Origin of the sequence: Arthrobacter sp. 2RAF6 (assembly GCF_052115205.1) — a bacterium.
Classification (GTDB): domain Bacteria; phylum Actinomycetota; class Actinomycetes; order Actinomycetales; family Micrococcaceae; genus Arthrobacter.
This window is the reverse complement of sequence record NZ_JBFRGF010000003.1, coordinates 111,248-167,944: the sequence shown is the minus strand read 5'-3', so window position 1 is coordinate 167,944 and position 56,697 is coordinate 111,248. Positions and strand designations below refer to the sequence as shown.

General features: G+C 64.4%; 52 protein-coding genes, 2 tRNA genes and 1 riboswitch (2 of these 55 only partly in view). Of the genes, 37 read left to right on the top strand and 17 right to left on the bottom strand.

What is annotated here, in order from left to right; genetic code table 11:
- From AB4Z38_RS03465 to AB4Z38_RS03455, 3 genes are all read left to right on the top strand, one after another.
- Positions 1–118, top strand: the final stretch of a protein-coding gene (locus AB4Z38_RS03465) for a hypothetical protein (RefSeq protein WP_441428415.1). It extends 335 nt beyond the left edge of the window; only the last 118 of its 453 coding nucleotides appear in the window; the start codon falls outside the window, past its left edge; the stop codon is at positions 116–118.
- Positions 119–142: 24 nt separating this feature from the next.
- Positions 143–592 (top strand): RrF2 family transcriptional regulator, encoded by a 450-nt coding sequence (locus tag AB4Z38_RS03460; RefSeq protein WP_441428414.1) that lies wholly within the window; start codon positions 143–145, stop codon positions 590–592.
- 156 nt (positions 593–748) lie between these two features.
- Positions 749–1,909 carry a globin domain-containing protein gene (locus AB4Z38_RS03455; RefSeq protein WP_441428413.1) on the top strand — a complete coding sequence of 387 codons (1,161 nt, stop codon included), beginning with the start codon at positions 749–751 and terminating at the stop codon, positions 1,907–1,909.
- A gap of 48 nt (positions 1,910–1,957) precedes the next feature.
- Here the strand turns inward: AB4Z38_RS03455 and AB4Z38_RS03450 are convergent, their stop codons facing one another.
- From AB4Z38_RS03450 to AB4Z38_RS03440, 3 genes are all read right to left on the bottom strand, one after another.
- Complete coding sequence (locus tag AB4Z38_RS03450; protein WP_441428412.1) at positions 1,958–2,584, bottom strand: TetR/AcrR family transcriptional regulator; 627 nt, start codon at positions 2,582–2,584, stop codon at positions 1,958–1,960.
- A gap of 1 nt (position 2,585) precedes the next feature.
- A complete protein-coding gene (locus AB4Z38_RS03445; RefSeq protein WP_441428411.1) occupies positions 2,586–5,204 on the bottom strand; it encodes a PEP/pyruvate-binding domain-containing protein in 2,619 nt (872 codons plus the stop codon).
- Positions 5,205–5,363: 159 nt separating this feature from the next.
- Positions 5,364–7,190: a phosphoenolpyruvate carboxykinase (GTP) gene (locus tag AB4Z38_RS03440; RefSeq protein ID WP_441428410.1), complete on the bottom strand. Its 1,827-nt coding sequence runs from the start codon at positions 7,188–7,190 to the stop codon at positions 5,364–5,366.
- Between the two features lie 283 nt (positions 7,191–7,473).
- Between AB4Z38_RS03440 and AB4Z38_RS03435 the strand changes: the two genes are divergently transcribed.
- A tRNA-Arg gene (locus tag AB4Z38_RS03435) sits at positions 7,474–7,547 on the top strand.
- Positions 7,548–7,853: 306 nt separating this feature from the next.
- Here the strand turns inward: AB4Z38_RS03435 and AB4Z38_RS03430 are convergent.
- Positions 7,854–8,582, bottom strand: coding sequence for a FadR/GntR family transcriptional regulator (locus tag AB4Z38_RS03430; RefSeq protein ID WP_441428409.1), 729 nt, complete (start codon positions 8,580–8,582; stop codon positions 7,854–7,856).
- Positions 8,583–8,959: 377 nt separating this feature from the next.
- Between AB4Z38_RS03430 and AB4Z38_RS03425 the strand changes: the two genes are divergently transcribed.
- The 13 genes from AB4Z38_RS03425 (at position 8,960) to AB4Z38_RS03365 (ending at position 24,461) form a co-directional block, all read left to right on the top strand.
- Entirely contained in the window at positions 8,960–10,600 is a 1,641-nt protein-coding gene (locus AB4Z38_RS03425) for an ABC transporter substrate-binding protein (RefSeq protein WP_441428408.1), read from the top strand.
- Between the two features lie 150 nt (positions 10,601–10,750).
- Positions 10,751–11,707, top strand: a complete 957-nt coding sequence (locus tag AB4Z38_RS03420; RefSeq protein WP_441428407.1) for an ABC transporter permease — start codon at positions 10,751–10,753, stop codon at positions 11,705–11,707.
- 2 nt (positions 11,708–11,709) lie between these two features.
- Positions 11,710–13,866 carry a dipeptide/oligopeptide/nickel ABC transporter permease/ATP-binding protein gene (locus AB4Z38_RS03415; protein WP_441428406.1) on the top strand — a complete coding sequence of 719 codons (2,157 nt, stop codon included), beginning with the start codon at positions 11,710–11,712 and terminating at the stop codon, positions 13,864–13,866.
- Complete coding sequence (locus AB4Z38_RS03410; RefSeq protein WP_441428405.1) at positions 13,863–14,681, top strand: ATP-binding cassette domain-containing protein; 819 nt, start codon at positions 13,863–13,865, stop codon at positions 14,679–14,681. Before AB4Z38_RS03415 ends, AB4Z38_RS03410 begins: the two co-directional genes overlap by 4 nt.
- Before the next feature lie 36 nt (positions 14,682–14,717).
- On the top strand, positions 14,718–15,635 hold the full coding sequence (locus AB4Z38_RS03405; protein ID WP_441428404.1) for a dihydrodipicolinate synthase family protein: 918 nt from the start codon (positions 14,718–14,720) through the stop codon (positions 15,633–15,635).
- A 595-nt stretch (positions 15,636–16,230) separates the two neighbouring features.
- Entirely contained in the window at positions 16,231–17,190 is a 960-nt protein-coding gene (locus AB4Z38_RS03400) for an ROK family protein (RefSeq protein ID WP_441428403.1), read from the top strand.
- Between the two features lie 46 nt (positions 17,191–17,236).
- Complete coding sequence (locus tag AB4Z38_RS03395; RefSeq protein ID WP_441428402.1) at positions 17,237–17,923, top strand: N-acetylmannosamine-6-phosphate 2-epimerase; 687 nt, start codon at positions 17,237–17,239, stop codon at positions 17,921–17,923.
- Between the two features lie 51 nt (positions 17,924–17,974).
- Complete coding sequence (locus AB4Z38_RS03390; RefSeq protein WP_441428401.1) at positions 17,975–19,435, top strand: dihydrolipoyl dehydrogenase family protein; 1,461 nt, start codon at positions 17,975–17,977, stop codon at positions 19,433–19,435.
- Positions 19,436–19,517: 82 nt separating this feature from the next.
- Entirely contained in the window at positions 19,518–20,300 is a 783-nt protein-coding gene (locus tag AB4Z38_RS03385; RefSeq protein WP_441428400.1) for an alpha/beta fold hydrolase, read from the top strand.
- A 90-nt stretch (positions 20,301–20,390) separates the two neighbouring features.
- Positions 20,391–21,110: an ABC transporter ATP-binding protein gene (locus tag AB4Z38_RS03380; protein WP_441428399.1), complete on the top strand. Its 720-nt coding sequence runs from the start codon at positions 20,391–20,393 to the stop codon at positions 21,108–21,110.
- A complete protein-coding gene (locus tag AB4Z38_RS03375; protein ID WP_441428398.1) occupies positions 21,107–23,143 on the top strand; it encodes a YhgE/Pip family protein in 2,037 nt (678 codons plus the stop codon). Before AB4Z38_RS03380 ends, AB4Z38_RS03375 begins: the two co-directional genes overlap by 4 nt.
- Positions 23,140–23,793 carry a TetR/AcrR family transcriptional regulator gene (locus AB4Z38_RS03370; protein ID WP_441428397.1) on the top strand — a complete coding sequence of 218 codons (654 nt, stop codon included), beginning with the start codon at positions 23,140–23,142 and terminating at the stop codon, positions 23,791–23,793. Before AB4Z38_RS03375 ends, AB4Z38_RS03370 begins: the two co-directional genes overlap by 4 nt.
- Before the next feature lie 62 nt (positions 23,794–23,855).
- On the top strand, positions 23,856–24,461 hold the full coding sequence (locus tag AB4Z38_RS03365) for a hypothetical protein (protein WP_441428396.1): 606 nt from the start codon (positions 23,856–23,858) through the stop codon (positions 24,459–24,461).
- On the opposite strand, the gene AB4Z38_RS03360 is transcribed toward AB4Z38_RS03365, so the two are convergent.
- The gene (locus AB4Z38_RS03360) at positions 24,434–25,390 is read right to left on the bottom strand and encodes an EamA family transporter (RefSeq protein ID WP_441428395.1); all 957 of its coding nucleotides are present in this window, start codon (positions 25,388–25,390) and stop codon (positions 24,434–24,436) included. The two genes, AB4Z38_RS03365 and AB4Z38_RS03360, sit on opposite strands and share 28 nt — an antisense overlap.
- 72 nt (positions 25,391–25,462) lie before the next feature.
- Between AB4Z38_RS03360 and AB4Z38_RS03355 the strand changes: the two genes are divergently transcribed.
- Positions 25,463–26,422 carry a LysR family transcriptional regulator gene (locus tag AB4Z38_RS03355; RefSeq protein WP_441428394.1) on the top strand — a complete coding sequence of 320 codons (960 nt, stop codon included), beginning with the start codon at positions 25,463–25,465 and terminating at the stop codon, positions 26,420–26,422.
- 82 nt (positions 26,423–26,504) lie between these two features.
- Here the strand turns inward: AB4Z38_RS03355 and AB4Z38_RS03350 are convergent, their stop codons facing one another.
- From AB4Z38_RS03350 to AB4Z38_RS03340, 3 genes are all read right to left on the bottom strand, one after another.
- Positions 26,505–27,035 carry a SixA phosphatase family protein gene (locus AB4Z38_RS03350; RefSeq protein ID WP_390281196.1) on the bottom strand — a complete coding sequence of 177 codons (531 nt, stop codon included), beginning with the start codon at positions 27,033–27,035 and terminating at the stop codon, positions 26,505–26,507.
- 144 nt (positions 27,036–27,179) lie between these two features.
- Entirely contained in the window at positions 27,180–28,049 is an 870-nt protein-coding gene (locus tag AB4Z38_RS03345; protein ID WP_284984188.1) for a winged helix-turn-helix domain-containing protein, read from the bottom strand.
- 667 nt (positions 28,050–28,716) lie between these two features.
- On the bottom strand, positions 28,717–29,529 hold the full coding sequence (locus AB4Z38_RS03340; RefSeq protein ID WP_441428393.1) for a hypothetical protein: 813 nt from the start codon (positions 29,527–29,529) through the stop codon (positions 28,717–28,719).
- Positions 29,530–29,771: 242 nt separating this feature from the next.
- Between AB4Z38_RS03340 and AB4Z38_RS03335 the strand changes: the two genes are divergently transcribed.
- From AB4Z38_RS03335 to AB4Z38_RS03275, 13 genes are all read left to right on the top strand, one after another.
- Positions 29,772–30,512: a response regulator transcription factor gene (locus AB4Z38_RS03335; RefSeq protein ID WP_078106594.1), complete on the top strand. Its 741-nt coding sequence runs from the start codon at positions 29,772–29,774 to the stop codon at positions 30,510–30,512.
- A 12-nt stretch (positions 30,513–30,524) separates the two neighbouring features.
- Positions 30,525–32,003: an ATP-binding protein gene (locus AB4Z38_RS03330; RefSeq protein ID WP_441428392.1), complete on the top strand. Its 1,479-nt coding sequence runs from the start codon at positions 30,525–30,527 to the stop codon at positions 32,001–32,003.
- A 164-nt stretch (positions 32,004–32,167) separates the two neighbouring features.
- Positions 32,168–32,341: riboswitch (cyclic di-AMP (ydaO/yuaA leader) on the top strand.
- Between the two features lie 2 nt (positions 32,342–32,343).
- Complete coding sequence (locus AB4Z38_RS03325; protein WP_441428391.1) at positions 32,344–33,063, top strand: hypothetical protein; 720 nt, start codon at positions 32,344–32,346, stop codon at positions 33,061–33,063.
- Between the two features lie 159 nt (positions 33,064–33,222).
- Complete coding sequence (locus AB4Z38_RS03320; protein WP_441428390.1) at positions 33,223–34,593, top strand: glycosyltransferase; 1,371 nt, start codon at positions 33,223–33,225, stop codon at positions 34,591–34,593.
- On the top strand, positions 34,590–36,659 hold the full coding sequence (locus AB4Z38_RS03315; RefSeq protein ID WP_441428389.1) for an ArnT family glycosyltransferase: 2,070 nt from the start codon (positions 34,590–34,592) through the stop codon (positions 36,657–36,659). Before AB4Z38_RS03320 ends, AB4Z38_RS03315 begins: the two co-directional genes overlap by 4 nt.
- 6 nt (positions 36,660–36,665) lie before the next feature.
- Complete coding sequence (locus AB4Z38_RS03310; RefSeq protein WP_441428388.1) at positions 36,666–38,810, top strand: ArnT family glycosyltransferase; 2,145 nt, start codon at positions 36,666–36,668, stop codon at positions 38,808–38,810.
- A gap of 140 nt (positions 38,811–38,950) precedes the next feature.
- The gene (locus tag AB4Z38_RS03305) at positions 38,951–40,483 is read left to right on the top strand and encodes a sodium:solute symporter family protein (RefSeq protein ID WP_441428387.1); all 1,533 of its coding nucleotides are present in this window, start codon (positions 38,951–38,953) and stop codon (positions 40,481–40,483) included.
- Positions 40,480–41,745, top strand: a complete 1,266-nt coding sequence (locus tag AB4Z38_RS03300) for an AGE family epimerase/isomerase (protein ID WP_441428386.1) — start codon at positions 40,480–40,482, stop codon at positions 41,743–41,745. The genes AB4Z38_RS03305 and AB4Z38_RS03300 overlap by 4 nt, the downstream gene beginning before the upstream one ends.
- Positions 41,742–42,491, top strand: coding sequence for a 6-phosphogluconolactonase (locus AB4Z38_RS03295; protein WP_441428385.1), 750 nt, complete (start codon positions 41,742–41,744; stop codon positions 42,489–42,491). The genes AB4Z38_RS03300 and AB4Z38_RS03295 overlap by 4 nt, the downstream gene beginning before the upstream one ends.
- Complete coding sequence (locus AB4Z38_RS03290; protein WP_441428384.1) at positions 42,488–43,252, top strand: sugar isomerase domain-containing protein; 765 nt, start codon at positions 42,488–42,490, stop codon at positions 43,250–43,252. Before AB4Z38_RS03295 ends, AB4Z38_RS03290 begins: the two co-directional genes overlap by 4 nt.
- Positions 43,249–44,412: an N-acetylglucosamine-6-phosphate deacetylase gene (locus AB4Z38_RS03285; RefSeq protein WP_441428383.1), complete on the top strand. Its 1,164-nt coding sequence runs from the start codon at positions 43,249–43,251 to the stop codon at positions 44,410–44,412. The genes AB4Z38_RS03290 and AB4Z38_RS03285 overlap by 4 nt, the downstream gene beginning before the upstream one ends.
- The gene (locus AB4Z38_RS03280; protein WP_441428382.1) at positions 44,409–45,686 is read left to right on the top strand and encodes a neutral/alkaline non-lysosomal ceramidase N-terminal domain-containing protein; all 1,278 of its coding nucleotides are present in this window, start codon (positions 44,409–44,411) and stop codon (positions 45,684–45,686) included. Before AB4Z38_RS03285 ends, AB4Z38_RS03280 begins: the two co-directional genes overlap by 4 nt.
- Positions 45,683–46,750 carry a LacI family DNA-binding transcriptional regulator gene (locus AB4Z38_RS03275; RefSeq protein WP_441428381.1) on the top strand — a complete coding sequence of 356 codons (1,068 nt, stop codon included), beginning with the start codon at positions 45,683–45,685 and terminating at the stop codon, positions 46,748–46,750. Before AB4Z38_RS03280 ends, AB4Z38_RS03275 begins: the two co-directional genes overlap by 4 nt.
- On the opposite strand, the gene AB4Z38_RS03270 is transcribed toward AB4Z38_RS03275, so the two are convergent.
- From AB4Z38_RS03270 to upp, 4 genes are all read right to left on the bottom strand, one after another.
- Positions 46,685–47,362, bottom strand: a complete 678-nt coding sequence (locus AB4Z38_RS03270) for an HAD-IA family hydrolase (protein WP_441428380.1) — start codon at positions 47,360–47,362, stop codon at positions 46,685–46,687. The genes AB4Z38_RS03275 and AB4Z38_RS03270 overlap by 66 nt on opposite strands.
- 54 nt (positions 47,363–47,416) lie before the next feature.
- Positions 47,417–47,794: a VOC family protein gene (locus tag AB4Z38_RS03265; RefSeq protein ID WP_441428379.1), complete on the bottom strand. Its 378-nt coding sequence runs from the start codon at positions 47,792–47,794 to the stop codon at positions 47,417–47,419.
- Positions 47,795–47,918: 124 nt separating this feature from the next.
- Positions 47,919–48,224: a hypothetical protein gene (locus tag AB4Z38_RS03260; RefSeq protein WP_441428378.1), complete on the bottom strand. Its 306-nt coding sequence runs from the start codon at positions 48,222–48,224 to the stop codon at positions 47,919–47,921.
- A gap of 291 nt (positions 48,225–48,515) precedes the next feature.
- Positions 48,516–49,151, bottom strand: a complete 636-nt coding sequence (upp, locus tag AB4Z38_RS03255) for a uracil phosphoribosyltransferase (protein ID WP_441428377.1) — start codon at positions 49,149–49,151, stop codon at positions 48,516–48,518.
- A 23-nt stretch (positions 49,152–49,174) separates the two neighbouring features.
- Between upp and tadA the strand changes: the two genes are divergently transcribed.
- The 3 genes from tadA (at position 49,175) to AB4Z38_RS03240 (ending at position 50,425) form a co-directional block, all read left to right on the top strand.
- Entirely contained in the window at positions 49,175–49,684 is a 510-nt protein-coding gene (tadA, locus tag AB4Z38_RS03250) for a tRNA adenosine(34) deaminase TadA (protein ID WP_441428376.1), read from the top strand.
- Positions 49,685–49,766: 82 nt separating this feature from the next.
- Positions 49,767–50,153: a VOC family protein gene (locus AB4Z38_RS03245; RefSeq protein ID WP_441428375.1), complete on the top strand. Its 387-nt coding sequence runs from the start codon at positions 49,767–49,769 to the stop codon at positions 50,151–50,153.
- A complete protein-coding gene (locus AB4Z38_RS03240; protein ID WP_441428374.1) occupies positions 50,150–50,425 on the top strand; it encodes an acylphosphatase in 276 nt (91 codons plus the stop codon). The genes AB4Z38_RS03245 and AB4Z38_RS03240 overlap by 4 nt, the downstream gene beginning before the upstream one ends.
- A 40-nt stretch (positions 50,426–50,465) precedes the next feature.
- Here the strand turns inward: AB4Z38_RS03240 and AB4Z38_RS03235 are convergent, their stop codons facing one another.
- From AB4Z38_RS03235 to AB4Z38_RS03225, 3 genes are read right to left on the bottom strand one after another with little or no spacing between them, the layout of a single operon-like run.
- Positions 50,466–51,686, bottom strand: a complete 1,221-nt coding sequence (locus tag AB4Z38_RS03235) for a DNA glycosylase AlkZ-like family protein (RefSeq protein WP_441428373.1) — start codon at positions 51,684–51,686, stop codon at positions 50,466–50,468.
- 49 nt (positions 51,687–51,735) lie between these two features.
- Positions 51,736–52,131 carry a 6-pyruvoyl trahydropterin synthase family protein gene (locus tag AB4Z38_RS03230; protein WP_441428372.1) on the bottom strand — a complete coding sequence of 132 codons (396 nt, stop codon included), beginning with the start codon at positions 52,129–52,131 and terminating at the stop codon, positions 51,736–51,738.
- 2 nt (positions 52,132–52,133) lie between these two features.
- Positions 52,134–53,156 carry a zinc-dependent alcohol dehydrogenase gene (locus tag AB4Z38_RS03225; RefSeq protein WP_441428371.1) on the bottom strand — a complete coding sequence of 341 codons (1,023 nt, stop codon included), beginning with the start codon at positions 53,154–53,156 and terminating at the stop codon, positions 52,134–52,136.
- A 116-nt stretch (positions 53,157–53,272) separates the two neighbouring features.
- Between AB4Z38_RS03225 and AB4Z38_RS03220 the strand changes: the two genes are divergently transcribed.
- Positions 53,273–53,362, top strand: a tRNA-Ser gene (locus tag AB4Z38_RS03220).
- A gap of 61 nt (positions 53,363–53,423) precedes the next feature.
- Here AB4Z38_RS03220 and AB4Z38_RS03215 read toward each other — a convergent pair.
- Together AB4Z38_RS03215 and AB4Z38_RS03210 are read right to left on the bottom strand one after the other, a co-directional pair.
- Positions 53,424–54,557 carry a tyrosine-type recombinase/integrase gene (locus AB4Z38_RS03215; RefSeq protein WP_441428370.1) on the bottom strand — a complete coding sequence of 378 codons (1,134 nt, stop codon included), beginning with the start codon at positions 54,555–54,557 and terminating at the stop codon, positions 53,424–53,426.
- Positions 54,535–55,074, bottom strand: a complete 540-nt coding sequence (locus tag AB4Z38_RS03210; protein ID WP_441428369.1) for a helix-turn-helix domain-containing protein — start codon at positions 55,072–55,074, stop codon at positions 54,535–54,537. Before AB4Z38_RS03210 ends, AB4Z38_RS03215 begins: the two co-directional genes overlap by 23 nt.
- Positions 55,075–55,166: 92 nt before the next feature.
- Here AB4Z38_RS03210 and AB4Z38_RS03205 point away from each other — a divergent pair, with 92 nt between their 5' ends.
- Positions 55,167–55,370, top strand: a complete 204-nt coding sequence (locus tag AB4Z38_RS03205) for a helix-turn-helix transcriptional regulator (protein WP_028265857.1) — start codon at positions 55,167–55,169, stop codon at positions 55,368–55,370.
- Positions 55,371–56,373: 1,003 nt separating this feature from the next.
- Positions 56,374–56,697: the 5' portion of a VOC family protein gene (locus AB4Z38_RS03200; protein ID WP_441428368.1), read on the top strand. 114 nt of this gene lie beyond the right edge of the window; only the first 324 of its 438 coding nucleotides appear in the window; it begins with the start codon at positions 56,374–56,376; its stop codon lies beyond the right edge, outside the window.

The following is a 56,697-nucleotide window of genomic DNA, read 5'->3' as shown; positions in this document are numbered from 1 at the left end:
TGAGCATCGCAGCGGCGGTCTCCTCGCAGCCGTTGTCCCTTATGTCCAGAACGCCGAGGGCTTCACCTTTGACAACGCAGAAGCCGACACCAATCAACCCCTCGTATGGGTGGACTAGACCTTACTCCGTAAGCTTGAGGGCATGAAGATCAATGCCTTCGCGGATGTGAGCCTGCGTGCGCTCCTGGTTCTCTCGTCCGCGCCCGCAGGTGAACTCCTGACGACCCAGAACATCGCGGACGCCGTGGGGACTCCTTACCACCACGTCAGCAAGGCCATTGTTCGGCTCCGGGAGCTGGGCCTCATAGACGTCGAGCGCGGCCGCAAGGGCGGATCCCGGCTCAGCGCCGCCGGACAGCGAGCCACCGTTGGCCAGATCCTGCGGGAACTGAATACCAGGCTCGACCCCGCCGAGTGCCAATCCGCCCATGGTGACTGCCCCCTGATCACGGAATGCGGCTTGCGTCACGCCTTGGCGCGCGCGAGGGAAGCCTTCTACCGGGAGCTGGACGACGTCGTCGTCTCCTCCCTTCCGCGCCTGCGGCAAATGGCGCCGGCATTCCAGGCGATCGGGTTACGCCCCGGGTTGTAAGCACGGCTTGTAGCCCGGGGCTCTGTCATTTCCGGGCTGTCGATTAGCCAAATCCTTCTACGGCGTGTAGAAGTTATCTATAGATACTTGCATTTTAAATACGAGTATTGATCCCGGTCCGTATGCACCCCGCGGGCCATTACGACAGGAGTTCCTATGCTCTCGGACAAGTCCTTCCCCGTCATCGAAGCCACGTTGCCGCTCGTCGGCGCCCGGATCGGCGACATCACCCCCAAGTTCTACTCCCGTCTCTTCGCTGCGCACCCAGAACTGCTCGATGGGCTGTTCAGCCGTTCGAACCAGCGCTCCGGCAACCAACAGCAGGCCCTCGCGGGAAGCATCGCCGCCTTTGCAAGCCATCTGGTGAGCAACCCCGGAACCCTGCCGGAAACAGTTCTGTCCCGCATTGCACACCGCCACGCTTCCCTGGGAATCACCGAGCCGCAGTACCAAGTGGTCTACGAGCACCTCTTCGCCGCCATCGCAGAGGACCTGGCCGAAGTCATCACCCCTGAAATCGCCGAAGCCTGGACAGAGGTCTATTGGCTCATGGCGGACGCGCTGATCAAGCTCGAAAAGGGACTCTACGCAGCGCAGGCCAACGGAAAGATGTGGAGCCCCTGGAGGGTCGTGTCCAAGACTCCCGCAGGCACCGGCTCCATGACCTTCACCCTCGAGCCGGCCGACGACACCCCGATCACCGCAGCACTGCCGGGCCAGTACATCAGCGTCAAGGTCACACTCTCGGACGGCTTGCGCCAGGTCCGTCAGTACTCACTTTCAGGCGACGCCGGCACCAGCCGCAGCTTCACGACCAAGATCGACGACGGCGGCGAGGTCTCGCCGGTGCTGCACAACACCGTTGAGGTGGGTGATGTCCTGGAGATCTCCAACCCCTACGGTGAGATCACGCTCAAGGAGGGCAGCGGTCCCGTGGTCCTCGCCTCGGCCGGCATCGGCTGCACGCCCACGGCTTCCATCCTGCGCTCACTCGCCGATTCCGGCTCCGACCGCCAGGTGCTGGTCCTGCACGCGGAGAGCAATCTGGACAGCTGGGCGTTGCGCGGCCAGATGACGGACGACGTCGATCGCTTGGACGGTGCAGAACTCCAGCTCTGGCTGGAGGAACCGCGGGCCGGGTCCAAAGCGGGCTTCATGTCACTGCGCGAAGTGGACCTTCCAGCCGACGCCTCGCTGTACCTGTGCGGACCGCTGCCGTTCATGAAGCACATCCGCAACGAAGCAATCAACGCCGGAATCCCCGCCACGAGAATTCATTACGAAGTCTTCGGACCGGATATCTGGCTCGCCAACTGACTAGCATTAGTTGTCGTTTAGAGACCCCAAAACGACAACGAATGCGAGTCAGTTGGGTCGGTCCGCCGGCGCCCCCGGCGGACTGACACCCAGCAGCGGCAGCATCACCTCGTCCACCACGTGCACCAGGAAATCGTCATCGATCGGCACTCCAGAGAAGATGAACCGCTGCCGCAGCAAGGCGGGGCCGGCCTCGATCCTCGTCTCCGTAGCCACACTGGGGTCGCATTCGCCGCGCGCCGCGGCCTGCTCAATGATCGCCCGCATGATCTTTGCTACGTTGCCGCGGGCGTACTCCTGGACCTCGGCCGCCACCGCCGGATTCTGCAGCGCCTCCCCCAATAGCCCCCGCATGGCTTGCCCCACTACCCCTTCGAGTCGTTGGGCCACGAGCCGAAGGATCGCCAGGGCGTCTTCACGCAGGCTGCCGGTGTCCGGGGCGGACGCCGGGGCGGGCATGGCGTCGTAGGCTGCCTCGAGCACCAAGGCCGCGCGTCCGGGCCACCGCCGGTAGAGCGAAGCCTTACTCGCCCTGGCATGCTCAGCCACGCTGTCCATGGTCAACGCGGCGTAGCCCGATTCGGCAATCTCTGCCCGGACTGCCTCGAAGATTGCACTGTTCAGGGCAGCCCCGCGGCGGCGCGGCAGCTTCCGGTGGTCCTGCTGCCCCGGCATCTCAAGGTCTCTCCGCCGAAGCGACCGGCAGGACCAGCCCCCGGGTTCCGTCCACGAGTACCTGCTGTCCGTCGGCCAAGGTGCTCGTGCCCGAGCCGGTGCCCATAACGGCAGGAATTCCATATTCCCTCGCGACGATCGCCGCATGCGAACCGAGCCCGCCGGCGTCCGCCACAACAGCGGCGGCCCGTTGGAACAGCGGCGTCCAGGCGGGATTGGTGTAAGGGCAGACGAGGACCTCTCCGCTGCGCAGCCGTCCGAACTCGGCCGGTCCGCGGATCACCCGGACCGGACCGCTCGCTTGGCCGCGGCTCGCTGCAGTACCGGAGACGAGGACCCCTTCCACTTGGCGGCCCTGGCGGCCCCGAGCAAAGAGCAAAGCCGGATCGAGCAGCGGTATGCCGTCGAGCTCGCGCCGCTTTGCCGCGCGAGCCAGCACCAGCGGCCGGAAACGGTCACGGAGTGAAGCCGGCAGCGCGCCGTCGTCGTTGTCTGTGATGGACTCCAGTTCCTCGAACCGCAGGTGATGGATTTCGTCGGGCTCATCGATCACGCCGGCCAGCGCCAGCCGGCGGCCGAGCTCCCGGTAAGCCCGGCGGATCGGCGGGATGGCTTTGGTGGCATAGAAGTGGCTGTCCTCGCGGAACGCCATTCCGGCCTGGGCGGACTCGACGGCGGCGAGCACCCTCCGCCGCAGCGGTTCGAAGCGGAGAGCCGGATGGCGTTTCAATTCCGCAAGCGCATTCCCGGCCTGGTCAACTGTTTGGGGCCGATCTCCGGACAAGGCCTTCACGAGACCAAGAACCACCTCGGGGGCATCGGACCACGTGGGCGAACTACTCAGGACAACGCTCGTGGTTTCGCGGTGGCCGTACTCGAGCTGGAACGCCTCGAAAGCCTCGCGGAATGCACGATGTTCGGGTTCCTTTTCCACCAAGTCCAGGAGCTCACGGGGTCCTGGACCAAGTAGCGCGCGGGACAGCCCAGGATCTCCCGCCGCGATGGAAGCGAGCCGTTCAAGAGCCCGGTTCGCCTGGCTCGTCCGGGTTTCCGCCCCCGCGATCAGCGCAGGCGCAAGCTTTGTCTTGCCCAGGAACAAGAGCATGAAACGCATCTTCAGCACCGGCACCAGGATGCCGGGCAAGTACGAGACGCGAAGGTCTGTAATGCCCTGCATCGCGGCGAAGCATTCCCCCGCAAATGCAACGACCGCACGCCACCGCAGGGGGCCGAGGTCCTGGCCATTCAGTCGTTCAATGTTGTCGATGAACGCCGAGAAACGAGGATCCCGGGTCCAGGCGCCGGCTTTGAACCGCCTCGCCCGGCGCAGCAAGGACGCCGGCGCGCCAAGCGTTCGGATGGTCGGGCGCGGCACGGGCGGGATGAGCTGAACCACCACCCCGTCTTCCTCCGGCAGCAACTCCTCCACCGCAGGGAAGACCACGCCCACGCTCCCGGCCATGCCGTGAAGCATGGCAAGGATTCCCCGACTCATCCATCCGGATACATCCAAGGGATAGGGCCGCTCCTGGAACATCTCGATGAAGAACGGTCCCACGCGCCGTTGGACCGCGTTGAGGATGGGAGGTTGGGGCGGTAGTGCGGTCATCGGCCGCGACTGCAGTACGTACGGCGTTCCTCCGGCCACCGCCCACTCGATGTCCTGCGGTCGGCCGAAATGCTGTTGGGCCTTCTTTCCCAGCATGGCCAATTCCGCCAATACCTCCGCGGCGAGCCCGGGCTTCGCGCTTTGCGTACCGGAGTTTTCTTGCGTGCCACCGCCCTCAGCCGCGCTGATCACCACCTCGCGGCCACCGGGCGTGAAACTCAGCACTTTTCCCGAGGCGTCCAGGACATAATGCTCCGGCGTCGCCCGCCCGGAGACGACGGCCTCCCCCAGCCCAGGGTTCGCGTCCACCACCATCTCGCCGCGCTCGCCCGTGACCGGGTTGGCAGTGAACAGGACGCCCGCCATGGCGGCCGGCACCATTTTTTGCACGACGACGGCGATCGCCACCTCGTGCGGATCGATCCCCTGCCGTCGGCGGTAGGCAATCGCCCGGTCCGTCCACAACGATGCCCAGCAGTTGGCGACCGCCTGGACTACATCGTCCCCGCCTAGCACGTTGAGATAGGTGTCCTGCTGACCGGCAAACGCCGCCCCCGGAAGATCCTCCGCCGTAGCGCTGGACCGGACCGCGACCGCCCCGCCGCCCAGCCGCGCATAGGCATCGAGGATCACCTGCCGCAGCCGGCCAGGCATTTCCGCCGCGGCGAAGAGTGCCCGGAGGGCAGCACCACCGGTGCCGTCGCCGCCGTCGGGCGCACCGCCGTCGGACGCTTCATCGGGCCCGACGGACAGAAAACCGTCCAGGGCGGCACCCACGTTCGTTTCCGCCAGGAAGGACAAGTACGCGCCCGTGGTGATGATAAAACCCGGCGGCACCGGGAAACCTTGACGCAGCAACTCCCCGAGAGCGGCACCCTTTCCACCGGCGACGGCGATGTCACCTGCGCCGAAATCGGCCAAGGGCGCGGTGGCCTGTCTGGTTATCTTGGGCCCCTCATGCGGTCCTGACGCCAGAGTGGACTCTTTTGTGTGCTGCTGGGCATCGTCCACGGCCCGGACCCCCGGAATGAGAGAACTGCTGGTTCTCTAAAAGCTACTCGCGCGCCCATCGCGGCACAATGTCCCGCAACCGCCGCTCCGCAACGCATGGGAACGACGAACGACGGTCCCGCACCTCAGTGCGGAACCGCCGTCGGACGTGCCGGTGGTCTAGGCCAGGCGGGCCTTCAGGCCTTCGAGCTCGGAGATCAGCGCGGCCGGCAGGGAACCGCCGAACTTTGCGTACCATTCCTCGATCGATGCCAGTTCGGTCTTCCACTCGGAAGCGTCAACGCGCACTGCGGCTTCCACCTCGGCCGGGGTCATGTCCAGGCCTTCGAGATCGATGGACTCGCCAGTCGGCACGAAGCCGATGGGAGTCTCGACGGCGTCGGCCTTGCCTTCGAGGCGCTCGATGGCCCACTTGAGGACGCGGGCGTTGTCGCCGAAACCGGGCCAGGCGAAGCCACCCTCGGCGGTGCGGCGGAACCAATTGACCAGGAAGATCTTGGGCAGCCGGTCCGGGTTCGCCTTGGCGGACAGGTTGACCCAGTGGTTCAGGTAGTCGCCTGCGTCGTAGCCGATGAACGGCAGCATGGCCATGGGGTCGCGGCGCACGACGCCAACGGCACCGGCCGCAGCGGCCGTGGTCTCGGAGGACAACGTGGAACCCATGAAGATGCCGTTGGACCAGTCGCGGGCCTCGGTGACCAGCGGGATGGTGGTCTTGCGGCGGCCCCCGAAGAGGATCGCGGAGAGCTCCACGCCGTCGGGGCTGAAGTACTCCTCGGCGAGCATGTCGATCTGGTCGATCGGGGTGCAGAAGCGGGAGTTCGGGTGTGCCGCCGGCTTGTCGGAGTCGGGGGTCCAGGAGTTGCCCTGCCAGTCGGTCAGGTGCGCCGGAGTTTCCTGCGTCATGCCCTCCCACCAGACGCCGCCGTCGTCGGTTATGGCGACGTTGGTGAAGATGCTGTTGCCCTTGGCAATGGCGCGCATGGCGTTGGGGTTGGTGCCCCAACCGGTGCCGGGAGCGACGCCGAACAGGCCGGCCTCAGGGTTGACGGCACGGAGCTCGCCCTCCTTGCCGAAGCGCATCCAGGTGATGTCGTCGCCGAGGGTCTCGACCTTCCAGCCCTTGATGGTGGGGTCGAGCAGCGCGAGGTTGGTCTTGCCGCAAGCGGAGGGGAACGCAGCAGAGATGTAGTAGGTCTTCTGCTCAGGCGAAGTCAGCTTCAGGATGAGCATGTGCTCGGCCAGCCAGCCTTCGTCGCGGGCCATGACTGACGCGATCCGCAGGGCGTAGCACTTCTTGCCGAGGAGGGCGTTCCCGCCGTAACCCGAGCCGAAGGACCAAATGGAGCGCTCTTCCGGGAAGTGCACGATCCACTTGTCCGGGTTGCAGGGCCATACGACGTCTGCCTGGCCGGCTTCCAACGGAGCGCCCAGGGAGTGCAACGCGGGGACGAAGAAAGCGTCGGTCTGCGTGATGCGCTCAAGGACGTCGGTGCCGATGCGCGCCATGATGCGCATCGAGGCAACAACGTAGGCGGAGTCGGTGATCTCGACGCCAAACTTCGGATCTTCGGCATCCAGGTGTCCCATGACGAACGGAATGACGTACATGGTACGGCCGCGCATGGAGCCGGCGAACAGCCCGCGCAGCTTCTGCTTCATCTCAGCCGGAGCCATCCAGTTGTTGGTGAAGCCGGCGTCGTGTTCCTTCTCGGAGCAGATGAAAGTCTGCTCTTCCACACGGGCTACGTCCGCGGGATCGGAGAATGCGGCGAATGAATTGGGGAAGAGCTCTTGGTTCAGCCTCTTCAGGGTGCCGGCCGCGACGAGTTCGTCGGTCAGCTTCTTGTTTTCAGCTTCGCTGCCGTCAACCCAGTGGATGCGGTCCGGCTGTGTCAGCTCGGCTACTTCCTCCACCCAGGCCAACAGGCGTGCATGCGTAGTAGGTGCCTTCTCAAGCAGCGGCAGTCGCGCCAGATCGCCCATCGTGGTTCCCTTCCTCGGGTTCAGTGGTGTGTCCTAAATGCTAGGGGGCGCGGAGTAGACCAATCTGGGTTCGGACATGGGATCTCTTGACCATTTCGGAGCAAAACCCCTAAAAATCAAGGATCTACGTCGCGGATCCGCCAAATTTAGTGACCAAGGTCACATAGACCGGTCTAGTTAGGCACATTACACCGCCTCGATTTGGCACCAACAGGGATCTCGCGTAAAGTTTATTGAGGTTCGAGGGGGGAACGAGTTTGAAACTCCCGAGAATCACCAAGATGCGCCCATAGCTCAGCTGGATAGAGCGTCTGTCTACGGAACAGAAGGCCGGGGGTTCGAATCCCTCTGGGCGCACAAATGAAGACCCGCACCGGTCCCGGTGCGGGTCTTTTTCGTTAAATTCCGGGCCCGGGTTTGCCCTGTGGCCCCGAGCGCTGCTCACCGACACCCTCGTCTCCGGCGGTTGCGCGCGCCCTCCTGACCCTCTTTGCCGCACCAGAGCCACCAAACGACGGGACTCGCCGTGTCGCAAACGCTTTCCCAAACCAAAGAAGGTCAGGAAGGCGAAGGCCTTCGGCGGAACGGCCGCCCAAAAGCCAAGGACCGCCGTCGTACTTCGTGAAAAGTACGACGGCGGCCCTTGCGTTTGGATGCTTGGCCTTAGACTGCGACTGCCTCGCTGATGCGGCGGCGGATTCCGTCAAAGTGACGGTTGAGCAGTTCGGCAGCCGCGGTCTTGTCCCCGGTTGCGACGGCGGTGTAGATGCTTCGGTGCATGGCCGCGGTGGCTACAAGATCTTCGTTGTCGGAGCCGATCTCCACGTGGATCTTCCGGTAGACCTTCCAGAAAACGCCCATGAGGTTGATGAGGAGCTCGTTGTTCAGCGGCTCGAACAGCCGGCGGTGGAACTCGGCGTCTGCGGCTACGAAGTTCTCGCCGGCGTGTGCGAGCTCCTCCATCTGCTTAACGGCTTCTTCGATCAAGGCGAGCTGTTCGGCGGTCATCACGTCCATGGAAGAGCCGATCAGCCCCGACTCGAGGGCCTGGCGCACGTCAACGAGTTGCAGCGCCTCGAGCCCCTGGTGGCGCAGCGACAAGCGGCCCCGGAACGTCAGGCCGTCAGCGAGCGCCTCGAAGTTGCTGGGGGCGACGAACATGCCAAAGCCATGGCGGATCTCGATGACGCCCAAGGCCTGCAGCACTTTCAGGGATTCGCGAAGGGTGTTGCGCCCTACCCCCAATGCCACGGAGAGTTCATTCTCCGTGGGCAACGGATCTCCCGCCTCGAGCTCGCGTTCGAGGATCAATTCCATAATGTCCGACTGGAGGGCCCTGAGCCGGGCCTGTGCGCTGAACCGCGCCTGCGGAACGACACCGGAAGTGGTCATGGCTCTCCTTGCAAAAGTACCCATCCCCGGCCCGGATCCTTTCAGGACCGGGGACAAGGAATCAGTGCAGTGTTAATGTTGAGGTGAGCCTAGCGCCCACCGTGGATATAGTGCTTCGCAACATACAATATCGGATGTCCCATCTCCTTGATAGATGTTCGCCTTTATTTTTGACCGAGCCCCAGTTTGAACCTCGCAAGGTGGACCGCGGCGCAGCGCCCATCGGCAGCACCTCCCCGGCAGCACCTCGCCGGCAGCACTGCAGCCGCTCCTCGGGTCACTAGTGATCCAGATCTCGCTTGACGACTTCATGTGACCACCCTTACAGTTTCTTTACGAGCATCGGATGTCCTACATCCGATAACCAGAAAACTTGAATGGTGAGGCATCTTATGAGCAACACGATTAACAACCTGCCGCTGGTCAGCGACGCCAGCCGACGCAACTTCCTCAAGTTGACCGGGGCGATTGGAGCCGCGGCAGCGTTCACGGCCACCCTGTCCGCATGTGGCGGTCCTGCCTCCACCACCACGGGCGCAGCAAACAATACTGCGACTGTCAACAAGGATCTCACCATCGAAGCAGGCATCTCCTATGCCCTGTCCACGGGTTTCGACCCGATGACGTCCTCCGGCGCCACGCCGCAGGCCGCCAACCTGCACATCTTCGAAGGCCTCGTGGAGCTCCACCCTGCCACCCGCGAGCCCTACAACGCGCTGGCAGCGAGCGACCCCAAGAAGGTCAACGACACCACGTACCAGGTGACCATCCGCGACGGTGCAAAGTTCCACAACGGCGCCCCTGTCACCACCGACGATGTTGTCTACTCCTTCACCCGTGTGATGGACCCGGCCAACAAGTCCTTGTTCTCCCAGTTCATTCCGTTCATCAAGGACGTCAAGGCCCTCGATGCCAAGACGGTCGAGTTCTCGCTGAAATACCCCTTCCCGGGCTTCGGACCGCGAATCTCCGTGGTGAAGGTGGTTCCGAAGGCGTTGGCCTCTGTCGATCAGAAGGGATTCGATGCCAAGCCCGTCGGCTCCGGCCCCTACAAGCTGATCTCGGCAGTCAAGGACGACAAGATCGTCTTCGAAGCATTCGCCGACTACAACGGCCCCAAGCCGGCACTCGCCAAAGGCATGACCTGGCTGCTGCTCTCAGACGCGGCAGCGCGTGTCACGGCAGTCCAGTCGGGCCGCGTCCAGGCGATCGAAGACGTCCCCTACCTGGACATGGACGGGCTCAAGTCCAAGACCCGGGTTGAATCCGTGCAGTCCTTCGGCATGCTGTTCCTGATGTTCAACTGCGCCAAGGCCCCGTTCGACAACAAGCTGGTCCGCCAGGCACTCCACTACGGACTGGACAAGGACGCCATCATCAAGAAGGCCTTGTTCGGCAATGCCAAGGCTGCGTCGTCGTACTTCCAGGAGGGCCACCCGGACTACGTCAAGGCCAAGAACGTCTACTCCTACGATCCCCAGAAGGCCGCGGACCTCCTCAAGCAGGCCGGAGTCAGCAACCTCGAATTCGAGCTGCTCACGACGGATACCGCCTGGGTCAAGGACGTTGCCCCGCTGATGCTTGAATCCTGGAACAAGATCCCGGGCGTCAAGGTCACCGCAAAGAACCTCCAGTCCGGCGCCTTGTACTCGGACAGGGTTGGCAAGGCCGACTTCTCGGTAGTGGCGGCCCCGGGCGACCCCTCCGTCTTCGGCAACGACGCAGACCTGCTCTTGAGCTGGTTCTACTCGGGCGCCACCTGGATGGCCAAGCGCGCCTATTGGACCACTCCGGAAAGCGCCACCCTCCAGGGTCTGATGGACAAGGGCTCGCAGGCCGCGGCCGCCGATGCGAAGAAGATCACCGGCCAAATCGTGGACCTCGTCTCCGATGAAGTCCCGCTGTACCCGCTCTTCCACCGCCAGCTCCCCAGCGCATGGGACGAAAAGAGACTCTCAGGGTTCAAGCCGCTGCCCACCACGGGACTGTCCTTCATCGGCGTCGGCCGCACAGCCTAGCCACACCCAACCCAACTGACTCGCATTTGTTGTCGTTTAGACGGCTCAAAACGACACTTACTGCGAGTCAGTTGGGCGAGGCGCACCCTCAGAAGCACTACCCCGCGAGACCGCCACGCAGCGGCCGCACCAAAGCAACCGGAGAACAAATTGGTCATGATATTGCGTCTGCTTGGACGCAGGCTCGCGGCATTGCCCTTGATGATCCTGGGCATCACGCTGCTGGTCTTCCTCGTCCTACAAGCAGCACCAGGCGACCAGGCCAGCACGGCCCTCGGCGAAGGCGCCAGCGAAGCCGCCAAACAGCAGTACCGCCAGGACAACGGCCTGAACGATCCCCTGTTCGTCCAATACTTCCGCTTCCTGGGCAGGCTCCTGCAGCTCGATCTTGGCGTGACCACCCCGCCGTCCAAGTCGGTGGCAAGCATGATCGCCTCCGCCTTCCCGCTGACCCTCCAGCTGACGTTCCTTGGCGTGATCATCGCCGTCGTACTGTCCCTGGTTTTCGGCATCATCGGCGCCCTTTACCGCGACAAGTGGCAGGACCAGCTGATCCGGATCTTCTCCATCGCGGCCATCGCCACCCCGTCCTTCTGGCTCGGCATCCTGCTCATCCAGTGGTTCGCGCTCGGTGACAACCCGCTGTTTCCCTCGGGTGGAATCGCGACGCCGGAGTCCGGCTTCGGCGGCTGGCTCAACTCGATGGCGCTCCCGGCCCTCGCTCTCGGCATTCCGGTCTCCGCTTCACTTATCCGCGTGGTCCGCACGTCCATGGTGGAGGAACTGGACCGCGACTACGTCCGGACAGCCATCGGCAACGGGGTCCCCTACCCCGAGGTGGTTTCCCGGAACGTCCTGCGCAACGCGCTCGTGACTCCGGTGACCGTGCTGGGACTCAGGATCGGCTACCTCCTGGGCGGCGCCGTCGTGATTGAAATGATCTTCGCCCTTCCCGGCATGGGCCAGCTGATCCTCAACGGCATCACCAACCTAGACGTCAACCTGGTCCAGGGCGTGGTCCTCACCATCTCGGTCACCTTCGTTCTGGTGAACATCGTGGTGGACCTCTTGTATCTGCTCATCAACCCCCGAATCAGGACGGTATAGCCATGCGCAGCAAACTTGCTGAACGGCTCAGCGCCCCGGGCGTCCGCTTCAAGTCCCTCCCCTGGGGATCGCGTTTTGCCCTGTTGTTCCTCGTGGTCATCGTCCTGGCGGCGATCTTCGCTCCGCTCATCGCGCCCCACGATCCCCTGGAAACGTTCATTCCTGCGCAGGCTCCGGACGGCGACCACTTCTTCGGCACCGACCGCCTCGGCCGCGACGTCTTCTCACGGCTCCTCTACGGCTCACAGTCCTCGCTCATGATCGGCCTCGGCGCGGTGGCCCTCGCGATCGTCGTCGGTGCGGTGCTTGGCTCGCTCGCCGCGACGTCCAGCAAGGCCGTCAACGAGATCATCATGCGACTCATGGACATCCTCATGGCATTTCCGGGGATCGCCCTCGCAGCCGTGCTGTTGGCGGCGTTCGGCAACTCGGTACCCACCATCATCGTCGCCATCGCCATCATCTACACCCCGCAGCTCGCCCGCGTGGTCCGCGCCAATGTGCTCGCCCAATACGGCGAAGACTACGTCCGCGCCGAACGGGTGATGGGTGCAAACCGCCCCTACATCCTGCTCAAGCACATTGTCCGCAACACCGCCGCCCCGGTGCTGGTCTTCGCCACGGTCATGGTGGCCGACGCCATCATCCTCGAAGCTTCGCTGTCCTTCCTCGGCGCCGGCGTCCAGGATCCTGCGCCGTCGTGGGGCAACGTGATCTCATACGGCCGCAATCTGGTCCTCTCCGGAGGCTGGTGGGCAACCACCTTCGCCGGCCTCACCATCTTGCTCACCGTGCTTGCGCTGAACATCCTCGCCGAGGGCCTCACCGATGCCATGGTGAACCCGAAGCTGCGCAAGGCCCCGGTGGTGAAGGACGACGACGGTGCTGCCGCTGCTTTTGCGGGCGCGGCGGTGGCCGGTGCCGCCATCGATACTGAGATCGCGACGTCGGTGGCCCAGCCATCCGTCGTGGAACAGCACGAGCTCGACGGCGTGCGGGCCGCCAACGGCGATCCGCTCTCCGAAGAGGACTACGCGGCGTCGGTCCTGAACGCTACTCATGTCCTGAACGATCCGAGGCTCGCAATAGCGAATCCGCACGCGCTCCTCGACAAGGAACTCGAACTCCTCGCGTCGGTCGAGGCGAAGCGCACGGACCGGCTCCCCCAGGTCCCCGCCGACGCCAGGAACGTGCTGGAGGTCAAGAACCTGTCCATCCGCTTCCCCGGCCGCTTCGGCGAAACCGCGATCGTGGACAACGTCTCCTTCACTGTCCGCGAAGGGGAAACCATGGGCCTGGTGGGCGAATCCGGTTGCGGCAAGTCCATCACGTCCCTCGCGATCATGGGCCTCTTGCCAAAGACCGCCGAGATCACCGGTTCCATCACCTTCGACGGCAAGGAACTCCTTGATTCCGGTTCGAAGCAAAGCAACGCCAAGGCCTACCACGGCCTGCGCGGCGAACAGATCGCCATGGTCTACCAGGATGCGCTGAGCTCGCTCAACCCGTCCATGAAGATCAAGGAGCAAATGACCCAGCTGACCAGGCGCGGCGGCCGCAAGTCCCCCGCCGAGTTGCTGGAAATGGTAAAGCTCGATCCCGTCCGCACGCTCGCCAGCTACCCGCACGAGCTCTCGGGCGGCCAGCGCCAACGCGTATTGATCGCCATGGCGCTCTCCCGCTCGCCGAAGATCGTGGTGGCAGACGAACCGACCACCGCCCTCGACGTCACAGTCCAGAAGCAAGTAGTGGAGCTGCTCAACGAACTGCGCGAACAGCTCGGCTTCGCCATGGTCTTCGTCAGCCACGACCTCGCCCTGGTTGCCTCCCTGGCGCACCGCATCACGGTCATGTACGCCGGCCAGGTGGTCGAATCCGCACAGGCTTCGGAGCTCCTGCAGAACCCGCGGCACGAATACACGCGCGGTTTGTTGGGCGCAGTCCTTTCGATCGAGGCCGACGCCGTCCGCCTCCACCAGATCCCCGGCACCGTCCCGTCGCCGCGCGACTTCGCTCCCGGCGACCGCTTTGCGGCACGTTCGTTGAGGCCCGACGCCGACCCGAACCAGCAATTGGTCCTCGCCGTTGTTGAACCCGCCGGCGGCGGAGCAGACCGCGATCACTACTGGGCCAGCCACCTGAAGGAGGACGCAAAGTGAGTACTTCCCACCAGGACATCCCAGCCAAGCCGGTCATCGAGCTCAAAGACGTCAAGGTACACCACCGGGCCCGCACCGGCGGTCTCTTCCGGCCCAACATCGTCAAGGCAGTCAACGGCGTGGACTTCAGCATCAGCCGAGGCGAGACTGTCGGGATCGTCGGCGAGTCCGGCTGCGGCAAGTCCACGCTCGCTTCAGTGCTCGTGGGACTCCAGGCCCCGACGTCGGGCCAGGTGCTCTTCCATGGCAAGCCGGCCATCAAACGCAACGCCCGGATGCGCAAGGAATTCGGACGCGCCGTATCCGTGGTTTTCCAGGATCCGGCCACAGCCCTCAATCCGCGCATGACCATCCAGGACATCCTCACCGATCCCCTGCAGGTGCACGGCATCGGCAACGCCGCGTCCCGGTCGGACAAGGTCAAGGAACTGTTGGCCCTCGTCGGCTTGCCGCAATCGGCGGCCGAGGTCACGCCGTCGCAGGTTTCCGGCGGCCAGCGCCAGCGCGTGGCGATCGCCCGTGCCCTCGCCCTGGAGCCGGACATCATCGTGGCCGACGAGCCGACGTCGGCCCTCGACGTGTCCGTCCGCGCCCAAGTCCTGAACCTGCTGTCCGACCTGAAAACCCGGCTGAACCTCGGCATGGTGTTCATTTCGCACGACATCCAGACCGTCCGCTACGTCTCCGACCGCATCTGCGTCATGTACTTCGGGCAGATCGTCGAGGAAGGCCCGGCCGCCCAGGTCTTCGACAACCCAAGCAACGACTACACCAAGAAGCTGCTCGGCGCCGCGCCCAGCCTGCTCCACACCTAAGTTTTTCCCATCCAGATCCAAACAACGGAGATTTCTGTGTCTACTCAGTTCCAGGGCGTCATTCCCCCGGTCATCACCCCCCGCCACCCTGACGGCCGCGTTGACACCGCGTCCCTGAAGAACGTCACCAAGCACCTGCTCGACGGCGGCGTGTCCGGCCTCTTCGTGTTGGGCTCCTCGGGCGAGGTCCCCTACATGACCAACGAAGAGCGCGAACTCGTCGTCTCCACGATCGCCGACGCGAACGCCGGTGCGGTGCCCCTGATCGTGGGCGCCAACGAACAAACCACCAACCGCGTCATCGAAGAAGCACTCAAGGTTGTTGACCTCGGCGCCGACGCAATCGTGGTCACCTCCATGTACTACGCCATCGGCAACGCGCAGGAGACCGAGACCCACTTCCGCAGCATCCACGCTGCCGTGGACAAGCCGATCTTCGCCTACGATGTCCCCGTCCGCACCCACTTCAAGCTGCCCACCGACCTCCTGGTCCGTCTCGGCCGCGACGGCGTCATCGCGGGCGTCAAGGACTCCTCGGGCGACGACGTCTCCTTCCGCCAACTCGTCCTCGCAGCCAAGGACATCCCCGACTTCGACATCTTCACGGGCCACGAAATAGTCGTGGACGGCGCCCTCCTCGCCGGCGCCCAAGGCGTTGTCCCCGGCCTCGGCAACGTCGACCCCGCCGGTTACCGCCGCCTGTTCGACGCCACCCAAGACGGAGACTGGACCGCAGCCGCCGCCGAACAGGACCGCCTGGCCGACCTCTTCAACATCGTCTACACCCCCAACGGCCGGGTCTCCGGCGGCGCAGCAGGACTAGGCGCCTTCAAGACCGCCCTCCAAATCATGGGCATCATCGAATCCAACACCATGAGCGCCCCCATGCTCTCCCTCAACGCCGAAGAAACCTCCGCAATCCGAACGATCCTCGAGCGCAACGGCCTGGTCTAGGGGGCGGCGCTGTTCTCCGCGCCTGAGCGGGTCGCCGTCACTCGGACGGATGGCGGGCGTCACCATTCGTGGGTTTCCGTGGTCGGGTCGTGCCGGCGGACCAGTTTTGCCGTCCCTTAGACACCTCCCGACGCACTGCTACAGTCGCTGAGCGACTTCCGCAATGCTTTGGTCGGCGATGCGGGACTACACAAAACCGTCCCTCCGCCACTCGGGCGATTGCCGAACCTTCGCGGACGGGCCGGGATCCGCACCGCGCCACTGGAGCCGGCGCGGCGGGCGATTGGCGGACGACATCGTCAGGTGAGTCGATCGCCTGAGGTGCCGGGCCGGGGTCTTGCGTAGACGCGCATCGCCGACCAGAGTCGTCTGAAGGTCGCCCAGCGACCGGAAGACGACGTCGGGAGGAAGAGAAGCCCCAGGGGCCCGAGCCGAGCTTGCGAGGCTTGGGGAGGGGCTGAACGCTAAGCGCCGGCAAGGCCGCGGTTTGGCGCCGCCGCAACCACAACTAACCCGACCATAAGCGAACCGCAGCACAGACGTGACCCAACAACGATGAACCCAGCAACCGCAGCAAGAGATCCGGAGGACAAACATGATGTACGTGGTCGGGGTGGATCTTGGTGGGACGAAGACTGCTGCCGGGGTTGTGGGGGCCGATGGGGAGGTGTTGTTTTCGGAGCAGATTCCTACGCTGAACCGGGGTGGGGGCGACGCCATTTTGAGGGCTACTGCGGCGCTCGTGGGGCGGCTCATGCGGCGGGCGGCGGCTGAGGGAATCGACGTCGGGCGTGTTGGCGTGGGTTCAGCCGGGGTCATCGATGCCGTGAGTGGTGAAGTGGTTTCGGCGACTGATGCGATCCTGGGGTGGGCCGGGACCAGGTTGACGGCCGGTTTAGCGCAACTCCTTGGCTTGCCCCGAGGGTCGGTCAGTGCGGTCAACGACGTACATGCGCATGCTGTGGGTGAGGCGTGGCGTGGGGCGGCCGCAGGGTCTTCGAGTTCGCTCATGATGGCTTTCGGGACGGGTGTGGGCGGCAGTTTTGTGCTGGACGGCTCTCCTGTTTTGGGCCACCACTATGTGGGTGGGCATGTGGGGCACTTTGCTTCGCCGTACGCCTATTACGAGGGCGCTGCTCTCCCCTGCGTGTGCGGGGGTTCGGGCCACGTCGAGGCGATTGCTTCCGGACCGGCCATCCATGAATCCTTCGTCCGCTTCGGGGGCTCCCCCGAGGTCCCGGATACCCGTGCCGTATTTGCCTTGGCTCACGACCGCGAAGGTTCCGGCTCCGCTGACAGTGCTGCCGCCATCAAAGCCATCGGCGCGGGCGCGGGTGCCGCCGGGCAGGCGATCGGCGGGCTCGTCAACATCCTCGACCCGGAGACGGTAGTGGTTTCCGGGGGCTTGGCGGATGCGGGAGATTTCTGGTGGAAACCCATGGAACGCGCCCTGCGCAAAGAGCTGATGGCCCCGCTTGCTGACATTCCCGTGCTTCCCGCGGCGCTCGGCAATACCGCCGCGATTGTGGGCGCGGCCAGACTCGTCCTGAACTGACACTCGAACACTCGAACACCCGATAACCCTCGCAAGGAGACACTCCATGATCCTGACCCTCGATGGTCTCGAAGCCCTCCGCTCGCAGTTGATCGTCTCCTGCCAGGCCTACCCGGGCGAGCCCATGCGCGATCCCCGGACGACCGGCCAGGTGGCGGCGTCGGCGGTTATCGGTGGTGCCGCGGCAGTCCGGGTCCAGGGCCTCGCGGACGTCCAGTTCACCCGTGCGGCTGTTGAGGTTCCGGTGATCGGGCTCTGGAAGGACGGCCACGACGGTGTGTTCATCACCCCCACGCTCCGGCACGCCCTCGCCGTCGTGAATGCCGGCGCACACGTCGTGGCCATCGACGGCACGCGACGCCCGCGTCCGGATGGATTGACCCTCAAGCAAACCGTTAATGGAATCCACGCCGAATCGCATGCCTTGGTCATGGCTGACTGCGGTTCCTACGCTGATGCGGTGGCCGCCGTCGAAGCCGGTGCCGACTTGATCGGTACCACGCTGGCCGGATACACCGGGGAGCGTTCCAAGACAGGCGGCCCCGATCTTGAGCTTCTCGCGGAGATCGCCGGCGCCGGACTAGGCATGCCGCTCATCGCCGAGGGCAGGATCCACACCCCCGCGCAGGCCCGCCAGGCCCTCGACGTCGGGGCGTTCGCGGTCGTCGTCGGTACCGCCATCACCCATCCGGCGACCATCACGGGCTGGTTCAAGGGCGCAATGGACGCCTGACTGCCGCTAGAAAACCTGATCCCGGCCTGCCTCCGGGCGTAGGCTTCTCCCATGGCTGAGGAGAATATCCGGGAATTCGATGTCATCGTGATCGGCGCCGGGGCGGTGGGTGAAAACGTTGCAGATCGAGTGGTCCGGGGCGGGCTTACCGCGGCCATTGTCGAGGCTGAGCTCGTCGGAGGGGAATGCTCCTATTGGGCCTGCATACCGTCCAAAGCGCTCCTTCGGCCTGGAACCGCCTTGCACACCGCGCAATCAGTGCCTGGAGCATCGGACTCCGTCACGAAGGTCCTGAATCCCGCGCCGGTCCTGAAGTACCGCGACTACTTCACCAACAAATGGCAGGACGACGGCGCGGTTCAGTGGCTCGTGGACACCGGCATCGAACTCATCCGGGGCCGGGCGCGCATCACGGGCCCCCGCGAAGTCCAAGTGGATGGCAAGGACGGCAACAGCTACTCGCTCAAAGCCCATCACGCCGTGGTGGTGGCCACCGGATCCACACCGCTCGTCCCGAAAATCGACGGCTTGCGCAACGTCCCGTACTGGACAACCCGAGGCGCCACGTCTGCACGGCAAATCCCCGAACGGTTCATAGTGCTGGGCGGCGGGGTTGCCGGCGTCGAACTTGCCCAGGCGTTCGCCCGCCTGGGCTCCACCGTCACAATAGTTGCCCGAGGCAGGCTGCTCAGTACTTTTCCCGAGGAGGCCGCCAATCTGGTTGCTGCAGGACTGCGGGCCGACGGCGTCGATCTCCGGCTTGGGACGGACACCACGCGCGTCGAACACGACCCGGACCACGCCTTCAGCATCACCCTCGGCGACGGGACGGTCTTGAACAGTGACGAGTTGCTCGTGGCGACGGGCCGGCGGCCGAACCTGGACAACTTGGGGCTTGAGAACGTGGGGCTCGACGCCGAAGACGGCAAGGCTTTCCGCCTCACCACGGACTCGAGCGGCTTGGTTGAGGGCGCCGCCAGCGACGGCACCAGCGGGTTGTGGCTATACGCGGCTGGCGATGCAGCGGGCGCTGCCCTCCTCACGCATCAAGGCAAGTACGAGGCTCGGGCAACCGGCGATGCCATCGTGGCCCGGGCCAAGGGAACCCTCCACGGCACCCCGAAGCCCTGGAGTGCCTTCGCAAAAACGGCCGACGAACATGCGATCCCCAGCGTGGTCTTCACGGATCCGGAAGTGGCATCCGTAGGCCCGAGCCTCAAGCAGGCCCTGCAAAAGGGCCTCAACGCAAGCTCGGTGGAACTGCCCATCAACGTGTCCGGATCCCAGCTGCATTCGGAAAATTACCAAGGCTGGGCACAACTGGTGGTGGACGAGGATCGTAAGGTGCTGGTGGGCGCGACGTTCGCCGGGCCCGGAGTGGCCGAGCTTTTGCATGGCGCAACCATCGCGATTGTGGGCGAAGTCCCGTTGGACCGGCTGTGGCACGCGGTGCCGTCGTTCCCGACTATCAGCGAGGTGTGGCTGCGCCTGCTGGAGAAGTACGGGCTGTAACCCCCAGCGGTTGTGGTGTCGACCAGCGGGTGCGTGTCAACGATCCGTTGTGGCGTCGAGGACGCGGGAGGACAATGGCCGCATGGCCAAGAACCTCGACATTGACGGACACCCAACCTGGGTGGAAGACCTGGGCGGTCCCGGCGAACCACTCCTGCTGCTGCACGGCGGCTTGAGCAACAGTGACGATTTGCTCAGGAGCATTGGACCAGGCTTATCGGAGGGATTCCGCGTGGTCGCGTTCGACCGCCGCGGCCATGGCTACACCGCGGACACGGACGCCGATTTCCACTACGCGGACATGGCCACCGAGACGGTCCGGGTGCTCGAGGACGTCGTTGGCGGCCCTGCCCACCTGGTCGGGTGGAGTGACGGCGGGATCGTTGCCCTCCTTGTCGCGCTCCGGCGGCCTGAACTCGTGCAAAAACTTGTAGTTATTGGTACCAATTACCACTACAACGGCACGGCGCCCTTCGACTTGGACCCCCAATCGCCCATTGCGCAGGAACTCGGCAAGGCCTACATCGAGCGGTCTCCAGACGGGCCCGAACACCTGGATGTCGTCTTTGGTAAGAGTGTCGCGATGTTCACTACGGAGCCGACACTCACCACCACCGACATCGCGCAAATCACCCAGCCGGTGCTCGTCATCGTCGGCGACGACGACGTGGTCACCTTGCCCCACACCCTCTCGTTGTACGAAGCCCTCCCCCAAGGCCAACTGGCGGTCGTCCCGGGAGCATCGCACGGGCTTCCACTGGAACAGCCGGAAGCCGTCGCCGGGCTGATAACCAATTTCCTGGCCGCGGCAGAACCGCCCCGCACGTTCATGCCAATACGCCGCGCAAGTCATCCCAGCGGCTAGCTTTCTCGGGGGCCAAGGCGTCTATTTGAACTGACTGGTCAGTTCGGTTACAATTGGGAGCAGACTACTGGTTCTGCGAAAGGTCCAATTGTGCTGTCTGCACAGCAACTCCAGATCGACGGCCGCCGGGACGATCTCCTGCCTCCCACTTCCCTCGAAGCCGGGCGCGGGGAACTCCTCCTGGTCAGCGGCGACGGTCAGGACCAGCGCACGGCACTGGCTCTCGCGCTGAGCGGCCGGATGAAGCCCAGCAAAGGCCTCCTGAGCTGGGACAACTCGGCAAAGACCAAGAAAGTCCGGGCCGCGAGCGCCCTGATCGATGCTCCCGGCGTCAACGGCCCGGAGCAGCACTTGAGCGTCCGCGACCTCGTCACCGAAGACCTCTCCCTCATCCCCCGCCGCTACCGTGGCGCCCTCCTCAGCAAGCCGTGGCTCAAGGTCAACCGCTTCGAGGACATCGCCGGGCTGTGGATTGAGCAGCTCCCTGCAGACCGCCGGCTCGAGCTACTGACCGCCCTGGCCCTCGCTGACCCTGCCCTCGACCTCCTGGTGCTCGATTCCCCGGACCGGCACAGCGCGAACCCTGCGGACTGGCTTCCGAGGCTTGAGCAGTTGGCGTACGACCCCGGGCGGCCGCTCGCCGTCGTGGCGGTCGTCTCTGCCCTCCCGGACAACTGGGACGGCCCGGCCGCGGTGATCGGCAACTCGATCATGCATACGGCACCCGCCGAACCGGCCATCGAACCCCTCGAAAACGCGCAAGAAGATCCCGAAGAAGTACCCGAAACCCTGCAAAGGACCGCAAAGTGACTGTTCTGCGGCTGGCCCGCTCCGAACTCAAGCGCATGACCGGCGGGCTCCTGCCTAAGCTGACCATCCTCGCCCTGACCATGGTTCCCCTGCTCTACGGAGCCGTGTACCTTTACGCGAACTGGGACCCTTACGGCAACCTCAACCAGATCGACGCCGCCCTGGTGGTAGAGGACGCGGGAGCCCAGCCGGCCAACGGCCCCGAACTGCAGGCGGGCCAGAAGGTTGCCGACAGCCTCGTGGAGAGCCACGTCTTCAACTGGCAGCGGGTGACCACCACGGCCGAGGCCGACGCGGGCGTTGAATCCGGTAAGTACGCCTTCGCCCTGAAGATTCCGAAGGACTTTTCGGCCAACCTGGTCTCGCCAGGAAGCTTCGACGCCGCCAACCAGGCGATGCTCAACGTCACCACCAACGACGCGAACAACTACCTCCTCAGCACCATCGTCGACAAACTCACCACCGCGGTGCACTCCACCGTGGCCAAGGAGGTGGGCGAGGAGACCGCCAACCAGCTCCTCACGGGCTTCGGCACCATCCACGCCTCCATCGTCAAGGCCTCCGACGGCGCCTCCCAACTCGCCGACGGCGTCGGTAAGCTCAGTGACGGAGCAGCCACCCTCCACGACGGCACCAGCAAGCTCAGCAGCGGCGCGTCCGAGCTACTGGCAGGGCAAAACAAACTGCGTGACGGCGCCAATCAGCTGAACGACGGCGCCGGGCAGCTCAGCGCGGGGCTCACCGAACTGAAGAACAAGACCGCGTCCCTCCCGGCCGACTCACAAAAGCTCGCCGACGGCGCCGCTCAAGTAGCCGCCGGAAACGCGCAGCTGAGCGCAAAAGTCCAGGACGTCGTCGGGCAGCTTTCAGCGTTCGACGCCGGGGCGCGGGACCGCGTCGCAGGCAGCACCCAGAAACTCGTGGCGAGTGGTGTCATCACGCAGGACCAGGCGAACAAGATCCTGGCGGACTTCGATACCGCCGCTGCGTCCACCGCTGCGACAGATGCCAAGGCCAAGATCTCGGCGGATGCCGCCCAGATCCAGCAGCTTTCCAACGGATCGGCCGCGGTCAGTGCGGGCGCCGCTAAACTTGCGGGCTCCACGCCGGCGCTGACGGGAGCTATCGGCCAGGCCTCGGCGGGCGCGGACCAGCTCAGCTCCGGCGCCGCGACGCTGGCGGCGGGTGAACAGTCTGCCGTCAACGGCACGTCGGTCCTCGCGGACGGGGCCGCAAAGCTCGACGACGGCGCGGCGCAGCTTGCCAGCGGTGCCGCGACGGCCGCGGACGGATCCCGCACTTTGGCGAGCGAGTTGGCGAAGGGCGCAGGCAAGGTCCCAAATCCGGACGACGCCCAAAAGAGCGAGGTGTCCAAGGTGATCGCTGATCCGGTCGCGGTCAACAACGTTTCGCAGGCCAAGGCGGGGTCCTACGGCGCCGGCTTGGCCCCGTTCTTCTTGACGCTGTCCCTCTGGATCGGCGTATTCATGCTGGTCCAGGCCATGCGTCCCATCACGCAGCGGGCCTTGGCCTCGAACGCTCCGTCGTGGAAAATCGCCGTCGGCGGCTGGCTGCCGTTCTTCGTGGTGTCCGTGCTGCAGGCCAGCATCCTCACCCTCGTGGTGGACCTGGGGCTGGGCCTCAATGCGGCCCACCCGGTATGGATGTGGTTGTTTATGCTGGCTGCTGTCATGGCGTTCACCGCCCTCATCCAGGGCATCGTGGCTTTGCTGGGGACTCCCGGAAAGTTCGTGGTGCTGATCCTGCTGGTCCTGCAGTTGGTGTCTTCCGGCGGAACGTTCCCGTGGCAAACCACCCCCATGCCGCTGCATGTGGTGCACGAGATCATGCCGATGGGCTACGTGGTGACCGGCATGCGGCACCTGATCTACGGCGGCGACTTGTCCATGATCTGGCCGATTGTCCTGGGCCTGCTTGGCTACACTGTGCTGGGAGCCGCGCTTTCCACGCTGGCCGTCCGTAAGCACAAGTTCTGGACCCTCAAGACCCTGAAGCCGGAGATCGCGGTATGAGCATGCAAGAGCCGGAGCTCCCGGGACCGGACGCCCCGGGTCCGGAAACTCCTGAGAAGAAGCTCCGCCCGGCCCGCACCAACGCGACCAAGCAGCGCCTCTTCGACGCTTCGATGGAGCTGATCGGCGAGCGCGGCGCGGCAGGCGTCACGGTGGACGAGATCGCGGCCGCAGCCGGAGTGTCCAAGGGAACGGTCTACTACAACTTCGGCAGCAAGTCCGATCTGATCGCCCAGTTGCTGCGCCACGGCGTCGACATCATGCTCGGCCGGCTCCAGACCATCGAAGGCCTGCACGCCGATCCGCTCGAGGCCATGGAAGCCATGCTCGGTCAAGCCATGGACTTCATGGACGACTACCCGTCCTTCGCACGGCTCTGGATCAGCGAGAACTGGCGGACACCCAGCGAATGGGGAAAGCTCTTCGTCGAACTCCGCAGCGAGTTGTTGTCCGTGATTGGCGCGGCCATCGAAAAGGTCGCCTCCACGTACGCCGTGGATACCGGCATTGCCCGGGGCAGCCTCGAGGCGGCGATGTTCGGAGCTATCTTCGTGGTGGGCCTTGACCGGCAGACGTACAACCCCGAGCGCACCCGCGAGCAGGGCATAGCGGCCATCATGACCATCATGCGCGGCTACGTGCTGCGGTAACGGTATGGCAACTGCCGCGTCTTGAGGCGTGGCGATGCTGCCGGTCAGGGATGATTAATCCCATGCGTCACATGGGGAACAGCGGAAAGCTTGCGATCATCTCTGCTGTTGTGTCCGTTGGTTTGCTGGTGCTCCTCGCCATCACCCTTGAGGAAACGGTGATGTACACCTTCCTCGGGGTCTTGGCGATTGGCTACTTGGCGTGCGTCGCCGAGGTTTTCACCCGTCGAAGGTACTTCATGCTGGTTCTCGGAGCCATCTCGACGATCCTGTTCATCGCGTTCGGAATCGCGTTCCTGCGCATGTGGGGCCTCGCCTTCAACCAGGACGAGAATGCCCTGGGCAGCGCGGTGAGCACCAAGGATTCCGACATCTACTTCTACCTCGCCGCGCTTTCCGGCTGCAGTTCCCTCCTGGTCTTGTTCGTGGGAGCGGTATGGCCATCCCGCAGGAACCGCGCGACGGCGGCGGCCCGACAGGCTGCCCGGCGGCCGGCGCCCCGGCCTGCTTCGCGGCTTTCCCCGGCACCCGCCAGGCCCGCCCAGCGGCAGGCTGCCCGTCCGGCGTCGGGGGCTGTGAAGCGCCCGGCGCCCCGCAGCCGGGCAGCCCCCGTCAAGCGCCCGACGTCGGGATCACCGGTTCAGCGCAAGCCCGCTCCCAAGCGCTGACGTACTTCGGGCGCAGCCGCATCCCCGGGCTTCGCGCGCCGCTGCAGCACTGCAGTCGCCACGCCGCCCAGCAGGAGGAAGCCGCCGGCCAGTTCCGCCGTCGTCGGGACCTCTGAAATGAGGAGCCACGCCGCAGTCATTCCTACCACCGGGACCAACAACGTGAACGGCACCACGGCCGAGCTCGGGTAGAGGCTAAGCAGCCGGTTCCAGATGCCATAGCCCACCAGCGACGCGAACACTGCGGTGTACAGGGCGCTCAGGACGGTCGCCGGTTGAAGGTTGGTGAGGGTCCCGACGACGGCGGCCGGGCCGTCCACGATCAACGACAAGGCCGCGAGGGGCAACGGGACCACGGCTCCGGACCAGACCACCAGCCCCAGTCCCGAGGCCGCTTTGGCCTTGCGTGCGATGATGTTTCCCGCGGCCCAGGACAACGCGGCTGCGAGCACGATCATGAGCGGCACCACGGGGGCCACCAAACTTCGACCCACCGCTACGAGGGCCAGTCCGGCGACGCCGAGCACCACCCCCGTCAGCTGGCGCTTGCTGGGCCGCTCGCCCAGGAACCGGGCCGCCAACAGCACCGTCAGGAGCACTTGCGCCTGCAGCACCAGTGACGCGAGCCCGGCCGGCATCCCGAGGGCCATACCCAGGTAGAGGAGGCCGAACTGCCCGGCGCTCATGAACAGCCCGACGCCGATGATCGCCTTCCAGCTGACGTCCGGTTTGCGGACGAAGAAGATGCAAGGGAACACCACCAGCACGAAGCGGATCGCCACGAACAGCAGCGGCGGCACGTCCGCCGCGCCACCGCTCCCATTACTGCCATTCCCGCTTGCGGGGTGGAGGCCAAAGTCGATCGCAACGAAATTCAGGCCCCAAAGGACGGCGACAAGGACGGCGAGTGCTGAGTGTCGGATATTCACGATTCAACTCTGACAGCCAAGCGGATGAAGCACCAGCGTTGAATTCTGCATCGAATCATGTACGTTTGCTTCATGATTGAGATTGCGGCGCTACGGGCCCTCGTAGCAGTGGAACAGCAAGGCTCCGTGGTGGCGGCCTCAGAGGCCATGGGCTTCAGCCCGTCGGCAGTCTCCCAGCAGATCAAGAAGCTCGAGAAGCAAAGTGGTGTGACCGTCCTGGAGCGCCACGGCCGCGGCGTATTGCTAACCGACCGCGGCATGGCATTGGCCGAGTACGGACGCCGGATCCTGGGCGAACTGGAGGAGCTACAGGCCACCCTGCTCGCCGACCCTGCGAAGCCGAGCGGAGTGCTTCGGCTCGTCGGGTTTTCGACGGCCTGCCGCGGCCTGGTCGGTCCGATGTTGGGGAAACTGGGCGCGGCCCAGGCTGTTGCCCCCGACTCTTCGGCCGCGACGGGCTCCGGACTTAACGGCTCCGGGCTTGAAATCCGGGTGGTGGCCGAGGACCCGCGCGAGGCCGTCCAAAGGGTCGCAACCGGCGAAGCCGATCTCGGCGTCGTGCACAACTGGCACTCAGTGCCCTTGGTGATTCCGGAGAACATGGTCCACGAGGACCTCTGCCTGGACACCGCCGACGTCCTGCTGAACTCAGCGCACCCGCTGGCCGGCCGGACCGCCGTCGAGCCTTCAGACCTGGTGGACGAACGATGGATCAGCACGCCGGCCGGTGCCATCTGCAACGAGGCGTTGCTGGCGATCCTCGCAGGCCTGGGGCGCGTGCCGGACATCCGCATCTACGACCCCGACTTCTCCACGCATATCGCCATGGTCCAGCAGGGTGTTGCGGTGGCGCTCGTGCCGCGGCTCGGCAGGCCCGAACTGCCCGCTGGAGTGGTGGCGGTGCCCGTGGTCAACCCGATGCAGCAACGCCAAGTGGGAATCGTGTACCGGAAGACCATGACGGCAAGCCCCAGCATCCGCCACGTGGTGCGATTGCTGCAGGATGTGGCCGCGGGCCTCGAGGCGGGCTAGCGGCGCTCGCCGCGCGAACTGGCAGCAGATGCCCTCTGGCGGCGCAAAAAGGGGCATTAGCTGCCAGTTCGCGCGAAGGGTGTTACTTCTTTGGGCGAGGAACTGCGAAGTGGGTCAGGCGAGCATCCTGCCCATCGAGTTCAGCCCACGGCTTCTCCAGTTCCATCACGGTCATGGCGCTGGTGGGGTACCGGGTTGCGGCATCCATGTAGGCGTCATGGTCGGAGTCACGGGAAGCCAAGTGCATCGCGAGGTCCTGCACTCCGGGCATGTGCGAGAAGATCATGAGTGTCGTGACGGTTTCCGGCACGTGGTTGATGACGGTCAACATCCGCTGCGCGGAGGCGGCGTACAGGCCGTCCTCGAGTTTCGGCGTCGGGGCCTTGTCCCCCAGCTCGCTGCACACCCACGTGCAGGTCTGCCGGGTCCGCAGCGCGGACGAACACAGGATAAAGTCCGGAATCACGTGGTGCTTGAGGAGCCACTTCCCGGCGAGGGGCGCCTCCCGGTGGCCACGCTCGGCAAGGGGTCGTTCATGATCCGGCACCCCAAGGGGCCAGTCCGACTTCGCATGCCGCATGATCACCAGCCGCTTGATGTGATGCTCGCTCATCCCCCCACCCTACTATCCCAACTAGCTCGCATTTGTTGTCGTTTTGACGCCTGTAAACGACAACAAATGCGAGCCAGTTGGGTGGCCAGGAAAGCGAAAGCGCCCGCCACCTTTGCAGGGAGCGGGCGCCTTGAGCGGCTGAGGCTAGATCGAGTATTCCGGAGCGGCCCAGACGATGACCTCGGGGTGCTCGTAGAAGCGGTAGCCCTGGCCGCGTACGGTTCGGACAGTGTTCGCCAGGCGGCCGAGCTTGGAGCGGAGGCGCCGGATGTGGACGTCGATGGTGCGCTCGTTGGGGACCTCTTCGGCGTTGCGCCACAGGCCCTCAAGGAGTTCGTCGCGGCCCACGGTTCGGGTGCCGTTCTCGACGAGGTAGTTGAGAAGCTCGAATTCCTTGAACGTGAGGTTCAGGGATTCGCCGTCGAGGTGCACCTCACGCCGGGCGAGGTCGATCAAGACACCGGACGGGCGGGCTTCCTGTGCAGGCTGCGGGCGGAGCGCCTCGGAACGCTGGCGGTTGCCAACGGTGGGGTCACCGAAAGTCGAGCGGACGACGTCGAGCGCGGAACCGGGCGCGCTGGCCGGGGCTACCGCGACGGCGGCATAGCTCTCGGCGCCGGAAACGAGGGACTGCGCGTAGGCCCGGATTTCCTGGGCAAGCTTGGCGATGGACGTTCCGGCGGCCGCAGCGGTGTCTTCGTCGATGCCCATGTAGAGCACGAACCCGCGGGCCACATTGTCGTTGGCAACGGGACGGATGGAGCGGTCCGCTGGAGCCAGAACAGGCGTGGGTGCGGTCATCGGCGAGGCCTCGTTGGCGGGAACTGCGCGGAGCTGGCCGTAGGAGTTGGGGTTGTAGCCCTGGGGGACGTAACCGGGTGCCTGGCTGCCACCCTGCGGTGCGGGCTGGGCGTAGGCCGGGCGGTTGCCGAAGCCGGGACGCAGGCCGGCGTTCGACGCGGCCTTATTGGCGTTACGGACGGAGATGTGGACGTATCCGGATGCAACTGACATGGATTGCTTACCTCAAAGTGAATAGCCGTCATCGCGGCTTCGAATGCTGGTCTGGTCCCCGCAATGAGATGGGGAGGGGCGCCCGACGCTGGGCAGGGGGCGAATGCCTGAAACTTCTTGGGGTCTTAAGTTAGGCATGCATTCGACAACAGCTCATCGAAGAACCAGCGGGTGCGCTGGGCTCGATCGCTGCGGCTGCAGATGCTGTTGAGTTCTTGTTCACATTTGAAGTGTGCAACGTAACAAAGGGAACTTGCAAGTAACAAAGGACCGAACCGTCCACATTTTGAGACGAATCGGACTATTGTGCCGCACATCACAATTCAGACATGTCCAAATGTGACCCATTCTCGTTCGTCACATTGGCTGTCACGAGCGCAATATTCGAATAAAATTTGATAGAGAGATCGTTTTCTGAATCTGAGGTCACGTCACGCGCTTGCCTTTGAATCTCGAGATATGAAACAACCCTTGTCCAATCCTGAGTCTGCGTCTCATGGAAATTTTTTGCCAAATCGTCTGCTAGGGCCTCGTTGCAGCGCAACCGCGGACGCGCCGTCGTGACCTTTCTTTGCATTCGGAAAGCGCTTACGGCGCGGCGAGTCGCGTCATTATGAGGCCAAAGCGCGGCAAAGAAGGTCACGACGGAGGCAAGCAGCACCCATCGCTAGTTGGTGGTGCCGGTTCCTTGGGTACTTGATGTGGTCGCAGTGACGATCTGGATGGACTGGGCCGTGTACTTGTCGGAATCCTTGAGCGCAGTGACCCTCACGCTGGATCCGGATTTCACATCGGCGAGGGTCAAGGTGGTGCCAGTGGTTCCGCTTCCGCGTTGCCGGACGCCTTCCGCTACTACGACGTCCGTTCCAAGTGCATAGGTGCGGGTGAATCCGTCTTCGCTCTTGACCGTCATGGAGCTCGCCGAGATGTCAGTGACCGTACCCAGCTGGCCCGCCATAGTGACGTAGCTGCCGTTTTGGAGGACCACATATTCCGAGTGGATCGCGGCGTTCAGGCCGCCCATCCCCACCCCGAGGCCACCCGGACCTACGTTCGCGCCGCCTGGGCCGCCGAATCCGCCCTGGCCGTTCTGCCCGGCACCCGGCCCCTGCGCGCTGCTGGTGTCAGCCGCCGCAGTCCCGTTTCCGGCGGCATATGCACCGGCTCCTGCCGCGGCAGCGACCACGACCGCGACGCCGCCGACAATGAGCCCCTTCTTCAAGCTCCAATTCTTGAAAAACGAAGGGCGCGGTTGTCCGGAGTTGTATTGTTGCGGAGCGCCCCACCCGGCGGCAGGCTGCTGGTTCACCGGAGGTTGCGGAGCACCCCACCCGGCGGCAGGCTGCTGGTTCACCGGAGGTTGCGGAGCACCCCACCCGGCGGCAGGCTGCCCGGAATCATCAAGTGGGCGGATCACCGGCTGCGGGTGCCCATTCTCCGGCTCGGAACCAGGTGCGGAGGGGTTGTTTTGCTGATCCATGGTGTTCTCCATCGAAATCGAGACTGTTTGGTCGTGGTTGTGCTTGTCCCAAACAGCGTCAGCCGCTTTGCTGTGCATTGGCTGTGTCGAACGGCAGGCTTGCCTGTGACCTCCCGCGGTGTTGTGTCGGATTCTCCTCCCCGAACCGGCACAACCTCTGGACAGGTGGCTAGGCTGGGACTCACAGGGTGCTCACAGCAACGGCAAAGCACTGGCAAACCGGCAGATTGGAGAGTTGTCCCATGGCATCCTCGCACTCCATGACCAACAACCTTCCGCAGCTCAGCCACCCGGACGGTTCCCCCATCCGTGCCCTTGTGGTGGACGACGAACCCAGCCTCGCCGAGCTCATGAGCATGGGCCTACGCATGGCGGGCTGGTCGGTAGCTGTGGCCGGCGACGGTCCCGCCGCGGTAAAGCTCGCCAAGGACTTCCGACCCGATGTCCTGGTGCTCGATGTGATGCTTCCGGGGTTCGACGGCGTTGAGCTGCTGGGCAGGATCCGCGCCTTTGCGCCTGAGGTGCCTGCGCTCTTCCTCACCGCGAAGGATGACGTGCAGGACCGCATCGTCGGCTTGGCCGCCGGCGGCGACGATTATGTCACCAAGCCCTTCAGCATGGAGGAAGTCCTGCTGCGCCTGCACCGGCTGGTCCAGCGCTCAGGAGTGGCCGCGATGGACACGGCCGAACTGGTTGTAGGTGACTTGACCCTGAACGTGGACACCCGTGAAGTTACCCGCGGCGGCGAAGACATCCCGCTCACGGCAACCCAGTTCGAGCTCCTGCGCTACCTCATGGAAAATCCCAAGCGTGTGGTCAGCAAGGCCCAGATCCTGGACCGCGTGTGGGACTACGATTTCGGCGGGCAAGCCAACATCGTGGAGCTCTACATCTCATACCTGCGCAAGAAGATCGAGGCCAACCACCCGCCCATGATCCACACGGTGCGTGGAGCAGGCTACGTCATCAAGCCTGCCGAATAGCCGGGGCTCCGAATGTCCGCACTCTCGGGTATCCCCCGCCAGACCGACCACAGCTGGTTCAATCCTTCCACCTGGCACTTGCGCACGCGCTTGATCCTTCTCTCCATGGCTCTCCTCGTGGCCATCTGCGGTGCCGTCGGGATAGTCAGCTACGCCTCCATGGATGTGTTCCTCACGAAGCAGCTGGACCAGCAGCTGGCGCAGGCCTCCCATGGCCGCCCGCCGCAAGGCAATCCTGGCGGCCGTCCGGACCCCCTGGATCCCCGGGGTCAGAGCATCGGCACGCTGAATGCGCGCATTCTTGCCGGTCAGGTGAGCAGCGATGCTGGATTCTTGTCCTCCGATGCGACCCGTGCGCCGTTGTCGCCCAGCGACGCTCAAATCCTGTCGGCGCTCCCCTCCGATGGCCGCCCGGTTGATCGCACCCTGTCCAATGGCGGCTACCGGCTCGTGGCCGCCGAAACCCCTTACGGCGATGTTGTCATCACGGGGCTGCCACTCGCCTCGAAGGAGGACACCGAGGCCTCGCTCGTCTGGACCATGGTGCTCGTATCCTTGGGCGGGCTGGTCCTGATCGGGCTGGCCGGAACCGTGCTCATCCGCCGCACCATGCGCCCCCTGGAGCAACTCTCCGACGTCGCCACGAAGGTATCGAAACTTCCGCTCGACGCCGGTGAGGTGGCACTCGCGGTGCGCGTTCCGGCGTCGGCGGCCCATCCGAGCACGGAAGTGGGAAGCGTCGGCCATGCTTTGAACCTGATGCTGGACAATGTTTCCAGCGCCCTCGAGGCACGCCAGCAAAGCGAAACAAAGGTGCGTCAGTTCGTGGCCGACGCGTCCCACGAACTACGCACTCCGCTGACCGCCATCCGCGGCTATACCGAGCTCTTGCGCATGACGGAGACGTTCACCGAGGACGGGCGCAAGTCACTGGGCCGGGTGCAGAGCCAGTCGGAACGCATGACCACCCTCGTGGAGGACCTCCTTCTGTTGGCCCGGCTGGACGAAGGGAAGGCCCCGGAGTTCACCGATGTGGACCTCACGCAGCTGGTGATCGAGACCGTCAGCGACGAGAAAGTCATGGCCCCGGAGCACATCTGGCAGCTCAAGCTCCCGGATGAGCCCCTCACGGTCCGCGGCGACACCACTCAACTCCACCAGGTTTTGGCGAATCTGCTCTCCAATGCCCGCAAGCACACGGAGGCGGGAACCACCGTGGTCACGGGCGTCGTGCGTTCCGCCGACGGCAGCGCCGTGGTGACAGTGACCGACAACGGGCCGGGCATCCCGCCTGAATTCCAGGGCAGGATCTTCTCCCGCTTTGCCCGTGCCGACGCCGCCCGATCGGGTTCCGAAGGCACGTCCGGGCTCGGCTTGTCGATTGTGGAATCCATTGTCCAGGCGCATGGTGGAACCGTCGAAGTGGCGTCGCGGCCCGGCCGGACGGAATTTGCGGTGCGGCTTCCGGCGCTCAGGACCGCCACGGCCTGAAGGGCCACCCAGGAGGGCGCGACGCCGGTGCGCGGCGCGCGCAAGTCGACGCACCGGCGTCGTGATCTCCGTTACCTAAATGTGACTTGAGCTGAATCCTCCTGTACCGTCGAATAGGTGCGCTGGATCATTCCGGCCACCGCCGGGTAGGCGCCGAGCTCTGCCCCTCCCCGGTGCCCAACAGTCCAGGCAGAGACGGGGGACCCAGGTCTCCGGGCAAGCGCTCATGTTGAGCCAGCCCTAGGGGTGAAGCCGTACCGCCACGATTTCCCGTGGCCACGGCCGGATGACCTCATCCGAATCCGACAGCTAACTCCGCAGGCGTCGAGAGGCAATCACCATGTCTGATTCCAGGAATCAGTCGCGCTCTGTTGCGCGCCACCGCGGCGAACCAGCCCGGAAAAACAAGTCACGTTCCACATTGAGGCGAGCCGCCTCGAACCTCGGCACCGGCCAGCGCATGGCCGTTGTTGCCGGCGTCGTTGCTGTGTTCCTTGGTGCAGGTGCCGCCACCCAGGCCGCCGGACAGGCCATTAATGCCCAGGACATGAGCCGCACGTCCGAATCCCGCACGACGGATCACTCAGCCACGCCATCGGCCAGCGCAAGCGCAAGCCCCAAGCCGAGCGCCGCGCCGACGCCGAGCCAGGCAGCCGCCCCCGCTCCGGCCGCCGTTGCGCCCCAGGCTGCCGCGCCGGCCGCCCCCGTGGCACCCCCTGCGCCAGCAGCCCCGGCCGCACCCGTCGCCGTCGATGATCCCTCCGGCGCCCAGGCCTATGCCGCAAGCATCCTTCCCTCCTACGGTTGGGGCCAGGGCGAAATGTCAGCACTGATCACCTTGTGGAACAAGGAATCGGACTGGCGCACCACTGCCACCAACGCCTCCAGCGGCGCTTACGGCATTGGGCAGTCGCTGCCGGCCGAAAAGATGGCGTCCGAAGGCGCTGACTGGCAGACCAACTACCAGACGCAGATCCGCTGGGGCCTGAACTACATCAAGGAACGCTACGGATCGCCGTCGGCAGCGTGGTCCTTCCACTTGGTCCACAACTGGTACTAAACCAAGATCCACGCACAAATACGTCGAGGTCCGTCCCTTCAGGGGCGGACCTCGACGTATTTTGGCCAGGCATGTGATTCGCCACGCCGGTGATACATCCACAGCCACGTCACAGGTTCCGCCTAAAGCCTTCATATTCTGCGACGGCACTCTGGATACATGACGCTCATCGAATCCACCTCCGGAACCCTGAAGGACCCCGCGGTGGTGCCGCCGGGCCTTACCATCCAAGCCAAGACCCCCATTCAACGCAGCACAGGGCGGCGCGCCCCCGTGGACACCCACACCGCCATCCCGGTCCTCGATGTCACCATCCCCGTCTTCAACGAGGAACGCGACCTCGAAGAGTGCCTGCGCAGGCTTCACGGCCACTTGCGCGAATCCTTCCCACATGGCTTCCGCATCACCGTGGCGGACAACGCGAGCACGGACAGCACCTTGAAGATCGCGGACCGCGTGGCAAGGGAACTGCCTGAGCTCGCGGTTGTCCACCTTGAGGAAAAGGGACGCGGTAACGCCCTGCGCAAGGTGTGGCTGGCATCGCCGTCGCCGGTTCTCGCTTACATGGACGTGGATCTCTCCACGGACCTTGCCGCGCTGGCGCCCCTTTTGGCGCCACTGATCTCCGGCCATTCGGACCTCGCAATCGGCACACGGCTGACCCGGAACTCGCGGGTTGTCCGCGGCCCCAAGCGCGAGTTCATTTCGCGTAGCTACAACTTGATGCTGCACTCGTTCATGGGTGCGCGCTTCAGCGATGCCCAGTGCGGTTTCAAGGCGATCCGGGCAGATGTCGCACAGCAGATCCTCCCCCACACCATGGACAACTCGTGGTTCTTCGATACTGAACTCCTGGTCCTCGCCGAACGCTGCGGCCTCCGGGTCCACGAGGTTCCCGTCGACTGGATTGACGATCCCAATTCGAGCGTCGACGTGGTGCGCACCGCCCTGGCCGACATCCGAGGCATGGTCCGGCTCACCCGGGATCTCGTCTCGGGCCGCATCCCCATTCCGGAACTGCGGGCAGCACTTGCACGCGGGCCGCTTCCGGCGTCGTCACGTACTGCCGAGCAGAGCCCGCGCAGCAGCCTTTTCGGGCAACTAGTCCGGTTCGCCGCGATCGGCGCTGCGTCCACCCTCGCCTATGTGCTCATCTTCCTGTTCTGCCGCGGCTTCATGGACCCCCAGCTGGCCAACTTCCTCGCGCTGCTCGTCACGGCCATCGCCAACACCGGAGCCAACCGGCGCTTCACCTTCGGCATCCAGGGCGGCAATCCCGTTCGGCACCACTTCGAGGGATTGATCGTCTTCGGGATCGGCCTCGCGCTCACCTCAGGGGCACTCGCCTTGGTGCACAGTACGACGACGCCGGACCGTTGGGGCGAGCTCCTCACCGTCGTCGCGGCGAACCTCGCCGCCACCGCGGTCCGCTTCCTCTTGTTCCGACTTTGGGTCTTCCGACAGCCTGCCGCGCAGGCGACTGCGCCCGCCACACAAACCAAATCGCGCACAGAAACGGCAGCATCATGACCTCCACGATTACTCCCGCAAGCACAGGACCGGCCGGAACCGACTCATCCGCCGCCGTCGGGACTGCCCCAGCACCGCAGGGCCGTCACTCGACGGGCCCGTCAACCCCCGATGCCACGCCGGGTTGGACGCGATACGCCTTTGGCCGGCAGCCCCGCTGGGTGCGGCCGTCCGCCGCCGGACTCCTCATGGCCACCGCCTTCCTGTATCTCTGGAACCTCGCGGCCACCGGCTATGGAAACTCCTTCTACGCCGCGGCCATCCAGGCCGGCACCAAGGACTGGACGGCGTTTCTGTTCGGTTCGCTCGACGCCGGCAACGCCATCACCGTGGACAAGCCGCCGGCCTCTCTGTGGATCCCTGCTTTGGCAGGCCGGATCTTCGGCTTCTCGCCCCTGAGCATGCTGGTTCCCGAGGCGCTCATGGGCGTAGCCGCCGTCGGTTTCCTCTATTTGACGGTCAAGCGGGTCTCCGGACCAGGCGCGGGCTTGTTGGCCGGTGGCGCTCTGGCACTGACCCCGGTGGCCGCGCTCATGTTCCGCTTCAACAATCCCGACGCCATGCTGACCCTGTGCCTGGTGCTCGCGGCCTACTTCACTACTCGTGCCATCGAACGGGCAGGCTGGAAGTGGCTCGCCGCGGCCGGCGCCGTAGTTGGCCTCGCGTTCCTGAGCAAAATGCTGCAGGGTTTCCTGATTGTTCCAGGCCTCGGACTCGCGTATCTCTGGGCCGCACCTACCCCGTTGCGGCGGAGGCTGCTGCACCTGTTCGGCGCGTTGGCCGGTATCGCCGTAGTGGCTGGCAGCTATGTCGCGATCTTCCAGCTGACCCCGGCTTCGGCACGGCCTTACATGGCGGGATCGACAACCAACAGCTTCCTCGAGCTGACCTTTGGCTACAACGGGCTGTCCCGCATCACCGGTTCGGGCGAGGGCACGCCCGGCGGAGGCGGCGCTGGAGCACCCGCTGGCGGTTTGGGTGCGTTCGGCGGCGGGGGCGGTGGCGGTAACACCGGTTTCGGTGGAGCTGCCGGGATCGCCCGCATGTTCGGCACAAGCTTTGGTGCTGAGGTCTCCTGGCTTCTTCCTGCAGCGCTGATTCTGCTGGCAGCTGGCCTATGGTTCACCCGCCGGGAAGCGCGAGCCTCCCGCACCCGTGCCGCGCTCATCCTCTGGGGTGGCTGGCTTTTGGTCACAGCGGGAGTCTTCAGCTTCATGAGCGGCATCGTCCACCCCTACTACGCGGTAGCGCTCGCACCGGCAATCGCAGCCTTGGTGGGCATTGGCGGCGTTGAGCTGTGGCGTGGCCGCGGGTATTGGCCGGCCAGGATCGTCCTGGCCGTGGTAATCCTCGGTAGTTCGGCTTGGTCCGCGGTTCTCCTGGGCCGCGACGCCTCGTGGCTTCCCTGGTTGCGCATCGTGATCGTCGTCCTGGGTGTGGTGGCGGCCGGTGCAATCCTGCTCCGCCTCGACGCGCTGCGCTTTGCCGGCAAAAATACGGCCGGCCGGTTTCGGAGCGCGGCGGCCGCGGCCGTCGTCGTCGTTTCCCTCCTGGCCGGCGGCCTCGGAACCGCTGCGTGGACGCTCGCGACGGCGGCTACCACCCACTCCGGTTCCATCCCGACGTCGGGACCCACCGGTTCCGCCATGGGCGGCTTCGGAAACCGCGCTGGAGGGTTCGGCGCAGTTGGTAGCGCGGGCCAGGCGGGAGGGCCCGGCTCCGAGGGAACCACCGACGCCGGACTGGCCGCGCTGCTGACGTCCACCACCACGAAATGGTCGGCGATCGTCTCCGGCGCCACCCAAGCCGCCAGCCTTGAGCTCGCCACGAACACCAACGTGATCGCACTCGGTGGCTGGAACGGCGGCGATCCCTACCCCACGCTGGCACAGTTCCAGGACATGGTGGCCAAGGGACAGATCGGTTACTACATCGCAGGTGGCGGCATGGGTGGCGGCGGTGGATTCGGAGGCCAAGGCGGCAATTCCGAGGTAGCCTCCTGGGTACAGGCCAACTTCCAAGCCCAGACGGTGGGCAGCTCCACCGTCTACAAGCTGACAAAGTAGATTCCGATGACCGCTTCCTATTCCACAGACACCGGTTCCAAACCAGCGCAGCCGGTTCCGCCGTCGCGTTTGGTGGAGCCGGTCCTGCCGGACGAGGCTGCTCCCCAGGGAGGGGGCGGCCGCGCCCGGCAGGAAGGGGGCGGCCGCGCCCGGGCTGGCCAAACCCGGAAGTCCCGCCGGTCCCGAAAACCCCGCCGCAACCTTGGCCCGCATACCCTGCGGCACCGCGTGGAGCTCTCCCTTGTGCTCCTCGCAACGGCGGTCCTGTATCTCTGGAACCTCGGCGCTTCCGGTTGGGCCAACCCGTTCTATTCCGCCGCAGCCCAAGCCGGTTCGCAGAATTGGACCGCGTGGTTCTTCGGATCCTCCGACGCCGCCAACTCCATCACGGTGGACAAGCCGCCGGCGTCGCTCTGGATCATGGGCCTCTCGGTACGGATCTTCGGGCTGAGCTCCTGGAGCATCCTGGTTCCCGAGGCGCTCATGGGCGTCGCCACGGCATGGCTGCTGTATCTTGCGGTCCGGCGGGCCGCGGCCCCCGCCACCGGCGATCCACGGCTCGCCCACCGGGCAGGGCTGCTGGCAGCCGTCGTCATGGCCATCACCCCGGTAGCCACCCTCATCTTCCGGTTCAACAACCCGGACGCCCTGCTGGTGTTGCTCATGACGGCCGCCGCCTACGCCACGCTGCGGTCCATCCAGGACAACAAGCTGCGCTGGCTCCTGCTGGCCGGGGTGCTCCTGGGCTTCGGCTTCCTGACCAAGCAACTCCAGGTCCTGCTGGTGGTTCCTGGATTTTCCGTGGCGTACGTGGTTGCCGCGCCGGGTGGAGTGGGGCGCCGCCCGCTTCGGCTGCGCAGTCTCCTTCATCTGCTTGCGGCGGGGGCAGCCATGGTGGTCTCGGCCGGCTGGTGGCTCGCCGTCGTCGAACTCATTCCGGCGAACATGCGGCCGTACATCGGCGGCTCCCAGAACAACTCCATCCTGGAACTGACGCTCGGCTACAACGGCCTGGGCAGGCTCAGCGGCCAGGAAACCGGCAGCGTCGGGGGCGGCAACGGCTGGGGAGTTCCGGGGCTGTTCCGGATGTTCAACAGCGAATTCGGCGGCCAGATCGCGTGGCTGCTCCCCTCCGTGCTGGTCCTCGGGGCCGGGCTCCTGTGGTTGGGCCGCCGTGCCCCGCGCACCGATGGCGTCCGTGCCTCGGTGATCTTGTGGGGCTCGTGGGTGCTTGTCACCGGGCTGGTGTTCAGTTTCATGGCGGGCATCATCCATCCCTACTACGCCGTAGCGCTGGCCCCGGGCATCGCCGGGCTCGCGGGCCTGGGCGGGGTGCTCTTGTGGCAACACCGCGCGCAACTCGTCGCCGCGGTCATGCTCGCCGTGGCAGTGGCCGCAGCGGGATTCCTGGCCTTCGATCTCCTGGGCAGCACCACGGCCTATGGTCCGTGGCTGCGCTGGGCGGTGCTGTCGTCGGCTCTGGCAGCCGCGGCCGGGCTGCTGCTCTCGGGACGCTTCCCGTCCCGCATCCTTCAGCGCACGACGGCGGTGCTCGCCCTCGCGGCCTCCCTCGCCGGCCCCCTGGCGTACTCCATCTCTACCGCCTCCGTGACACACAGCGGCGCAATCCCCAGCGCGGGGCCGACGACGTTCGGCGGCTTCGGCGCAGCTAGCTTCGGCGGCCGGGGCGGCTTCGGACAAAACAACACAGCCCAGAACACTCCCCCGCAAGCCCTCCAGCAGCCGGGCACCCAGGGCAGCGGCTTTGGCGGGAACCGGCAGGGCGGGGGCATGGGCGGCGTGCTCGGCGCCACCACGCCGTCGTCGGAAATAGTTGCCGCACTCAAATCCGGCGCCTCGAACTACACGTGGGCGGCCGCCGTCGTGGGCTCCAACAACGCCGCCGGCTACCAGCTGGCCACCGAACTGCCCGTCATGGCTGTGGGTGGCTTCAACGGCACGGACCCGTCCCCCACGCTCGAACAGTTCCAGCAGCTCGTGGCGCAGGGCAAGATCCACTACTTCATCGCCGGCGCGACCATGCAGGCGAACAGCGGATCGGAAGCTCCTGCCCAGATCGCGCAATGGGTGGCGGCGAACTTCCAGGCACAGACCATCGGCGGGACCACGGTGTACGCGTTGGCTGGGTGAGTGGGCGTGCTTGGCGGGATGGCTGAGGAGGCCCGAGAAGAAAACTTTCAAAAAGACCCTTGTTTTGCAAACGTTTGCAGAGAAAAGTGGACGCCACTGCAGATCCCATTTCCAAGCTTTCGTCGCATCAAGGAGAACGTATGTATTTCGCCGACTGGCTCGTTTTAGGGGCCTACTTCGTCGTCATGATAGGGATCGGCTGGTGGGCCAAGAGTCGAGTGAAAAACGCCGCCGACTTCTTCACGGCCGGTGGAAAGATGCCGTGGTGGCTGGCGGGGATTTCCCACCACATGTCCGGCTATTCGGCAGCGGTCTTCGTGGCCTACGCCGCCATCGCCTACACCACCGGTTTCGCACTGTATGTCTGGTGGGCGCTCACGATCACCATCGCTTGCCTCGTCGGCGCTGTCTTTTTCGCCCCGCGCTGGCCGCGCCTGAGACAGCGTTTGGGAATCATCTCCCCGCTCGAATACCTGGCCACGCGCTACAACCTGCCCGCGCAGCAAGTGCTGGCTTGGTCCGGTGCCGCATTGAAAGTCTTCGATGTCGCGGCCAAGTGGGCGGCTAGTGCGATCCTCCTGAACGTGTTCGCCGGGGTTCCGATTGCCGTCGGCATCCTGATCGTCGGCGGGGTCACGCTCATCTATTCGACCGTTGGCGGCTTGTGGGCCGACGCGTTGACCGACATGGGCCAATTCATCATCCAGTCCGTGGCGGGCATTGCCATGCTCATCTTCGCCGTGGCCAAGCTTGGGGGCGTTTCCTCGATCGCAGGAATCTGGTCCCGGCTGCCGGCCTCCCACTCGCAGCCATTCGCCGGCGATTACACCATCGGATTCTTCCTCGCCTACTGCCTGATCAGCACTATTTCCTACAACGGAGGAACCTGGAATCTGGCTCAACGCTTCATTGCCGCCCCGTCCGGCACAGCGGCCCGCAAATCAGTCCTGCTTTCGGGCGCACTCTATCTCGTGTGGCCACTGGTGCTTTTCTTCCCCATGTGGGCCGCGCCCCTGATCCTGCCCAATCTGACGCACCCAGATCAGGCTTATGCGCTCCTGACCCAGCAGCTGCTGCCGGCCGGCCTGGTTGGCTTGGTCGTCGCCGGAATGTTCTCACACACGATGGCCATGACCTCTTCGGACGCCAACGCGATTTCCGCCGTCGTCATCCGGGACATCATCCCTGCGTTGCGCGGTTCCCGGCAGCCCCTGACTTCGCGTGCGGAACTACTGGGCGGCCGGATTTCCACGTTCCTGTTCATCGGTTTGTCGATGGTCATTGCCCTGAGCGCGGATTCATTCGGCGGCGTCCTGGGCCTGATAATCCTCTGGTTCGGGGCTTTGGTGGGGCCGATCGCCGTTCCCATGCTGCTGGGGATGTTGCGCCCATTCCGGCGCTGCGGCCCATCGGCAGCCTTGTTTTCCTGGGCCACCGGTTTGATCGTCTTCGCACTCGCAAAGTACGCCTTGGCCGCTCCCATCGCGAGCCTGGGAACGGCCAGTGCGCAGACAATCAACGTAGCGGCCCCGGTGCTTGCCTCCGCGATCGTCTATTGCGTCTTCGGCTGGCTGCGCCCTTGGCACAACGAGGCTTCCGATGCCCTGGTCGAGTCCCTTGACCGCGACCTTGAGCCGGCCGTATCGCTTCCGGTTGAAAGCACCGTCGCATGAGCGCAACCGGATCGGAAATACGGGATCAGCTGGTCAAGGGCGTCCTCCCCTGGTGGCTCGAGAACGGAGTCGACAGGAAAAACGGCGGAGTTTTCACCTGCTTTTCCAACTCGGGGCGGTTGCTTTCGAACGAAAAATATACGTGGTCGCAAGGCCGCTGGGCTTGGCTCTGCTCAAGGATTGCACAGGACAGCGAGGCCGGAATCATCGGGGGAAATCCCCAGTTGTGGGCCACTCTGTCGATTGAAACGGCCAGCTTCATCCAAGCCCACGCCATCCTGGACGGCAGCGTCACGGCATACCGCACATCGGCTGAGGGGCAGGCGCTGCCGTCCGGGCCGCAAGGGGAGGTTGCGGTCAGCGTACTGGCTGACCTCTTTGCGGCCTTGGGCCTGGCGGGTGCAGCCCGGCTTCCCCAAGCCGCAGGCCCGGAACGGGAAGAGTGGCTGCAATCAGCCCATGCGCTTCTCGCCCACGCCGAAGAAAGGATCGAGGCACGGAGCGCTCCATCCGAGCCATACCCCGTCCGGGCCGGATTCAAGGACGCGGCCGGGCTGATGCTCCTGCTGAATGTGGGCGCCCAGCTGCATTTGGCCAGCGGCTCTGCTGAAAGCGCCGAAACAGCCGGCGCCGCGCTTTCCCAGCTCCTCGGCGACGGAAACTCGGAAGGCATGTGGAAGGCCGACGCATGGTGGGAATACCGGCCGGACAGCACCGATGACCTGGACACGCTCCTGGCCCGCCACCGAACCCCCGGTCACCTTCTGGAGATGCTCTGGATGGTCATGGAAGCCGTCGAAATCATGCCTGGACTTGCACCTCGTATTCCGGACTGGCTACCGGACCTTGCCGTCCGCGCCCTGGAAGCCGGCTGGGATGACCTGCACGGCGGCATCTTCCGATATGTCGACAGCACCGGAGCAGAACCACGGGGCAGGCTCCTCGGCAACGACACCTACGAAACCTTGGTGACCCAGACGTGGGACACCAAGCTGTGGTGGGTCCAGGTGGAGGCCCTCTACGCAACCAGGCTCCTCGCCGAACGTTTCGGGCGTCCCGACCTCCTGGACTGGCATGAGCGAATCTGGGCCTACACCCTCGACACATTTCCAGACCCCTCCGGCCAGGAGTGGCTGCAAATACGCGACCGCGAGGGGAAACCCCTCGACAAGGTGGTGGCACTGCCTGTCAAAGACCCGTTCCACATAGCCAGATCACTCCTCCTGACCACTGAACTAGAAACCCGAAAGACACACACGTGACAGCACAGACCACTTACAGCCCCGCCGTTTCCACCTACCCGGACCCGGCCGCACTGGGGAAACGCGCCGGCGCGCATGCAGCGGAAACCCTACGCAGGGCGCTCCGGAACCAGCGGAAGGCCCGGCTGATGCTCGCAGCAGCTCCCAGCCAGGAGGCAACGCTGCAGGCGCTCGTCCAGGAACCCGGCATCGATTGGAGCCGCATAACGTGTTTCCATATGGACGACTACCTCGCGCTCGGGGCGGACGCACCCCAAGGATTCGGAAACTGGCTGCAACGCAAATTCTTCAGCCACCTTCCGCCGACCACCTTTCACCGCATCAACCCGGAGAACCCCGCCGAAGAGGAAGCGCAGCGCTATGGCACGCTGATGGGCCAAGATCCCTTTGACCTCGTCCTGCTCGGCTTGGGAGTCAACGGCCATCTTGCCTTCAACGATCCCCCGGCCGACCTCACTGACCCACTCCCCGCCCGCGTCATCAACCTGGACCAAGTAAGCCGCCAGCAACAGGTGGACGAAGGCCATTTCGCGAGTTTCGACGACGTTCCGCAGCGCGCCATCACCGTCTCCATCCCGCGGTTGTTGCACGCCTCCGAAATCATCGCTTCCGTGCCCGGCCCTGCCAAACGGATTGCCGTCCACAACACGCTGAGCCAGCCGATCAGCGGAGACCATCCCGGCACTGCGCTGCGCACGCACCCCAACGTCACTATCTACCTCGACTCCGAATCCGATCCGCGATGAACGCAAGTGAGCAGCTCTCGCAGGACTACCTCGGAAAAATCACCGAACTCCTTGAGCGCATCCGCCTGGAAGAAGCCGAAAACATCAGCATCGCCGCGGACATTCTCGCTGCCCAGGTGGCCAAGGACGAACTGGTACACATCTACGGCCCAGGCGGCCATTCGAACCTGGCAAGCCAGGAAGTGTTCTTCCGCGCAGGTGGGCTGATGCACGTCTCGGCCATTTTGGACGAAGGCACCCTGCTCTCCAGCGGCGCCCTCCGCTCAATGGCCATGGAACGGACTCCGGGCTACGGCCGGATCGTCATCGAGGACGCCGGACTCGGAGCAGGGGACGTCCTCATCCTGGTCAACGCGTACGGCATCAACAGTGCCCTCATCGATGCAGCCCTGATGGCGCGTGAAAGATCGGTCAAGACCATCGGCGTTTCCTCGCGGCAGCACGCAGAGGAAACAGCCAGTGACCATCCTGCACGGCATCCGCAAAAGCTGAATCTGCACGACGTCGTCGACCACCACATCGACACGAAGGTTCCCGTTGGAGACGCCGTCATGAAGGTCCCCGGGGCAGCGGAGAAAACGGCCGCTGTGTCCACGTTCGCCAACGCCTTCACCTTGAACTGGCTCATGATGTCCACCATCAGCAAGCTGAACGAAGTCGGGATTGAGCCGCCATTGTGGAGATCAGGAAATGCTCCAGGCGGCGACGAAGCCAACCAGCAATTCATTTCACGTTTCAAAGGACGGGTACGCAAGCTGTGACACACCCCGAAACGATTGTGGGCAAAGACCCCCACCGGGGGATCAACATAGAAATCGCCTACGACACGACCATCCTGTCCGTGCGGGAGATCGACCCTGACCAGGGGCTGCCTGTCATCGCGCCGGGATTTATCGATGGCCAAGTCAACGGTTACGGCGGACTAGACGTCAACGCCGCTGACGTCACGCCGCAAACCATCATCAACATGAGAGCGGAGCTGGCGAAGCTGGGCGTCACGACGTGGGTGCCAACCATCGTGACAGCATCGGAAGAGGCAATCGCTGGCGCGCTCGAACAGATCAACCGGGCCTGCGACATTGATCCAAGCACCAGGGCAGCCATCCCCTGCGTCCACATAGAGGGCCCCTTCATCTCGGACCAGGACGGTCCGCGGGGCGTCCACGACGCCGACTTCGTGCGTCCATTGGACGTCCTGGAGGTCCGGCGCTGGCTTCGCGCAAGCGGAATGGTCGGCATCGTCACCGTCTCTCCGCATACGCCCGATGCGCCGGCCCAGATCGCCCAAATCCGCGAACTCGGCGTGCACGTGGCCATCGGACACACACACGCGAGTCCTGAACAAATCACGGCTGCGATCACCGCGGGAGCCAGCCTGGCCACCCATCTGGGCAATGGCATAGCCACCACCCTGCCCAGGCACCCGAATGCCCTGTGGACTCAACTCGCTGACGACCGGCTCACGGCGGGACTCATAGCGGACGGCCACCATTTGCCCAGCGATACCCTGAAAGTCATGATCAGGGCCAAGACCCCCGAACGCGCTTATCTGGTTTCGGACAGCACTGCGCTGGCCGGAAGCGAGCCTGGCCGCCACCGTACTTCCGTGGGCGGACTGGTGGATCTCGCGCCTGGCGGGAGGCTCTCCCATGTCGGCACGGATCTACTCGCAGGGGCCGCCGCTACCCTCCCCGACGGTTTTTGCAACGTGATCCGAAACGTCGGCCTGGATCTATCGGAAGCCCTCAAAATGGTGACGTCCACTCCCGCCCGGGTGATCCCGGGCACCCGGCCGGGGCTCGGCCACCTTCGAGTCGGTTCCCCGGCAGATTTTGTCCTGATCACCGCGGACGGACCCGAAGCAGGGACCATTACTGCGGTCATCCAAGGCGGTCGAAAAGTATCGGGCGAACCGGAATGAGTACCAGCCATCCAGGCCAGGCCGCCCTCCGAGTGGGCGCCGCCGTCGTCGAGATCTCGCCGCCCGCGGGTACGCCCATGGCCGGGTTCGCAGCAAGGACGGAACCGAGCACCGGCGTCCACGACCCCCTGACCGTCCGGGCGCTGGCCGTCGATGACACCTGCTGGATTACTGTGGATGTGTGCGGCCTCCACGAAGATACATGCACCCGCATCTCAGGGAGCTTGCCCCTTATGCCGGAACATGTCGCGATCACCGCCACCCATACGCACGCGGGCCCATGCGTCATGCCGGGCCGGCTCGGGGGCCATGACCCGCGGCTCCTGGAGGAGATCGTCCTAGCTTGCCGCGAGGCCACGGAAGCCGCCATGGCCTCCCAGCGGCCCGCGGCCCTGCAATACGGCGAATCGCGCGGAGTGGACATTGCCAGGAACCGACGCCATCCCGAACGCGCCGTGGATCCGCCAGTCCAAGTTGCCGCGTTCAACGACGCAAACGGACAAGTGGTTGCCTGGATTGTTCTCTATCCGTGCCACCCGGTGGTCCTGGGTCCGGAAAACCGGCTTATCAGCGGCGATTACCCGGCGTTCACCAGGAAGGTCCTGGAGGAACGTTTCCCCGGCTCAGTAGCCCTTTTCCTGCCCGGGACCGCCGGGGACATCAACTCGGGCCATCCCGCCGACGCGTCGTATACGCTTTCCGGCTCCGCCGGCAGGACGATGGAGCAGGCGCGCAAGATCGGAGAACATGTGGCGGCATCCGTGTTGGGGACCCGCCTCCTGCCCATTTCCGATTCCGGGAAGACCGCCGTCGCCCGGAAGACCATCAGCGTCGCTATGAATTCGCGTGATGCGGTTTCCCCCGCGGAGTTGGCCCGCCTGTGGGAGGCCGAAGCGGTTTCGGCAGATCCGGGCCGGCGATCCCTTCTCAACGCGTGGAAGCAGTGGGCCATGGACCGCAGTCCAGAAGAGGAAATGTCCTGGGACGCCCCGGTGAGTGTCTTCAACTGGCAGGGCCTGACCCTCGTAGGATTACCCGGAGAACCATTCCTGGCCGCAACGGAAGCGATCGCCTCCCGGGTCGGGGGGCCCGTAGTTGTCACTGGTTACACCAACGGGTGCCCAGGATACTTCCCAACCGCTGATGAATATGGCTTCGGAGGATACGAGGTGGAGGACGCGCACCGCTACTACGGCATGCCGGCCCCTTTCGCGCCTGGAAGTGCCGAAGCGCTGATCCAGGCCGCATTGGAACTCGTGGGTGAACTCCAATGACAGGCCGTCCAACTATCACGCAGCTGGCGGCCGAACTCGGCATCGCCCCCTCAACCGTGTCGAGGGCCTTTACCCGGCCGAACCTACTCAAACCGGAGACAGTGGCACTGGTACAAAAGGCGGCCGAAGCCGCGGGCTACGTACCGAACCATCACGCACGCGCCCTCTCTACAGGACGTGCCGGGGCGATCGGGCTCATCGTGCCGGACATCGCCAACCCGTTTTTCCCTCCGCTCGTCCGGGCGGCTCAAAACTATGCGAGCGACCTCGGACTATCCGTATTCTTGGCGGACACGGATGAAGATCCCAATCGGGAAGACCGTCTCATCTCACGGATGGCGCCCCAAGTTGAAGGTTTGATCGTCGTATCTTCCCGGCTCGCTTCGTCCCGCATCCGGCAAATCGCCGATTCGCAGCGCGTGGCCTTCATCAACCGCGATGTTCCGGAGACCTACCGGGTACTGCTGGACACCGCTGCAGCCATCCGCTCCGCGCTGACGCACCTGTCCGAACTCGGCCACCGTCACATAGCCTACGTCGGCGGCCCACCACAATCATGGGCAAACAAGCAGCGTCGCTCGGCCGTGGACAACTTCTCGACGGGCCACGCCCTCGAGGTCACGCACTTCAGTGCGGAACCGGGCACCTACGAAGCCGCGAAAGCTCTCAGCGACTCTGTGGCAGCCTCTGGAGTCACCGCAGTCATCGCTTTTGACGACGTCATCGCGCACGGCCTGATGGGCGGATTCGCTGCCGCAGGCGTGGACGTCCCGAAAGACATGAGCGTCATCGGATGCGACGACACCCTCGCGACCACAACGTTTCCTGCCCTTTCCACGATCGCGGTCAACGTCGGTGCAGCAGCCCGGCGCGCCGTCGCCGCCCTCTCCGAAAACGCAGGCTCAACCAGCCTGACCGGGGCGAGGATCATCTTCGAAGGAAGCCTCGTCCTCAGGGGAACAACGGGACCTGTCCGGCCTGCATCCAGCCCGCTAACGCTAGAACCGGAGCTCGATCACCCGTCGGCCCGAGGCGTCCAGACTGGCCGTGGCAGTGACAGCTGAGTAATCCGCGATCTGCCAGAGCCCATCCGCTGCCTCGCCGCCGGCGTCGCCCACGACCACCGTCCGCATGCCCGCCGCACGGGCGGAAGCGATGCCCGCGGGGGCATCTTCGAACACGACGACGTCGGCCGGTTCGGCACCCAGCAGCGCCGCTGCCGTGAGATAGCCTTCCGGATCGGGCTTGCCGCGGGTCACTGCCTCAGAGGTAACAGTGGTCGCAGGCATCTCGAGTCCGGCTGCCTTCATGCGCACCCCGGCGAGGATCCGATCGGCCGAGGTGACCATGGCGACGGCGTCGGCATGCAAGGACCGCAGCAGTTCCACGGCTCCAGGCAACGCCACGATCCCGTCCGTCCGGGTCCGTTCCATCTCGCCGAGTTCCTCCGCGAGCGCGTCGATGTCAGCTCCGGACGGGGCGAAACGGCGTACCGTGTCCTTGGCCTGGACCCCGTGCGAAGTCCGCAGGATCTCGTCGATGTCCAGCCCATACCGGCCGGCGAATTCGCTCCACACTTGCTCCACGATCGCGGTGGAATCCACCAAGGTGCCGTCCATATCGAAGAGGACAGCCCGGACGGTCAGGGTTTTCACGGCTTCAGCAGGCAGGTTCATGCATCCATCCTGCCCGCGCATCCGGTCCGCGGCCCAACTCTTACGGCGTGAGTCCTAGCCGTTGGGCCTGTGCGGGATGTACTGAACGGCCCATTTGTTGCCGTCCGGATCGGCGAAGTACACAAAGTGGCCCCAATCCTGGATATCGATGTCGCTAACTTCCACGCCGTTGGCCTTGAGCTGGCTGTGGGCCTCCTTGATGTCGCCCACCACCATCTGGAGGCTGGGGGCGGTGCCTGGAGGGGCGTCGTTCAGGCCCTCGCCGATGCAGATGGAGCAGGCCGAGCCAGGCGGAGTCAGTTGGACGAAGCGGATGCCGTCCATGGGCCGCTCGTCGTAGTCGGCGTTGAAGCCCACTTTGTTGACGTAGAAATCCTTGGCGCGGTCCACATCGGACACAGGGACAAACACAAGTTCAAGTTTCCAGTCCATGCGCCAAAGGCTATCGGCGGAGCCCGAAAACCGGTAGGGGCGGAGCACAACGCGGGGTCACTTGCGGCCCATGTTGCTGCTCGAATTGGGCCGTAAGTGACCCCGCGTTGACGAGGCCGGCTACTTAGGCGCGTTGTAGCGAGGGCTCGGCGGGTTCGACGGCGGCGCTTGACCGGGTGCCCGCCCCTGCTTCGGCTTCGGCCTGGCTTGCGGCGGCCTGGCTTGCGGCGAGTTGAGCCGCCAGGCTGCGTGCGCGCGCTCGGGACGGAAGGAGCCACGCCACCAACGTGGCAAGGACCAGGACGGACGCACCGACGTAGATGGCGGGAATGGCCGCGTCCACGTAGCCGGTGGGAGTGAGTTTGCCGCCGGCTCCAGTGAAAACTGCCGTCAGAACGGCTACGCCTAGTGCTACACCGTTCTGCCTCATCTGGGAAACCAAGCGGGGTCCGTGGCGCAGTCCTACATCTCAGGACTATTCACGCGTTTCCAAGGTTGGATCCATCTCAGCCTGTTCTACGACCGAGAAAAGAAAGATTCGGGTCAAGGTTGATCGTTGGAGCGGTGGAGTCCAGTACCCGGCAATGTACCACCCTGACGCAGTCCGGGCATGCAACGTCAAATTTATGTAGACATTTCACCTGCTGGCAAAGAAGGCTGGGTAGCTTGTGCTACCCAGCCTTCTTTTCTGGACGCGGTGTTCCCTGCGCGGCCGGACTCGCTAGCCGGCTACGCCGTAGAGGCGGTCTCCGGCGTCGCCCAGGCCCGGAACAATGTAGGCCTTCTCGTTGAGCCTCTCGTCGATCGAGGCGAGAACAATCTTCACGTTGGCGTCGGAAAGTTCTTCCTCGAGCTTGGCCAGGCCCTCCGGGGCGGCCAACAGGCAGATGCACGTGACGTCCGACGCGCCGCGCTTGAAGAGAAACTTGATGGCCTCGCGAAGTGTGCCGCCGGTGGCGAGCATGGGGTCCAGGACGAAGATCTGGCGGCCGGTGAGGTCCTCGGGGAGGCGTTCGGCGTAGGTGATGATGTCAAGGGTCTCTTCGTCGCGGGCCATGCCCAGGAAGCCCACTTCGGCAGTGGGGACCAGCTTGGTCATGCCCTCGAGCATGCCGAGGCCCGCGCGCAGGATGGGAACCACCAGCGGCGTCGGCTTGGTGAAGGCGGTACCAATCGTCTTGGTCACAGGAGTTTCGATCTCCACCGGTTCGGTCCTGACCTCCCGGGTGGCCTCGTAGGCCAGCAGGGTGACGAGTTCTTCGGTGAGTTGCCGGAAGACCGGTGAAGGAGTGTTCTTATCCCGCAGAACGGTGAGCTTGTGAGCGACCAGCGGGTGGTCCACGACGAGTGTGCGCATGACTCCAAAACTATCATTGAGGCATGAGCACCAACGAGCCTTATCACGCGGAGCACGCGGCCTGGATGGGTCTGGCCCTGGACGAGGCCCGGCGGGCGCTCGATACAGAGGATGTGCCGATCGGTGCTGTCGTTTTAGGGCCCGACGGCGGCGTGCTGGGTGCCGGCCGGAACGAACGGGAAGCGAACGGCGACCCAACGGCGCACGCCGAGATTGTCGCCATCCGCGAGGCTGCCGCCGCCCTGCAACGCCACGCCCTTGAGCTCGGCGAAGGCGGAGACGGCTGGCGGCTCGAGGACTGCACCCTCGTCGTGACGCTGGAGCCGTGTGCAATGTGCGCTGGAGCCATTGTGCTGGCCCGGATTCCGCGGGTGGTCTTCGGCGCCTGGGACGAGAAGGCCGGTGCCGCGGGGTCCGTGTTCGATATCTTGCGGGAACGCCGCCTCAACCACTGGGTGGAGGTCTACGCAGGCGTGCGCCAAGAGGAATGTTCAGCCCTGTTGCGCGATTTCTTCGCAGCCCACCGGAAATAGCGGCCGCCCTCCATGAGCGCCCTTGAAATTGTGGGGCGTTGGACGTCAGATGGTCTCAGACAGCACGCCTGAGGAGGACCTCATGACCGTCTCTTTCAACCACACCATCGTCCACGCAACGGACAAACGCCGTTCCGCGGAGTTCCTCGCCAACATGTTTGGATTGCCGGAGCCGCAACCCATGTGGTCCTTCATGACTGTGTCCTTTGACCATGGAGTTGCCCTCGATTTCGCAACGGCTGACCGGCCCATCTCGCCCCAGCACTATGCCTTCCTGGTCAGTGAGGACGACTTCGACGGGATCTTCGCCCGGATCCAGGCTGAAGGAATCCCCTATTGGGCGGACCCTGCGCGTTCCCGCCCCCAGCAGATCAACCACAACGACGGCGGACGCGGCGTCTACTTCGCCGATCCGGATGGGCATTTCCTGGAGGCGATCACGAGACCGTATGGATCGGGTGCCGCATGAGCCAAGTACGCGTCATCGCCATGGTGACCGGCCGCGTCCAAGGCGTCGGCTTCCGCTACTCCACAATGCACCAAGCCCGACTATTGGGACTGACCGGGGAGGCGGCCAACCAGTTGGACGGCTCGGTGCAGGTGATCGCTGAAGGTGACCGCGACGCCGTGGACTCCCTGCTGGAATGGCTGCAATCCCGGGACCCCCCCGGCCGCGTAAAACACGTGGATGCCACCTTCACGCAAGCCACTGGCGAGTTCTCCGGATTCTGGGTGGACTGAACCCGCCTCGGTCTGAGCCCGCCTCCAGATTGAACCCGATTTAGCCGTTCGCGGCGTTCGCCTTGTCCAGGGCGTCGATGCGTTTCTGGCGCGATGCCGGCGAGTCCAGGCTGAACGAGCGGAAGTCCCCGAGGTCCTCGCGGATCCAGATCCCCACCTCACCGATCCGCTGGGTGACGGCCGCGCTGGGATTGTCGAACGTCCAGGCCGCGATCCGTTCCTTGCCTGGATCGTATTGCCACAGCCCGATGATCCGTCCCCGGTCCAGGATCGGGTGGTCAGACAGGTCCGCCTGCAGCGCAAGCGTGGTGTCGAGAACCTTCCGGCCCCGATCGCCTTCAGCCAGCATGTCCGCCGAATTCCTGCGCAACAGCACCAAGGAATCCGTCCCGGCCAGAAGCTGGATCTGTTCCTCCTGCGGTGCCCTGAACGCGGAAAGGTGCTCGACGTCGTCGGGCAGCATCCAGAGCGGCTCGCCCGCCGCCGTGGCCACTTCGACGGCGCCGACGGCGGCCAGAGCCGCCTTGCTCTGCGCGACGGTGAAGCCCGTAAGCCATTGGCTCTGCTTGAACGTCGCTCCGCCGGTCCAGCGCAGGTACCGTTCGATCAAGCGCGCGCGGGCGGCGTCGTCGTCGATGGAACTGGGAGGCAGCACCCACGAGGTGTAGGCGTAACGCTGCTGGTCGAGGCGGCCATTGACAGGCACGCGGCGGATGCGTCCGTCGGCTTGCAGGAGGCCCAAGGCCGTGGGGAGGGTGGTGGACGCACCCTTCTTCTTGCCTTCTTCGCCGAGGCTGCGGACGGATTCGCCGAGTTCGTCCTTGAGCTGTTTCGGATCCATGGGGTCGCTGGATTCCATGAGTGTGTGCAGCACTTGCTCTTCGAGCAGGGTGATCTCACCGCGTTCGACGCCGAGCCGGGCCAGGACCTTGAATGGCGCCGCTGCGACGTCCCGGCCAACTTGGAGGCCCCAGGCGAAGTCCTTGCGGCCGAGGACGTAGGTACATCCGCGGGCTGTGGGGAGCTCGTGGATCCTCAACTCTGCGACGTCCCGGTCCACCTGTTCTCGCCGGATCCCGGCCCGGGCAAAGAGCGTCAGGTAGGGGTTGGCGCCGCCCACGGAGCGGGCCCAGCCGGCGCGGTCCAGGACTTCCTCGGACGTCTTGCCGGAGAGCGAGCCGTCCAGGCCCTGCCTATGCCACGCCCAGGCGCGGAGGAGTTCCGGGGTGAGCGTTTGGGTGGAAAGCACAGCGGACGTCATGGCCCCATTCTGCACCGTTTGCCCGCCATCCGGGGCAGTCCCGCGCGAGCTACCGCTCGAAATCCAAGGAGAAGCCCGCCCAGGCGTCGGGATGTTCCCGGAGGAGGACGTCGACGCCGGCGAGCGCACCGCCGTCGTCGCTCTCGCGGACTTTCGCCGCGACTGCCTCAGCGATGAAGCGGGCCAAGACCTCCGTCGTCGTGAGTTGTCCGGCGAAGTCCGGGTGCTCGTCGAGGTTCTTATAGTTGAGGCCGGCCAGCACCTCGTCCAGGATGGTTCCGGCGGCGCCGATGTCCAGCACGATCGCGGCGTCGTTCAGCTCAGCGCGGCGGAACGTCACCTCTGCCACGAAAGTGGCTCCGTGGAGTCCCTGGGCCGGGCCGAACGACTCCCGCGGAAGGCTGTGGGCGACCATGAAGTGTCGGCGGACTGTGAGGCTGAACATGGTTACGCTTTCGGGGGCTTTGGGTAGGTGATGACTCGGCAAAGATCATCCAGTTCGCCGTTTTCCAAGCCCTGGAAGACCTCCGGCAGTTCCTCGAACTGCGACTCTCCCGTGAGGAACGCGTCGAACACGGGATCCCGCAGCAAGGAGACTGCCAGCTCCAGCCGCTCGCTGGACGTCCTCCGGTGCCGGCGCGAACGTGCAACCACTCCGACTTGGCTGGCTCGGATGGAGAGGCGTCGGGCATGGAAGTCCTCCCCCAGCGGCAGGGAGACCTTCCGGTCCCCGTACCAGGACATCTCAATAATCTCGCCCTCGTCCCCCGCGAGCTGAAGGCTTCGGACCAGTCCTTCATCGGTGGCCGAGCAATGGAACACGATGTCGCAGTCCTGCTTTGCATCGTCCGGAAGCACGAACTCCACACCCAGGGATTCCACGAACCCGCGCTTCCCGGGATCCGTCTCCACCAGTTGCAAGCGTTCCAGCGGGAAGTCACGCAGAAGTGCTGCGGTCATGCCGCCCACCAGTCCGGCACCGACGACGGCGATCCTGTCGCCGAGGCGGGGGACGGCCTCCCACAGGGCGTTGAGGGCGATCTCGGCGATACCTGTGAGCACAGCCCGGCGTGCCGGCACGCCGTCGGGTATTCGGGTGAGTGTGGTGATCGGCACGACGTAGCGGTCCTGATGCGGGTGCAGGCAGAAGACGTTCTGAGCGATCCAGTCCTCGGGACCTTCTTCAACGACGCCAACCGAAAGATAGCCGAACTTGACCGGCGCAGGAAAATCTCCGGTTTGATGGGGTGCGCGCATCTTCTTCGCAACCCGTGGAGGGACGTGCGCTTCATGGACCACGAGCTCGGTCCCCCTGCTGATTCCGGAGTACAGGGCTCGGACCAGAGCGTCGCCTTGGTCCGGAGCCGGAAGTTCCTCGCTCCGGAGTTCACCTTGGCAGGGGCCCACCGTCCAGTAGGCCAAGGCCGTTTGTGTGTGCGTGTTCCGCGGTGCGTGTTGTGGGAGAGTCATCGTGCTTGCGAATCTAGTCCTGCGGCCGCGATTGCGGAAGGGAAGGCTACTTACTAAGTGGGTGCCGCCTGGCCGTTTTGGGGAACAGGCCTCCACTCCGGTACCCTATTTCAGTTGGTGACGTGTCCGAGCGGCCGAAGGTGCAACACTCGAAATGTTGTTTGGTGTAAAAGCCAACGTGGGTTCAAATCCCACCGTCACCGCCACTTGAAAGGCCCCTGGTTCCCTTTGTTTACAAGGGATCGGGGGCCTTTTGCTTTGGCGAAATCAGGGTTTTGGGCACATTTTGGGCACATTCGCCAGGGACACTGCAAGGTCCAGGGCGTCCGAAACGCTGTCCAAGTCCCCGTCAAACAGGTCCGCATAGATGTCCAGGGTCATGGCTGCCGAGCTGTGACCGAGCATTCTTTGCACCGCTTTGACGTTCGCCCCGGCTGATACAGCAAAGCTCGCGGCTGAATGCCGGAAGTCGTGAGGCGTGATTCGTGGCACTCCTGCTCTCTTCACGGCACCTGCGAACCAGCTCATGTTGTCATCGTGCACGCGTGCGAGGCGGAGGTGGTGGCCATTCCCGCCGGGAAACACGAGATCATTTCTGTCCTTGTTCTCACACTGCTGAGCCAGGGGCTCAGCGAGGAATCGCGGGAACGGCACGGTTCGTTTCTTGTGGTTCTTTGGCGTACCTACTTCGATCACCGAACCGACCTGGACCGCGTTTTCCTCAATCACGAATCGCCGCCGCAACATGTCCAGATGTTTGACTCGCAGGCCGGTAGCCTCTCCCCACCGCAAACCGCAGTAGCCAAGCACGAGAACCAGTGCCGGATATTTACTGGCTGCCGCGAGTGCATGCACTTGCTCGTGACTCAGGTAGACGTGTGGCTTCTTGATCTTGCGCGGCAAGGTTACGCCCCGTGCTGGATTACTCAATGTTCGACGGTCGCTCACGGCGTCATCCAGAATGGCCGCCAAGACTCCGTAGGCGCGGATTACAAGCGTTGCCCCCTTCGGTTTCCGGGGCGGGACAGCGCTCTGATCCCCTGTCGTCAAAGCTGAGACCCACTGCTGCACATCTGTCTTTCGGATGTCAGAGACTGCCATACCGACCCACACCGGCAGCACATGATTACGCCAAGCCGACTCCACCGGGCGCAATGAAGATGGTTTCAAATGGGTCTGCCGTGACAACCACGCTTCTCCGAGCGGACCGATCAGGGCCTTTGCGGCTGCCGCATCTATGAACTCCCCGCGGGCCTTGGAAACCTCAACGCTGGCGAGGAATAGCTCGGCGTCCCTCTTTGTCCTGAATCCACGTTTCTTGGTCTGTACCCGGTCAGGTTTCCGGTAGCCAACCTGATACCGGCGCCCGGCCCGTGTCTCATAGGGTTCGATCGTTGCCATCGCCGGATTGTTCTTTCGCTGCGTTCTGATCAACCAGAGTCTTGATAATTGCGCTGAGCTCGTCCACTCGTAAATTGAGGTCTTCGAATGTCACGGGACCAATTTTCGTATTCCCGGCCGGGATGAAGTCGGGGCGCAGCCCTCGTACGTAGTCATCACTGCCCACGTCACCGTCGATCGGCGCATTGCCATCCGCCCATTCCCAAACCCGTACCAGGTCAGCCGGATCAGCTCCGGTCACGGCCACCGGCTCGTCGAGCGACTTGGGAAACAACAGTGCGTTTGGGTTCACGCCCAGGACTACCGCAAGGGCCACGAGATCATCAACATCAACCCGCCTAACGCCGGCCTCGATCTTCTGTATTCCGCTCGCGGAAATTTCGTGCCCGACTCCCCTAAGCCTTTGCTGAAGCTCCCGCAGGGTTACATTCCCCCGCAAACGCTTCAGGTTCCGAGCGACGGTCTTGCCGGTTGGACCAATGTCATGTCCTCGCAGCCGCTCTCCGCTATGTACCATATAAGAAACGATATACGCTATATAGACAACAAGCGTAACTAGCAACTTTGCATCTAATATGACGAGGCGTTCACGGAAGGGAATGAGGCTTCATGGAATCGGAACTGCTGACCCCGGCAGAGCTGGCAGCCAAGCTTCACAAGACGGCGCCCGCATTGGCGCAATGGCGCTATAGAGGGATGGGCCCTAAGTTCGTGAAATTAGGCAGCGGCGTCCGCTATCGCGCCAGCGATGTAGAGGCATGGCTTGACGCACAGACACGCTCTCAGACGGGCCAGGTAATCCCTAGCGTCTAGAAGCCGGAATTCCTGATCAGATCTTCAACCAACGGCCGTTCAGCATGTCGGCCCTCAGTGCCTAGTGAAGTGGCCGTCACCTCTGGACGGAGCCGCAACTCGTCGTCCCCGCCTTTGGAATGAGGCTCGTCGGGACGTTGCGGGTGACGGTCGAAGAGTGACCCATTCTGACGCCAACACCTTTCGGCCAGCCCCGACAATGTCGCGGAGAATCCTGGCGCCGCTCGGCGTCGGTCCGGGGGTCGCGCCTTGGATGCGGACATAAATGCCCGGGTGGGGACCACCACGAACGGCGTCACCGCGTACACACGTCATCGACGTCTAGCTGGATGAACAGGCCTCCGTGGGTTGGCATTGCATCCCGTCCTCCCATGCTCGCCGTCCCCGCCGCTCAGTCAAGGGCGCGTCCGCGTCACTGCGTGACGGGCCTACGGCCTACCCTTGACGGCGCGCCGAGGACGGACATAACCGGCCTTTATCGGGATGCGGGCAAGACTGAAATGGTGTAACGGGGCGTACGACTTTCGTCGGCCGGCGATACCTCTGGGCGTTGATGGTTACGAGTTTTTGTAGCATGACTACATATCAGCACTTGCCCTTGTCCACGTGCTCGTGCTTTGGCAGTCAGTCAACGCCGGCGGACCTCTTGGCTGTCGTTCGATTCCGTACGGGGAAGCTTGAGCGGACACAAACCTGCCGTTGTCTAGTTGTTTCCAATCGAGGAAACTCTAGGATGGCCGTATGACGCCCAGGTGGCTTGGAATTGCCCTTCTCTGCGTGGGGGCGGTGAACGCCCTCGAGGGGATTATGTTGGTCTTTCGGTCCACGTCTTCCAACAACGCTTTGGCTTATTCCATCGCGTCTTGTGGCGTCGGCGTGATGATTTGCGGCTACTTCATCGGAAAGCGCAAAAGGTGGAAATAGCCCCGTTTGAGGATCGGCTAACGGGCAGACAGTGGCCTCTCACTGGAGCTAATCGCTGCGCCTTGGTAGCTTTCAACGCATGGCCATCAAACTTGAGAATGTGGGTATCGCTGTTCGCGACATCGAAGCAGCAATCGCCTTTTTCACCGATCTCGGTCTTACACTCATCGGCCGTGACACGGTCAGCGGCGAGTGGACCGATACCGCCGTTGGACTTGATGGAAACCATGCCAAGATCGCGATGCTCCAGACCCCAGATGGTCATGGTCGACTCGAGCTCTTCGAATACATCCACCCCGAAGCGATCGAGTCGAACCCGACTCGTCCCAACGACATTGGCATGCACCGCGTGGCCTTCTCAGTCGACGACATCGATAAGGCCCTCGAAGTAGCCGCAAAGCAC

Bases quoted from the DNA above. Each gene is read 5' to 3' on its own strand.
- AB4Z38_RS03460 (WP_441428414.1), top strand. From the start codon at position 143: ATGAAGATCAATGCCTTCGCGGATGTGAGCCTGCGTGCGCTCCTGGTT.
- AB4Z38_RS03455 (WP_441428413.1), top strand. From the start codon at position 749: ATGCTCTCGGACAAGTCCTTCCCCGTCATCGAAGCCACGTTGCCGCTC.
- AB4Z38_RS03450 (WP_441428412.1), bottom strand. From the start codon at position 2,584: ATGCCGGGGCAGCAGGACCACCGGAAGCTGCCGCGCCGCCGCGGGGCT.
- AB4Z38_RS03440 (WP_441428410.1), bottom strand. From the start codon at position 7,190: ATGGGCGATCTGGCGCGACTGCCGCTGCTTGAGAAGGCACCTACTACG.
- AB4Z38_RS03430 (WP_441428409.1), bottom strand. From the start codon at position 8,582: ATGACCACTTCCGGTGTCGTTCCGCAGGCGCGGTTCAGCGCACAGGCC.
- AB4Z38_RS03425 (WP_441428408.1), top strand. From the start codon at position 8,960: ATGGTGAGGCATCTTATGAGCAACACGATTAACAACCTGCCGCTGGTC.
- AB4Z38_RS03415 (WP_441428406.1), top strand. From the start codon at position 11,710: ATGCGCAGCAAACTTGCTGAACGGCTCAGCGCCCCGGGCGTCCGCTTC.
- AB4Z38_RS03400 (WP_441428403.1), top strand. From the start codon at position 16,231: ATGATGTACGTGGTCGGGGTGGATCTTGGTGGGACGAAGACTGCTGCC.
- AB4Z38_RS03395 (WP_441428402.1), top strand. From the start codon at position 17,237: ATGATCCTGACCCTCGATGGTCTCGAAGCCCTCCGCTCGCAGTTGATC.
- AB4Z38_RS03390 (WP_441428401.1), top strand. From the start codon at position 17,975: ATGGCTGAGGAGAATATCCGGGAATTCGATGTCATCGTGATCGGCGCC.
- AB4Z38_RS03385 (WP_441428400.1), top strand. From the start codon at position 19,518: ATGGCCAAGAACCTCGACATTGACGGACACCCAACCTGGGTGGAAGAC.
- AB4Z38_RS03370 (WP_441428397.1), top strand. From the start codon at position 23,140: ATGAGCATGCAAGAGCCGGAGCTCCCGGGACCGGACGCCCCGGGTCCG.
- AB4Z38_RS03365 (WP_441428396.1), top strand. From the start codon at position 23,856: ATGCGTCACATGGGGAACAGCGGAAAGCTTGCGATCATCTCTGCTGTT.
- AB4Z38_RS03355 (WP_441428394.1), top strand. From the start codon at position 25,463: ATGATTGAGATTGCGGCGCTACGGGCCCTCGTAGCAGTGGAACAGCAA.
- AB4Z38_RS03350 (WP_390281196.1), bottom strand. From the start codon at position 27,035: ATGAGCGAGCATCACATCAAGCGGCTGGTGATCATGCGGCATGCGAAG.
- AB4Z38_RS03345 (WP_284984188.1), bottom strand. From the start codon at position 28,049: ATGTCAGTTGCATCCGGATACGTCCACATCTCCGTCCGTAACGCCAAT.
- AB4Z38_RS03340 (WP_441428393.1), bottom strand. From the start codon at position 29,529: ATGGATCAGCAAAACAACCCCTCCGCACCTGGTTCCGAGCCGGAGAAT.
- AB4Z38_RS03335 (WP_078106594.1), top strand. From the start codon at position 29,772: ATGGCATCCTCGCACTCCATGACCAACAACCTTCCGCAGCTCAGCCAC.
- AB4Z38_RS03330 (WP_441428392.1), top strand. From the start codon at position 30,525: ATGTCCGCACTCTCGGGTATCCCCCGCCAGACCGACCACAGCTGGTTC.
- AB4Z38_RS03325 (WP_441428391.1), top strand. From the start codon at position 32,344: ATGTCTGATTCCAGGAATCAGTCGCGCTCTGTTGCGCGCCACCGCGGC.
- AB4Z38_RS03320 (WP_441428390.1), top strand. From the start codon at position 33,223: ATGACGCTCATCGAATCCACCTCCGGAACCCTGAAGGACCCCGCGGTG.
- AB4Z38_RS03315 (WP_441428389.1), top strand. From the start codon at position 34,590: ATGACCTCCACGATTACTCCCGCAAGCACAGGACCGGCCGGAACCGAC.
- AB4Z38_RS03310 (WP_441428388.1), top strand. From the start codon at position 36,666: ATGACCGCTTCCTATTCCACAGACACCGGTTCCAAACCAGCGCAGCCG.
- AB4Z38_RS03305 (WP_441428387.1), top strand. From the start codon at position 38,951: ATGTATTTCGCCGACTGGCTCGTTTTAGGGGCCTACTTCGTCGTCATG.
- AB4Z38_RS03300 (WP_441428386.1), top strand. From the start codon at position 40,480: ATGAGCGCAACCGGATCGGAAATACGGGATCAGCTGGTCAAGGGCGTC.
- AB4Z38_RS03290 (WP_441428384.1), top strand. From the start codon at position 42,488: ATGAACGCAAGTGAGCAGCTCTCGCAGGACTACCTCGGAAAAATCACC.
- AB4Z38_RS03280 (WP_441428382.1), top strand. From the start codon at position 44,409: ATGAGTACCAGCCATCCAGGCCAGGCCGCCCTCCGAGTGGGCGCCGCC.
- AB4Z38_RS03275 (WP_441428381.1), top strand. From the start codon at position 45,683: ATGACAGGCCGTCCAACTATCACGCAGCTGGCGGCCGAACTCGGCATC.
- AB4Z38_RS03270 (WP_441428380.1), bottom strand. From the start codon at position 47,362: ATGAACCTGCCTGCTGAAGCCGTGAAAACCCTGACCGTCCGGGCTGTC.
- AB4Z38_RS03265 (WP_441428379.1), bottom strand. From the start codon at position 47,794: ATGGACTGGAAACTTGAACTTGTGTTTGTCCCTGTGTCCGATGTGGAC.
- AB4Z38_RS03260 (WP_441428378.1), bottom strand. From the start codon at position 48,224: ATGAGGCAGAACGGTGTAGCACTAGGCGTAGCCGTTCTGACGGCAGTT.
- upp (WP_441428377.1), bottom strand. From the start codon at position 49,151: ATGCGCACACTCGTCGTGGACCACCCGCTGGTCGCTCACAAGCTCACC.
- tadA (WP_441428376.1), top strand. From the start codon at position 49,175: ATGAGCACCAACGAGCCTTATCACGCGGAGCACGCGGCCTGGATGGGT.
- AB4Z38_RS03245 (WP_441428375.1), top strand. From the start codon at position 49,767: ATGACCGTCTCTTTCAACCACACCATCGTCCACGCAACGGACAAACGC.
- AB4Z38_RS03240 (WP_441428374.1), top strand. From the start codon at position 50,150: ATGAGCCAAGTACGCGTCATCGCCATGGTGACCGGCCGCGTCCAAGGC.
- AB4Z38_RS03235 (WP_441428373.1), bottom strand. From the start codon at position 51,686: ATGACGTCCGCTGTGCTTTCCACCCAAACGCTCACCCCGGAACTCCTC.
- AB4Z38_RS03230 (WP_441428372.1), bottom strand. From the start codon at position 52,131: ATGTTCAGCCTCACAGTCCGCCGACACTTCATGGTCGCCCACAGCCTT.
- AB4Z38_RS03225 (WP_441428371.1), bottom strand. From the start codon at position 53,156: ATGACTCTCCCACAACACGCACCGCGGAACACGCACACACAAACGGCC.
- AB4Z38_RS03215 (WP_441428370.1), bottom strand. From the start codon at position 54,557: ATGGCAACGATCGAACCCTATGAGACACGGGCCGGGCGCCGGTATCAG.
- AB4Z38_RS03210 (WP_441428369.1), bottom strand. From the start codon at position 55,074: ATGGTACATAGCGGAGAGCGGCTGCGAGGACATGACATTGGTCCAACC.
- AB4Z38_RS03205 (WP_028265857.1), top strand. From the start codon at position 55,167: ATGGAATCGGAACTGCTGACCCCGGCAGAGCTGGCAGCCAAGCTTCAC.